This is a genomic window from Winogradskyella sp. ECml5-4, from assembly GCF_036903175.1.
Taxonomy (GTDB): Bacteria; Bacteroidota; Bacteroidia; order Flavobacteriales; family Flavobacteriaceae; genus Winogradskyella; species Winogradskyella damuponensis.
In genome coordinates this window covers 1-57,671 of sequence record NZ_JAYJLF010000004.1, presented here as the reverse complement: position 1 = coordinate 57,671, position 57,671 = coordinate 1, and the positions used below count along the sequence as shown (strand labels likewise).

59 protein-coding genes and 1 riboswitch (1 of these 60 running past the window's edge) are annotated in these 57,671 nt (G+C 32.0%); of the genes, 30 read left to right on the top strand and 29 right to left on the bottom strand.

All coding sequences use genetic code 11. From position 1 onward, the window contains the following. The 6 genes from VDP25_RS04665 to VDP25_RS04640 form a co-directional block, all read left to right on the top strand. Positions 1-137 carry the end of a TetR/AcrR family transcriptional regulator gene (locus VDP25_RS04665; protein ID WP_334467372.1) on the top strand. Its footprint begins 466 nt before the window's first position, so 137 of the gene's 603 nt are visible here — the last part of the coding sequence; its start codon lies beyond the left edge, outside the window; the stop codon is at positions 135-137. Positions 138-195: 58 nt separating this feature from the next. Beyond that, positions 196-999: a haloacid dehalogenase type II gene (locus tag VDP25_RS04660; protein WP_334467370.1), complete on the top strand. Its 804-nt coding sequence runs from the start codon at positions 196-198 to the stop codon at positions 997-999. 7 nt (positions 1,000-1,006) lie between these two features. Further along, positions 1,007-1,741: an SDR family oxidoreductase gene (locus VDP25_RS04655; protein WP_334467368.1), complete on the top strand. Its 735-nt coding sequence runs from the start codon at positions 1,007-1,009 to the stop codon at positions 1,739-1,741. Positions 1,742-1,816: 75 nt separating this feature from the next. Further along, the gene (locus tag VDP25_RS04650; RefSeq protein WP_334467366.1) at positions 1,817-2,656 is read left to right on the top strand and encodes a hypothetical protein; all 840 of its coding nucleotides are present in this window, start codon (positions 1,817-1,819) and stop codon (positions 2,654-2,656) included. 329 nt (positions 2,657-2,985) lie between these two features. Further along, positions 2,986-3,171 (top strand): hypothetical protein, encoded by a 186-nt coding sequence (locus tag VDP25_RS04645; RefSeq protein ID WP_334467364.1) that lies wholly within the window; start codon positions 2,986-2,988, stop codon positions 3,169-3,171. Between the two features lie 53 nt (positions 3,172-3,224). Further along, on the top strand, positions 3,225-4,094 hold the full coding sequence (locus tag VDP25_RS04640) for an RluA family pseudouridine synthase (protein ID WP_334467419.1): 870 nt from the start codon (positions 3,225-3,227) through the stop codon (positions 4,092-4,094). 24 nt (positions 4,095-4,118) lie between these two features. On the opposite strand, the gene VDP25_RS04635 is transcribed toward VDP25_RS04640, so the two are convergent. Together VDP25_RS04635 and VDP25_RS04630 are read right to left on the bottom strand one after the other, a co-directional pair. After that, positions 4,119-5,351 (bottom strand): glycosyltransferase, encoded by a 1,233-nt coding sequence (locus VDP25_RS04635; protein WP_334467363.1) that lies wholly within the window; start codon positions 5,349-5,351, stop codon positions 4,119-4,121. Between the two features lie 73 nt (positions 5,352-5,424). Then, complete coding sequence (locus VDP25_RS04630; RefSeq protein ID WP_334467361.1) at positions 5,425-5,898, bottom strand: heme-binding domain-containing protein; 474 nt, start codon at positions 5,896-5,898, stop codon at positions 5,425-5,427. A gap of 39 nt (positions 5,899-5,937) precedes the next feature. Between VDP25_RS04630 and VDP25_RS04625 the strand changes: the two genes are divergently transcribed. Continuing rightward, positions 5,938-6,501, top strand: a complete 564-nt coding sequence (locus tag VDP25_RS04625; RefSeq protein WP_334467359.1) for an adenylosuccinate lyase — start codon at positions 5,938-5,940, stop codon at positions 6,499-6,501. 58 nt (positions 6,502-6,559) lie between these two features. On the opposite strand, the gene VDP25_RS04620 is transcribed toward VDP25_RS04625, so the two are convergent. The 4 genes from VDP25_RS04620 to VDP25_RS04605 form a co-directional block, all read right to left on the bottom strand. Further along, complete coding sequence (locus VDP25_RS04620; protein ID WP_334467357.1) at positions 6,560-7,354, bottom strand: ABC transporter ATP-binding protein; 795 nt, start codon at positions 7,352-7,354, stop codon at positions 6,560-6,562. Further along, complete coding sequence (locus VDP25_RS04615) at positions 7,354-7,980, bottom strand: hypothetical protein (protein ID WP_334467356.1); 627 nt, start codon at positions 7,978-7,980, stop codon at positions 7,354-7,356. Before VDP25_RS04615 ends, VDP25_RS04620 begins: the two co-directional genes overlap by 1 nt. Before the next feature lie 12 nt (positions 7,981-7,992). Next, positions 7,993-9,015 (bottom strand): FecCD family ABC transporter permease, encoded by a 1,023-nt coding sequence (locus VDP25_RS04610; RefSeq protein ID WP_334467354.1) that lies wholly within the window; start codon positions 9,013-9,015, stop codon positions 7,993-7,995. An 88-nt stretch (positions 9,016-9,103) separates the two neighbouring features. Then, positions 9,104-10,249: an ABC transporter substrate-binding protein gene (locus VDP25_RS04605; RefSeq protein WP_334467352.1), complete on the bottom strand. Its 1,146-nt coding sequence runs from the start codon at positions 10,247-10,249 to the stop codon at positions 9,104-9,106. A gap of 190 nt (positions 10,250-10,439) precedes the next feature. Beyond that, a riboswitch (cobalamin riboswitch) is annotated at positions 10,440-10,678 on the top strand. Between the two features lie 30 nt (positions 10,679-10,708). Between VDP25_RS04605 and VDP25_RS04600 the strand changes: the two genes are divergently transcribed. Further along, complete coding sequence (locus tag VDP25_RS04600) at positions 10,709-12,559, top strand: TonB-dependent receptor plug domain-containing protein (protein ID WP_334467351.1); 1,851 nt, start codon at positions 10,709-10,711, stop codon at positions 12,557-12,559. A 10-nt stretch (positions 12,560-12,569) separates the two neighbouring features. Further along, entirely contained in the window at positions 12,570-13,616 is a 1,047-nt protein-coding gene (locus tag VDP25_RS04595) for a YncE family protein (RefSeq protein WP_334467350.1), read from the top strand. Between the two features lie 62 nt (positions 13,617-13,678). On the opposite strand, the gene VDP25_RS04590 is transcribed toward VDP25_RS04595, so the two are convergent. Continuing rightward, the gene (locus VDP25_RS04590; RefSeq protein ID WP_334467349.1) at positions 13,679-15,184 is read right to left on the bottom strand and encodes a S41 family peptidase; all 1,506 of its coding nucleotides are present in this window, start codon (positions 15,182-15,184) and stop codon (positions 13,679-13,681) included. Between the two features lie 223 nt (positions 15,185-15,407). On the opposite strand from VDP25_RS04590, the gene VDP25_RS04585 reads away from it, so the two are divergent. The 4 genes from VDP25_RS04585 (at position 15,408) to VDP25_RS04570 (ending at position 17,685) form a co-directional block, all read left to right on the top strand. Next, positions 15,408-15,917 carry an RNA polymerase sigma factor gene (locus tag VDP25_RS04585; RefSeq protein ID WP_215925297.1) on the top strand — a complete coding sequence of 170 codons (510 nt, stop codon included), beginning with the start codon at positions 15,408-15,410 and terminating at the stop codon, positions 15,915-15,917. Next, on the top strand, positions 15,904-16,395 hold the full coding sequence (locus VDP25_RS04580; RefSeq protein WP_215925298.1) for a hypothetical protein: 492 nt from the start codon (positions 15,904-15,906) through the stop codon (positions 16,393-16,395). The genes VDP25_RS04585 and VDP25_RS04580 overlap by 14 nt, the downstream gene beginning before the upstream one ends. A 25-nt stretch (positions 16,396-16,420) precedes the next feature. Next, positions 16,421-17,044 carry a DUF4252 domain-containing protein gene (locus VDP25_RS04575; RefSeq protein WP_334467348.1) on the top strand — a complete coding sequence of 208 codons (624 nt, stop codon included), beginning with the start codon at positions 16,421-16,423 and terminating at the stop codon, positions 17,042-17,044. A gap of 95 nt (positions 17,045-17,139) precedes the next feature. After that, on the top strand, positions 17,140-17,685 hold the full coding sequence (locus VDP25_RS04570; RefSeq protein WP_334467347.1) for a DUF4252 domain-containing protein: 546 nt from the start codon (positions 17,140-17,142) through the stop codon (positions 17,683-17,685). 59 nt (positions 17,686-17,744) lie between these two features. Here VDP25_RS04570 and VDP25_RS04565 read toward each other — a convergent pair whose 3' ends face one another. Beyond that, positions 17,745-17,972 (bottom strand): hypothetical protein, encoded by a 228-nt coding sequence (locus tag VDP25_RS04565; RefSeq protein ID WP_334467345.1) that lies wholly within the window; start codon positions 17,970-17,972, stop codon positions 17,745-17,747. A gap of 13 nt (positions 17,973-17,985) precedes the next feature. Continuing rightward, the gene (gene purB, locus VDP25_RS04560; protein ID WP_334467344.1) at positions 17,986-19,329 is read right to left on the bottom strand and encodes an adenylosuccinate lyase; all 1,344 of its coding nucleotides are present in this window, start codon (positions 19,327-19,329) and stop codon (positions 17,986-17,988) included. A 291-nt stretch (positions 19,330-19,620) separates the two neighbouring features. Between purB and rmuC the strand changes: the two genes are divergently transcribed. From rmuC to VDP25_RS04540, 4 genes are all read left to right on the top strand, one after another. Next, on the top strand, positions 19,621-21,006 hold the full coding sequence (gene rmuC, locus VDP25_RS04555) for a DNA recombination protein RmuC (protein WP_334467342.1): 1,386 nt from the start codon (positions 19,621-19,623) through the stop codon (positions 21,004-21,006). 106 nt (positions 21,007-21,112) lie between these two features. Then, complete coding sequence (locus VDP25_RS04550) at positions 21,113-21,724, top strand: transcriptional regulator (protein WP_334467340.1); 612 nt, start codon at positions 21,113-21,115, stop codon at positions 21,722-21,724. Further along, on the top strand, positions 21,721-22,437 hold the full coding sequence (locus VDP25_RS04545; RefSeq protein ID WP_334467338.1) for a DUF3307 domain-containing protein: 717 nt from the start codon (positions 21,721-21,723) through the stop codon (positions 22,435-22,437). Before VDP25_RS04550 ends, VDP25_RS04545 begins: the two co-directional genes overlap by 4 nt. Next, positions 22,430-22,966 (top strand): acyl-CoA thioesterase, encoded by a 537-nt coding sequence (locus VDP25_RS04540; RefSeq protein WP_215925305.1) that lies wholly within the window; start codon positions 22,430-22,432, stop codon positions 22,964-22,966. Before VDP25_RS04545 ends, VDP25_RS04540 begins: the two co-directional genes overlap by 8 nt. Before the next feature lie 69 nt (positions 22,967-23,035). Here VDP25_RS04540 and VDP25_RS04535 read toward each other — a convergent pair whose 3' ends face one another. The 3 genes from VDP25_RS04535 to rpmH all read right to left on the bottom strand — a co-directional run bounded on the left by VDP25_RS04535 (position 23,036) and on the right by rpmH (position 26,635). Further along, the gene (locus tag VDP25_RS04535) at positions 23,036-23,419 is read right to left on the bottom strand and encodes a T9SS type A sorting domain-containing protein (protein WP_334467336.1); all 384 of its coding nucleotides are present in this window, start codon (positions 23,417-23,419) and stop codon (positions 23,036-23,038) included. 77 nt (positions 23,420-23,496) lie between these two features. Then, entirely contained in the window at positions 23,497-26,352 is a 2,856-nt protein-coding gene (gene carB / locus VDP25_RS04530; RefSeq protein ID WP_334467334.1) for a carbamoyl-phosphate synthase large subunit, read from the bottom strand. 121 nt (positions 26,353-26,473) lie between these two features. Further along, on the bottom strand, positions 26,474-26,635 hold the full coding sequence (rpmH, locus tag VDP25_RS04525; RefSeq protein WP_115818167.1) for a 50S ribosomal protein L34: 162 nt from the start codon (positions 26,633-26,635) through the stop codon (positions 26,474-26,476). 178 nt (positions 26,636-26,813) lie between these two features. On the opposite strand from rpmH, the gene VDP25_RS04520 reads away from it, so the two are divergent. Continuing rightward, the gene (locus VDP25_RS04520; RefSeq protein ID WP_215925308.1) at positions 26,814-27,392 is read left to right on the top strand and encodes a DUF2892 domain-containing protein; all 579 of its coding nucleotides are present in this window, start codon (positions 26,814-26,816) and stop codon (positions 27,390-27,392) included. 2 nt (positions 27,393-27,394) lie between these two features. On the opposite strand, the gene cls is transcribed toward VDP25_RS04520, so the two are convergent. The 3 genes from cls to VDP25_RS04505 form a co-directional block, all read right to left on the bottom strand. Then, positions 27,395-28,843: a cardiolipin synthase gene (cls, locus tag VDP25_RS04515; protein WP_334467328.1), complete on the bottom strand. Its 1,449-nt coding sequence runs from the start codon at positions 28,841-28,843 to the stop codon at positions 27,395-27,397. A 3-nt stretch (positions 28,844-28,846) separates the two neighbouring features. Continuing rightward, positions 28,847-29,806, bottom strand: a complete 960-nt coding sequence (locus VDP25_RS04510; RefSeq protein WP_334467326.1) for a lytic transglycosylase domain-containing protein — start codon at positions 29,804-29,806, stop codon at positions 28,847-28,849. 131 nt (positions 29,807-29,937) lie between these two features. Further along, positions 29,938-30,600, bottom strand: coding sequence for an alpha/beta hydrolase (locus tag VDP25_RS04505; RefSeq protein WP_215925311.1), 663 nt, complete (start codon positions 30,598-30,600; stop codon positions 29,938-29,940). Positions 30,601-30,752: 152 nt separating this feature from the next. Here VDP25_RS04505 and VDP25_RS04500 point away from each other — a divergent pair, with 152 nt between their 5' ends. Then, on the top strand, positions 30,753-31,049 hold the full coding sequence (locus VDP25_RS04500) for an N-acetyltransferase (RefSeq protein WP_215925312.1): 297 nt from the start codon (positions 30,753-30,755) through the stop codon (positions 31,047-31,049). A 72-nt stretch (positions 31,050-31,121) separates the two neighbouring features. Here the strand turns inward: VDP25_RS04500 and mtaB are convergent, their stop codons facing one another. Continuing rightward, positions 31,122-32,444, bottom strand: a complete 1,323-nt coding sequence (gene mtaB / locus VDP25_RS04495; protein ID WP_334467323.1) for a tRNA (N(6)-L-threonylcarbamoyladenosine(37)-C(2))-methylthiotransferase MtaB — start codon at positions 32,442-32,444, stop codon at positions 31,122-31,124. A gap of 45 nt (positions 32,445-32,489) precedes the next feature. Between mtaB and VDP25_RS04490 the strand changes: the two genes are divergently transcribed. Beyond that, on the top strand, positions 32,490-34,130 hold the full coding sequence (locus tag VDP25_RS04490; RefSeq protein ID WP_334467321.1) for an ABC transporter substrate-binding protein: 1,641 nt from the start codon (positions 32,490-32,492) through the stop codon (positions 34,128-34,130). Here VDP25_RS04490 and VDP25_RS04485 read toward each other — a convergent pair. The 3 genes from VDP25_RS04485 to VDP25_RS04475 all read right to left on the bottom strand — a co-directional run bounded on the left by VDP25_RS04485 (position 34,117) and on the right by VDP25_RS04475 (position 36,582). Then, positions 34,117-35,019, bottom strand: coding sequence for a TolB family protein (locus VDP25_RS04485; protein ID WP_334467319.1), 903 nt, complete (start codon positions 35,017-35,019; stop codon positions 34,117-34,119). The genes VDP25_RS04490 and VDP25_RS04485 overlap by 14 nt on opposite strands. A 1-nt stretch (position 35,020) precedes the next feature. Next, complete coding sequence (locus VDP25_RS04480) at positions 35,021-36,196, bottom strand: GlmU family protein (RefSeq protein WP_334467317.1); 1,176 nt, start codon at positions 36,194-36,196, stop codon at positions 35,021-35,023. Between the two features lie 134 nt (positions 36,197-36,330). Further along, entirely contained in the window at positions 36,331-36,582 is a 252-nt protein-coding gene (locus tag VDP25_RS04475) for a type B 50S ribosomal protein L31 (RefSeq protein WP_215925317.1), read from the bottom strand. A gap of 157 nt (positions 36,583-36,739) precedes the next feature. On the opposite strand from VDP25_RS04475, the gene VDP25_RS04470 reads away from it, so the two are divergent. The 7 genes from VDP25_RS04470 to VDP25_RS04440 all read left to right on the top strand — a co-directional run bounded on the left by VDP25_RS04470 (position 36,740) and on the right by VDP25_RS04440 (position 43,795). Beyond that, positions 36,740-37,273: a DUF4199 domain-containing protein gene (locus VDP25_RS04470; protein WP_215925318.1), complete on the top strand. Its 534-nt coding sequence runs from the start codon at positions 36,740-36,742 to the stop codon at positions 37,271-37,273. A 44-nt stretch (positions 37,274-37,317) separates the two neighbouring features. Next, positions 37,318-38,268, top strand: a complete 951-nt coding sequence (locus VDP25_RS04465) for a glycosyltransferase family 2 protein (protein ID WP_334467312.1) — start codon at positions 37,318-37,320, stop codon at positions 38,266-38,268. An 84-nt stretch (positions 38,269-38,352) separates the two neighbouring features. Further along, positions 38,353-40,080 (top strand): phospho-sugar mutase, encoded by a 1,728-nt coding sequence (locus VDP25_RS04460; protein WP_334467310.1) that lies wholly within the window; start codon positions 38,353-38,355, stop codon positions 40,078-40,080. 3 nt (positions 40,081-40,083) lie between these two features. After that, complete coding sequence (locus VDP25_RS04455) at positions 40,084-41,910, top strand: ABC transporter ATP-binding protein (protein WP_334467308.1); 1,827 nt, start codon at positions 40,084-40,086, stop codon at positions 41,908-41,910. 296 nt (positions 41,911-42,206) lie between these two features. Next, complete coding sequence (locus VDP25_RS04450) at positions 42,207-42,749, top strand: RNA polymerase sigma factor (protein WP_215925322.1); 543 nt, start codon at positions 42,207-42,209, stop codon at positions 42,747-42,749. Positions 42,750-42,839: 90 nt separating this feature from the next. Next, positions 42,840-43,343 (top strand): hypothetical protein, encoded by a 504-nt coding sequence (locus VDP25_RS04445; protein WP_334467305.1) that lies wholly within the window; start codon positions 42,840-42,842, stop codon positions 43,341-43,343. 8 nt (positions 43,344-43,351) lie between these two features. Then, positions 43,352-43,795, top strand: a complete 444-nt coding sequence (locus VDP25_RS04440) for a hypothetical protein (protein ID WP_334467303.1) — start codon at positions 43,352-43,354, stop codon at positions 43,793-43,795. Between the two features lie 39 nt (positions 43,796-43,834). Here the strand turns inward: VDP25_RS04440 and VDP25_RS04435 are convergent, their stop codons facing one another. The 10 genes from VDP25_RS04435 to VDP25_RS04390 form a co-directional block, all read right to left on the bottom strand. Further along, positions 43,835-44,920, bottom strand: coding sequence for a WD40/YVTN/BNR-like repeat-containing protein (locus VDP25_RS04435; protein ID WP_334467302.1), 1,086 nt, complete (start codon positions 44,918-44,920; stop codon positions 43,835-43,837). Between the two features lie 93 nt (positions 44,921-45,013). Then, complete coding sequence (locus VDP25_RS04430) at positions 45,014-45,667, bottom strand: SCO family protein (RefSeq protein ID WP_334467300.1); 654 nt, start codon at positions 45,665-45,667, stop codon at positions 45,014-45,016. After that, positions 45,654-46,181, bottom strand: coding sequence for a toxin-antitoxin system YwqK family antitoxin (locus VDP25_RS04425; RefSeq protein ID WP_334467298.1), 528 nt, complete (start codon positions 46,179-46,181; stop codon positions 45,654-45,656). The genes VDP25_RS04430 and VDP25_RS04425 overlap by 14 nt, the downstream gene beginning before the upstream one ends. A gap of 73 nt (positions 46,182-46,254) precedes the next feature. After that, a complete protein-coding gene (locus VDP25_RS04420; protein ID WP_334467296.1) occupies positions 46,255-47,088 on the bottom strand; it encodes a YHYH protein in 834 nt (277 codons plus the stop codon). Positions 47,089-47,199: 111 nt separating this feature from the next. After that, positions 47,200-48,306 (bottom strand): YHYH protein, encoded by a 1,107-nt coding sequence (locus tag VDP25_RS04415; protein WP_334467295.1) that lies wholly within the window; start codon positions 48,304-48,306, stop codon positions 47,200-47,202. Between the two features lie 172 nt (positions 48,307-48,478). Beyond that, positions 48,479-48,766, bottom strand: a complete 288-nt coding sequence (locus VDP25_RS04410; protein WP_215925330.1) for an EF-hand domain-containing protein — start codon at positions 48,764-48,766, stop codon at positions 48,479-48,481. Between the two features lie 226 nt (positions 48,767-48,992). Next, a complete protein-coding gene (locus tag VDP25_RS04405; RefSeq protein ID WP_334467290.1) occupies positions 48,993-51,308 on the bottom strand; it encodes a CotH kinase family protein in 2,316 nt (771 codons plus the stop codon). A gap of 267 nt (positions 51,309-51,575) precedes the next feature. Next, entirely contained in the window at positions 51,576-52,079 is a 504-nt protein-coding gene (locus tag VDP25_RS04400; protein WP_334467289.1) for a hypothetical protein, read from the bottom strand. Positions 52,080-52,081: 2 nt separating this feature from the next. Next, a complete protein-coding gene (locus VDP25_RS04395; protein WP_334467288.1) occupies positions 52,082-52,396 on the bottom strand; it encodes a hypothetical protein in 315 nt (104 codons plus the stop codon). A gap of 38 nt (positions 52,397-52,434) precedes the next feature. Further along, positions 52,435-53,013, bottom strand: coding sequence for an RNA polymerase sigma factor (locus VDP25_RS04390; RefSeq protein WP_334467287.1), 579 nt, complete (start codon positions 53,011-53,013; stop codon positions 52,435-52,437). Positions 53,014-53,202: 189 nt separating this feature from the next. Here VDP25_RS04390 and VDP25_RS04385 point away from each other — a divergent pair, with 189 nt between their 5' ends. The 3 genes from VDP25_RS04385 to VDP25_RS04375 all read left to right on the top strand — a co-directional run bounded on the left by VDP25_RS04385 (position 53,203) and on the right by VDP25_RS04375 (position 57,560). Continuing rightward, positions 53,203-54,414, top strand: a complete 1,212-nt coding sequence (locus VDP25_RS04385) for an RsmB/NOP family class I SAM-dependent RNA methyltransferase (RefSeq protein ID WP_334467285.1) — start codon at positions 53,203-53,205, stop codon at positions 54,412-54,414. A 27-nt stretch (positions 54,415-54,441) separates the two neighbouring features. After that, positions 54,442-56,268, top strand: a complete 1,827-nt coding sequence (locus tag VDP25_RS04380; protein ID WP_334467284.1) for an endonuclease — start codon at positions 54,442-54,444, stop codon at positions 56,266-56,268. Between the two features lie 203 nt (positions 56,269-56,471). Further along, on the top strand, positions 56,472-57,560 hold the full coding sequence (locus tag VDP25_RS04375; protein WP_334467282.1) for an endonuclease: 1,089 nt from the start codon (positions 56,472-56,474) through the stop codon (positions 57,558-57,560). Positions 57,561-57,671: the final 111 nt, after the last annotated feature.

Here is a 57,671-nt window from a genome sequence, read left to right as displayed (position 1 = left end):
CAAACAATGCCATTGCTATTTATTTAATCAGCGCTTTTGAAGGCATCAGAGGTATTAGAAAACTATATAATGATGATGATATTTTAGACGATTATATTTTGGGACTACAACTATATATCGACCAATTAAAAGCTTAATTACCAAACATACTACATAGTATGTTTATAAAAGAAGAAGAAAAAAAAAAAAAAAAACATGGCCACAAACAACAGAAGAAATTTTATTAAAAAATCTGCAATTTTAGGTTTAGCAGGAGCCACCATTCCACAATTTGGGTTTTCGGCCAATACTGAAGATCAAAATATAACACCCAAAAATTTAACTCGCCCTAAAGTCTTATTCTTTGACGTCAATGAAACATTACTAGATCTTACGGCAATGAAAGAAAGTGTAGGTAAGGTTTTAGGTAATAGAAGTGATTTATTACCATTATGGTTTACTACTATGCTACAATATTCATTAGTTGAAACAGTAGGAAGACAATATAATGACTTTGGAATTGTGGGAGCAGCAGCTTTACAAATGGTTGCAGCAAACCATGGAATTACAATTTCTGAAGGCGATGCAAGAGAAGCTATATTAGGACCAATACGCTCACTGCCTGCACACCCTGAAGTCAAACAAGCTTTAGGTGAATTAAAGCGCGCCGGTTATAAATTAGTATCGTTTACAAACTCTTCTAATAAAGGTGTAGAAACACAATTTAAAAATTCTGGATTATTAGATTATTTTGAAGAACGCTTAAGCATTGAAGACATGGGCAAATTTAAACCGCATTCTGATGCTTACGATTGGGCAGCTCGAAAAATGAAAATTAAACCAAGCGAATGTTTATTAGTTGCAGCTCATGGTTGGGATATTGCAGGTGCCATTTGGGCAGGATGGAGAGGTGCTTTTGTTAGCAGACCAGGAGCACAATTATATCCTTTAGCACCAACACCAGAAATTAACGAACCTAATTTAAAATTAATAGCGGAACAATTAATCGCTCTAAAATAAAATAACAATGACCCTAGAAAATAAAGTTATCATCGTAACAGGTGCTTCAAGAGGCATCGGTAAAGAGATTGCTATTCAATTAGCTAAAAATGGTGCTAAAGTTGTTGTGAATTATTCCAATAGCTCTAAAGAAGCTAAAGAAACGGTAGATACAATTACCAAAAATAACGGATCAGCAATCGCAATTAAAGCCGATGTTAGCCGTAAAATAGACGTCACAGAATTATTTGATAAAACCATTTCAACTTATGGCAAAGTAGATGTATTAGTAAATAATGCTGGTGTTATGATTTCAAAACAATTAAAAGATAACACAGAAGACGATTTTTCAAAACAATTTGATATTAATGTAAAAGGCATCTTTAATACTTTACAAGAAGCATATCACAAATTATCAGACAACGGAAATATCATTAATATTTCTTCAAGTACGGTAAAACTAATGTTTCCTACTTACGCATTGTATTCAGCTTCAAAAGCTGCTGTTGAACAAATGACACGTGTCTTTTCTAAAGAAATTGGCAGAGGAATATCTGTAAATGCTCTTGCTCCTGGCGCTACTGAAACAGAACTTTTTATGAAAGGTAAATCACAAGAATTTATTGACAAACTTAGTAGTATGAATGCCTTTAACAGACTTGCACAGCCTTTAGACATAGCAAAAGTTGTCTTATTTTTAGCTAGTGACGATTCTAAATGGATCTCTGGTCAAGTTATTGGTGCCAATGGTGCATTGGTGTAATATTTAAAAGCTTTAACAAATTTACAATCCCTTAAAATATTTTATTAAAACAACCACTAGAACAAAACATACCTAATGAAAATCTACACACTAACAATTATGACCTGCTTAGTTTTAAGCGCTTGTAATACTAACAGTTCAAAAACAGAAACTGAAGCTAAAAAACCCGAAACTAAAACAGAAAAAGCAAACAAAACATTTGAGAATAAAGGACATGAATTAGTTTATAACCTCACTCAAAAAACAGGGAATTACCAAACACTTCTCAATAAAAAAGATGTGGTTTACACCTACACCTACCAAACTCCAGATGGAAAAAAAGATGTGAGTACTGAAAAATACATCTTTAACGGTGAGTTATCTTACGGTGCTTATACACAACACGAAAGAACTCTTCCTAATCTCGAAGGATTAATTGAACAAGGTTATGATGGTAAAGAGTTTTGGCTAAAACATAATAAAACCATACTAAACGACACCACCTATTTGAAGCGTGTAGCTTTTAACAGACCAACAAATTTTTATTGGTTTGCTATGATGCCCAAACTTTTAGACCCTGGATTACAATATGACTATCTAGGTGATATCAAAATAGATGAAAAAGATTACGATATTGTAAAAGTATCTTTTACTTCAGAAAACGATAAACCTACAGATATTTACCAAATCTATATCAATAAAAAAACGCAATTAGTAGATCAATTTCTTTTTACTGTTGCAGATTTTGGAGCTATGGAAACTCCTAATTTAATGCGATTGGAATACGAAAAAATTGATGGTATTTTAATTCCAACCAAACGAAAGTACAAAAAGTCTAATTGGAATGCTGAAGTAACAGAACTACCATGGATACACGTTAATTGGACTAATATTACGTTTAATAATAATTTGAAAATAGAAGATTTTCAAAAATAAATACTATAAACAATAAATTGAAAAAGGAAAATTGATTACGCTTATTTGAACATCTACTATTAAAATAGAGCAACCCTCTATAATTAAGGCGTTTTTAGAAAATAGTTAAAAAAAACTATCTCATAAAGTACTATTTGATTAATAGTTCTGTTCATTTTTACAAAAAAGTCATTATTAAATAATGGCTTTTTTTTTATGTCTTAGTTTTAATCTATTGAACTTGCAACAGCTAACATTTTCAGTTAACTTCGAACAATTGTACTAAACACTTTTGTACCAGTGTAACAAATTTTAATTTTGAATTACTAATATTTCAAAACCACACATAAATGAAAACAATAACGAAGAAAAAAACATTGATACTTTTATCTATTGGAATATTTATGATTGCTGTTTCTCAAACACTGTCTCATTACATACATTTAACGGATTTAGGTAAAGGGTCTACTATAGGTATTGGAATAGGATTGCTTTTAACAGCTTTATTCTTTGGCAATTTTAAAACTCGTAAATAAACATATCATAACTTATCTACATAAGTAACATACTTTAAACACAACAATATAAGATTATCAAAACCACTGAATCACATATTGTACCCAAACGCTGTGCTTCTATTCGTCTTCAAGAATATGGTGTTGGAATTTTTAATGCATTTCCCACAAAATCAGCTTTAAAAAAAGCTCTAAAAAAAAACTATATTTCTGTTAATGGTGTTACTGCCACTTCTGCAACATATATAAATGGTGGTGAAACAATTACACTATCCGTTCCTAAAAATGAGCCTCCAAAGAAGAGATTAATATTTAAACTGAATGTTTTATTTGAGGATGATTATTTAGCTGTTATCCATAAACCAGGTGGAATTTTAGTTAGTGGCAATCACTTTAAAACTATTGCCAATGCACTAATTCAAAATCTAAAACCAAGTCCTTTAGAAGATGCTACACAACCACAACCTGTTCATCGCTTAGATTTTGCAACCACAGGTATTTTATTAATAGGAAAAACAAGCAGCAGCATTCGCGCTTTAAATAAACTATTTGAAGATAGAACGATTAAGAAAACCTACTATGCCGTTACGATTGGTAAAATGAAAACCGAAGGTAGTATTACAACTGAAGTTGATGAAAAACCCTGTAAATCTAACTACAAAATACATCAAACCGTTTCTTCTCAAAGATTTGAACAACTCAATCTCGTTGAATTAAAACCTTTTACTGGACGACGACATCAATTACGGAAGCATTTATCTGGTATAGGAAACCCTATTTTAGGAGATAAAGATTACGGAAAGAAACCACTTATTTTAAATGGAAAAGGTTTATACCTCCACGCCTATTCTTTAAAATTTACACACCCATTTACAAACGAAGCCTTTTATCTTAAAGATGAATTTCCTCTAAACTTTAAAAAACTATTTGACGTTCTACAATAGAAAAAAGGCAAAAACAAATAAAAATTAACCATTCTTAGCTTCAATCCATTTGCTCATATATTTAGTGCTTTGCATAGATTGATGCATAAATAATTGTCCTATAAAGTTATTTTCTCGGTGCTCACTTATATTAATAGAAAGCGTTTCTATCTTAGATTTCAATCCTTCTTCTAAATTTTCCTTATTAAACCGTTGATTTAAAATTGTAAATCCATTTTGCTGTTTCGTATGCCATATCTCAGAATTAGAATATAAGTCTATTGCTCTTTCTGCAAAAGCATCAGGACGATCTACTATAAATCCATTCTCATCTAAATCGCCAAACATACCTTCAGCAGCAATGCTTGTCATTACACAAGGAGTCCCATTTTTCATAGCATCTATTAGTTTTCCTTTTAATCCTGCACCAAAACGTAATGAAGCCAAACAAACTCTAGCTTTTTGCATCACTTCATTGACATCTTCAGCAAAGCCTTTAATAAAAAAACCTTCTTTTGGTTTATTAAGCTGTGTTACTTTTTGAGATGCATAAGCGCCATAAATATGAAGCTCTGCCTTTGGTAATTGCTTCCTTATTAACGGCCAAATAGTTTGTTTTAAATACAAAACAGCATCATAGTTTGGAGCGTGAATAAAATTACCAATGGTTATAAAATGTTGGCGTTCTTCAAATGTTGGCAACTGATTAATTTCAACTTTAGAAATAGGATCTAATAAAAACGGTAAATAATAAAGTAAACTTTTGTCAATTTTAAACTGTTGCGTTAGAATATCAATCTCTACTTCAGAAATCATTAAACTTAAATCGCAACGGTAAATACTCGCAATTTCACGCTTAGTAGTATCGTTTTGTAAATGCTCTAAGCCAACAGCTTTATTTTGCTTTAATGCTACTTCCCTAGCTTTTCTTAAACCATGAAAATCTTCGGTATCTAAAATCCTAAGAGCATTTGGGCATTGTTCTAAAACACGCCATCCATATTGCTCTTCAGTCATAAAACGATCAAACAATACAATATTGGGATTTAGGGCTCTTACAAAGGCATCAAAAGACGAATCATTTAATAGAATTGGTTTTATTTCAACATTAATACGACTTAAATCGAATGTATTAGCAGACGTTTTAGCTGCCGAGCAAAACGTTACCTCATAGCCTTGTTTTTGAAATTGAGCAATCAATTGCAACATACGACTACCTGCCGCAGAGCTTTTAGGCTCTGGCCAAACAAAACCGATAATGAGTATTTTTTTTCTCATGAGAAAATTCTAAAAAACTGTATCACTACAAAGGTAAGAGTAAAAAGCAGTGACGTTTTATGATATAATTAGTTTATTGAGGTTCTTTTAAAAACACATAGTTTAAACGTGCCATTTTTGCCCAAGCAACCATGGCATCTATTTGCTCTTGCGATAATTTAGCTTCGCTATGTGCCCAAGTATAACTATCTAAAGGCATTTCTCTAGCCTCTACCATTTCAATCAATTCTTCGAGTTTATGATCTTTTCTCTTATCATCATAATCGTTCCATTTAGATAAATTCAAATGTTTTGAACCATGTTTTACATGATCTGCCATCCAATAATTAATAGGTGTTATTTGGCTATACCATGGGTAACGTGTACTATCGCTATGACAATCTATACACGCATTTTTTAGAAGCATTTTTACATCATCTGGTGGATTAGTCTCCTCAAAAAAAGCTGCAACCGAAGTTAGATCTCCTTCATTTTTTTCTGGCCCAAAAAACTGAGCAACTATAAATACAACTAAAAGTAAACCGCCTATTTTTTTGAGAATCTTCATTTTTAATTAATTTTAGACTTCTAAATTAATCATTTTCTATTGACCAAAGCAGAACTCTATAAAGAATTAAATTATGTAAATCATTCACGCGAAAAGCGATTAAAATATGCCTATCTCGTTATTGATAACCCAGAAATAATCACACCTCTTTTAGAAATTTTATTTGATGTAGATGATAAAATATCATGCAGAGCGGCTTGGGTTTTTGAGTTTATGTGTGGTGAAAAATTAGAGGCTATTATTCCACATCTTAACACATTTACCAAAAACATATCAAAAGTTCACTTAGATCCAGCCGTTAGACCTGTTGCCAAAATTTGTGAATACCTCATTAAAGCCAACTATTCTAAAACGGACCATTTAATTAAAACCCATCTAACAGAAACACATAAAGAAAAAATCACAGAAGCTTGTTTTGATTGGATGATTAGTGACCAAAAAATTGCACCAAAAGCTTATGCTATGAATGCGCTATACTTACTAGGACTTGAATATGATTGGATACACCCTGAATTGACAATTATCTTAGAGCGTGATTTTCAGATACAAAGTTCAGGTTTTAAAGCTCGTGCCAAACAGATTTTAAAAAAAATTAAACGTTAGTACTACAGCAACAAAAATTTATTGCAAAGCCACAAAAAAGCCAAGTTAAAAACTGGAACTATTTAGAGACTCTAAAACTTCCTGATGTATTGTCAAAAACAATTAAATCCTTTGGAAAAAGCGAATTAAAAACCCCTAAAGTAATTAAACGACAAGGTTGATCGCACACGACTTTATCCTTTTGCATTACAATCATGGTATCACATAATTGTATGGCCAAATCAATCTCATGAGATGAAAACAGAATGGTTTTACCTGTTTCCTTAGTTAATTTTTGAAGCAATTTTAATATATATGCTTTATGATACATATCGAGATGTGTTGTTGGTTCATCTAAAACAATCACATCTGTATCTTGAGCTAAAGCACGAGCAATCATTACTTTTTGCAGCTGACCATCGCTAAGCTCGTAACATTTTTTATCTTTTAACTCAGAAATATTAACTAACTCTAACGCATTATTAACGATAGTTAAATCGTCTTCAGAAAGATTACCTATCCAATTGGTATAAGGATGTCTTCCCAATACAACCAATTCAAAAACCGAAAGATTTTTAGATAATAAAGGCTCTGTTAATACAATACTCAATTGCTTTGCAAGCGCTATGGTTGATGTTGATTTTAAATCTTTACTATTAAGCAATATTTTACCTGACAAAGCAGGCTGTACCTTAATTAAGGTACGCAATAAAGTGGATTTACCAATACCATTGGCTCCAACTAAACCAATAAGTTGTCCTTTTTCTAATTCAAAATTTATGTTTGAGGCAACAACAGTTTCAACCTTTTTGGTGTTGTAACCAATGGCTAAATCCTCTACTTTAAGAATGATATTGTCTTTAGATTGTAACACTAATAGATTAATTGATTAGCAATATTATTTTCATAACAAATTGAAATATAATGAATAGCCATTACAATTTGGACATTTGTGTTTTTTAAATCAAAATCTAAGGTATTATCAGAGGTGTATTTTAGCATTGATGAATGATTAAAATCGCCTGCTTTTATTGTGGTATCATAATATTGCTTGACCATAGAATTATGTTCGGTAACACGATTTAAAAAGTCATAATATTTACTATTTCGTTTAGGCACAAAATACTCATAAGAGCCTTCGTTGTTTCTACTTCGCTTTTGTTTTTTTATTTCCCATATTTCATCAAAAGTAGATTTTGAAATAGAATTAAATAATTGTTTTATTTTTTTAGGACTTATTGTGGCAAACCCCGAAGCTTCCAATCTTTCAATTTTACTTCTAAATGTTAAATGAAAATCTTCTTCCTTTAAATCCATAATATCCTTAATAAAAAAGGTTCTTATAGTTTCAAGATCTTTTAACTCTTGAAGATTAAAAACGGCTTGAAGTTCTTTAGTAGGCTGATACGTTTTACAGCCTAACAATACTGAAAATGATAATGCAATAAAACTAATCTTAATTGTATTTCTCTTCCAGAAATTTACAGTTTCTATTATCATGTTTTAAATAAACTAAAACATCATTCTCCGCTGTCTTACTAATAACCAAATTACCACAGGTGCACCAACTAAAGCCGTAATTGCATTAATGGGTAACATATAATCACTTGTTGGAACTTGCGCTATACTATCGCAAATAAGCATTACAATAGCTCCAAATAAAAACACAGCAGGCAATAATATTTTATGATTTGAGGTCTTAAATATTTGCCGAGTTAAATGTGGAATTGCCAAACCGATAAATGCGATTGGACCAGCAAATGCGGTAATGGTTCCGGCAATTAAACTCGTGGCAAAGATAATAATGAATCTACTTGATTTCAAAGACAAACCTAAGCTTTTTGCGTAGTTATCGCCTAATAATAAAGCATTCAGCCCCTTAATAGAAAAAACGCTTAGAATAATTCCTAGACTATAAATGCCAAAGAAAATTAAGATCTCTTCCCAAGATAAATTACTTAGACTACCAAATCCCCAAAAGATATATTGTTGTAATTGTTCTGCCGAACTAAAATAAGAAAGCACACTCACAACAGCTGCTGTAATACTTCCAAACATTAAGCCTATAATAAGAATTGCCATTGTATCTCTTACTTTGCTTGAAACTGCCAAAACTGCTAAAAGCACTAAAAAGCTCCCCAAACTTGCCGCAATAACGATACTCCATTTAGAAATTAAAGCCGTTGCAAACAATCCGCCAAACAGTCCAGAACCTAAAATCACTAAAGCAACACCCAAACTAGCACCAGAACTAATTCCTAAAACAAAAGGACCTGCTAAAGGGTTTCTAAATAACGTTTGCATTAACAATCCTGAAATTCCCAAACCAGAACCCACCATAATTGCCGTAATGGCTTTTGGCAACCGCACTTTTGTAATAATTACCTGCGAAGTCATATTATCAATATTTCCAAAAAGACTTCCAAAAACTTCAGAAAATGGAATACTTACAGAACCTAAACTAATGTTTAGCACAAAGCAACATAGTAAAATTACGATTAGAATTATAAATGAATATGTATGGCTAAATTTCATTTGTTTGTTTTGGCATTCTAAAGAATAAAGCATCTCTACATTTATAATTAAACTCTTATTACAAAAACGTGTCGCCCTATCTTTAATGCTATTTTAATTTTTCAAAAAAGTAAGGAGTATAATCAACGAGTAATTCTGGATGCGCAATTTTAATTAAATCTTTTAACACTAAATCTGGTCTTGCGGTTCCTAATTCGTAATATAAAACTCCGCCTGTTCCGCCTTTTTTATTGACAAATGTATATATACTTTTATTTTGAAAAGCTTTAAAATTAGCATAAAGCGGGTTTGCTTTTTCTAACTGCTCTAAACTACCATAATACGAAGGGCTTAACCACAAATCAGCATCTTTAGCTTTGACTAAAACCGCTTCAAAACTTAAAGATAAACTGCCATTTCCTGTTGTTTCACTCCAAAGGTAATTTACATTAGCATCCTTTAAAAATTGAGCTTCAGGACTAGAACCTTTAGGCAAATACCACACATCTTTGTACATAGCTCCACTTAAAACAGTAGGATTTGTTTTTGCTTTTTCTGCAATTTCTTTAGCTGCTAAATATTCTTTTTCAATGGTATTAAATATAGAATCGGCCTCTTTTTCTTTATTAAAAAGTACTCCAAAGAATTTTATCCATTCTGCTTTTGCTAAAGCAGAAGATTCTGCCCAATCTCCATTATAAATCACTGGAATACCAGCTTTTTTAATCACTTCAAAAGTTTTGTTTACACCTTCTACTCCAAAACCAACCACCACATTGGGGTTGAGTTCTAACAATACTTCTGTATTAATACCTTCATTTTTTCCTAACTCTCTAACCTTTCCTTCATCAATTAATTTTCGAGTTTTTTCTGAAGAAATATAATCTGTACTAGGAAAACCAATTAAGGTTTCTTCAACGCCTAATAATTCCAATGCCGGAATATGAGTCGTAGATGTCACCACCGTTTTAGTAATTGGTGTAATAATAACCCCATCATAATCAGCTTTATTATAAGTGGTTTTTGCAGCTTGTTCTTTTGTAAGTAATAAATAGGTATATGTTTTTTCTGCCTCTGGCCATGCCTTAGTAATCTCTATTGTTTTACTATGATCTGATTGCGAAATTTTAAAACCTTCAGCATATTTTAAAGCGATGTCTTTTGTTTTCGTTTGTGGTAAACTGTTGTCGTTTTTAGTTTCATTTTTACATGCACTAACGATAAGCAGAAGAATTAAGAACTTAATGATTTTCATATGTAACCTTTGTAACTAATATTTAAGTATTGAATTTTTAACTTTGTTAAAACTACAGTCATGAGAGACGATTCAAATTTAACACTATATATCGTTGCAGGAATAATCATTGCACATTTTTTAATCGGCTTCATTTATTTAATCTATAAAATGAATAAGAAAAAGGACGATTAATCTCATAACTTATTCTATTTTTGCGCCGAAATTAGGTTCTAGTCGTTAACCGATTAGATTAAAAGGGAATCAAGTGAAAAGAGGCACGATTAAAAATCGGAACTCTTCATTCTTGTACTGTTCCCGCAACTGTAAGCTTAGTCACATTAGTGTGATGCTTGTTATTACCTTCAATGTCACTGTCCTAAAACTTAGGGATGGGAAGACCAATAGCAAGACGCAAGTCAGGAGACCTGCCTAATTCAACAAAAAAAATCAAACTTTCGGGATAAAAGTGATTGCAGAATGATACGTGTAGTACTCTTATTTTTATTGCTATTATTTGGTAGCGTTGCTAAGGCACAAACATCCACTGATTCTATTCAGAAACTGGATGAAGTTGTATTAAGTGATGTGAAATTAAAGCGCTTTGCTCATGGCTACAAAGTGACTGTGCTTAATGATTCTTTACTTCAACAAAATAGAAGCTCATTTACCGATATTTTACGTTTTAATTCTAATCTTTATTTTAAAGAGAATGGTTATGGTATGGTATCTTCTCCGTCATTTAGAGGCACTAATGCTTCACAAACGGCTGTGATATGGAATGGTATTTCTATTAATTCACAACTGACGGGTCAAACCGATTTTAATACCATTAGTACGAGTAATTTTAAAAATGTGGTGATACGTTCTGGCGGAGGATCCGTTCAATATGGTAGTGGTGCCATTGGTGGTAGTATCCATTTAAATAACACCTTAAGTTTTAGTCCTCATTTTGACAATACTGTAACCTTATCTTATGGAAGTTATAACACTAAAAATCTCAGTTATTTGTCGTCTTATGGCAAAAACAAATGGTCTTTTAATATCGGGCTGAATTATATTGATTCTGACAATGATTATAAATACCTAAATACAGACAAACGCAATACAAACGGAGCGTATTACAATGGAAGTATTAATGCTAACGCCGGTTATGTCTTATCCAATAAAGATGTCTTAAAACTTTATCATCAAACGTTTTTAGGAGAACGCGAATTTTCTGGAACCATAAGTTCACCTTCTTTAGCGAAATACGAGGATCAAAATTTTAGAACCATGTTAGAATGGTCGCGTCAAGGTGATAAAGCATTTTCAAAATTAAAAGTAGCACATTTACAAGAGCACTTTAAATATTTTGGAAATAAAAACACGGAGAATTATACCTTCGGAAAGGTAAACACTTACCTCATTAACTATACGGCAGATATTGATTTATTAACTAATTTAAAATTGAAACCGATAGTATCTTATAATTATTACGAAGGCAGTGGAAGTAGTTTTGGTGATCCTAACCGGAAAGAATTTTCAACGACGGCGTTACTTCAATATACTCCTAATAAGAAATGGCAATATGGATTAAATTTAAGACAGGATGTAACTTCAGGCTTTGAAAGTCCGTTGTTGTTTTCTTTTGATGTAGCCTATGAGATTTCCAACAATTATAAATTAAAATTAAATGGGTCTAAAAACTACCGTGTACCTACATTTAACGATTTGTATTGGCAGCCTGGAGGTAATTTAGATTTAGTACCCGAAAATTCTTATCAAATTGATTTAGGACAAGACATAACATATAAAAATGCTAAACTTAATCTAAACGTTTTTTATATAAAGACCACCGATCTTATCCAATGGAAACCTAATACTTCAGGATTTTGGAGTCCAGAAAACGTTGCTAAAACACAAAACTATGGTGCAGAAGCAAGCTTAGATGTTTCTAAAAAAATTAAGGAACATCATCTATCACTACAATTCAATTATGCGTATAACATTTCAGAAGATTTAGAAAGCAACAAACAATTAATTTATGTGCCTTACCATAAAGCCAATATAAACTTAGCTTATGCCTACAAACGGATGTCATTATTTCTTCAGCATTTATATAACGGAGAAGTGTATACAACTCCAGAAAATTTGTCTGGCCGCTTTTATAGTGTAGAGGCTTATCAGGTAAGTAATTTTGGTGTTAATTATCAGTTATTCAAAACAAAATCACAACAAATAGATGTAAGCCTAAAGGTGAATAATCTATTTAATACCGTATACGAGAACGTGGCATTTAGACCCATGCCAGATCGTAATTTTAATTTTCAAATTCAATATAAATTTTAAAACAAGTACAATGAAAAAAATCATTTTATCAATTTTTGCAATGTCATTATTTATCGTTTCATGTTCTAGCGACGATGATGCAACATCTTCTGAACCTTTGGGTGCTTATGAAAATGGAATTATAGTTAGTGGCGAAGGAGGACCGTCTTCTATTTCTTTTATTTCTGAAGATTTAATGACATCAGAAAACCAAATTTATTTTAATGTTAATAATGAAGCAACAGGTGTGTATTTACAATCTTTAGGCTTTAATGATGACAAGGCTTATATTGTAGTAGATGCTGGTACAATTACTGTAGTTAACCGTTATACTTTTGAAAAATTAGCGACGATTTCTACAGGATTAACAACACCAAGATATATTGCTTTTGCAAATGGTAAAGGCTATGTATCTAATTGGGGAGATCCTGTTGATGAAACTGATGATTTTGTAGCTGTGATAGACTTAACTTCTAATGAGATAATCAGCACTATAGCTGTTGGTAATGGTCCAGAGCAAATTTTAGCTGTAGACGATTCGGTATATGTGTCTCATAAAGGAGCTTATGGTACAAATAATATTGTTTCAGTGATAAATACATCTTCAGATGCTCTAACAACTACAATTACGGTACATGATAACCCAGATGAAATGATTGTGAATGACAATGGCGATTTAGTAGTTTTAAGTAGTGGAAAGCCAGCTTGGACAGGAGACGAAACTAAGGCTGCAATTACTAAAATAGATATGACAACAAATACGGTATCTACAGCATTAGAGTTTTCAGATGGACAACACCCTGAATTGATGATGTATTTAAATGGAAATCTTTATTACAACCTTGGAAATTCAGTTTTAAGTATAACAGATGATGCTACTGCTGTAACAACAACACCTCTTTTTTCAACAGGAGCTATTACGTTGTATGGAATGGCTGCAAAAGATGACCGTTTGTATTTTGCAGATGCAGTAGACTACAGCAGTGCAGGTCAGTTGTTTATTTTTGACGAAGCGAGCCATACGTTAATAAATAGTTTTAACGCACCTGTGGTTGCTTCAAAAATATATTTTAATTAATTATAGTTTCTAATAAGCAAAAAAAAGCCGCTTTTACATTTTGTAGAAGCGGCTTTTTCATTTTATGGCTGTAAAAAATTTTTGTTTAGAGGACGATCATCTACCATATCATAGAGAAAGGGATTTTCAATATTTTTTTGGTCTAAATGTTTTAATGGTCGTTGCGCAGAAATTACTGAACGCCCAAAACCTGTAATATCTGCAATAGCCTCTGCTAATAAGCGTTCATTAACATCACCAAGTTGTCCAAGGTCTTCATAGAGTTCTGTGATACCAAAGCCTTCTGTTGGATCAATACCATCGTAATAACTTGAAAATCCAGCTGAATTTTCTGCTTCATAAATTAAAGGTTGCATGGCATACGTATGGTTTGGATTAGCATTTTCTCTACCTAAATTTTCAGAATCATATATAGTCACTGATGCTTGAGGTTTACCTCTTGTGGTTGAACCAATTTGAACCACTTCGATATGAGAAGACAATCCGTTAATAACCAATTCACTTGCAGACGCACTACTTCCTGTGGTAATAATATAAACCTTATTAAGATTTAAACTATTAATAGGTTGCTGATAGGTTATTTCATTATTTGTGTTTCGTTTAACCATTTCATCTACAAATCGGTTGATAAGAGATTCTGGATCATCTTGTTCTCTAGCCGCTTGAATTTCACTATTCCATTTTTCTTTAAAAAAGATGTCTCCCGTATTTTGACCAGTAATCATTGATGACAACCAAATAGCGGTACTCACACTTCCTCCACCATTATAACGTAAGTCTAAAACTAAATCAGAAACACCTGATGATTGAAATTCGGCAAAAACAGCATTAAGCTCATTAAGATTAGCATCTCCTATTCTAAAGCCGTTATACATTAAATAACCTATAGAATTCCCATCAATATTAAATACATTGTGAGTTAAAATAGGATTTTCAGTATACTCTGTTTTTGTAATTGACACAGACTCACCATTACTTGTAATAATATCATCTGTTCGTGTTTCGGGTGTTCCATTATTATCATAGTTAGCCCAACCTACAGTATAAGATGTAGAACTCAACAAATCCCCATAGTTAACTGAGGTTAAAGCGGTTCCATCAATTGTATTAAAAATCATCCCTCTTGTAATTCCTTTTGAAGCAGCATCAGAATTAGGTAAAACATAACGTACATAGCCTATGATATCATTAGCTGCATTTGGCAATTGTACTAAACCATATTTCATCCCATTACTAAGACTTGTGCCTTGTAGTAATTGCTCTAAATCGTAATAATTAGGATAAATTCTACTAAACTCATCAACATCGTCTGGCAAATAAAGTAAGTCTTCAAATAAATCTTCAGGCGAAGAAAAATTATTTAGATACTCTGTATAAGTTTCACTTGAGTCAAAACGATCATTTGCTAAATCAGGAATATTGTCTTTATACACATAAACGGCATTCATACCTTTCCATACAAAGTCATTAATTTCTAATGTAGAAGCTCTAATGATATTATCATCAGCATCTTCAAAACAACTGGTTACTGAAACTAACACCAAACATGCCAGTAGTAAAACTTTCATTTTTTTTCTCACGACACAGGCATGTATGATGTGTTCGCAACAACTTTTTAAATTTTTCATATTTAATTTTTTCTTTTAATAGCAGTAGTTTACATATAAATGTAAAACTCTAAATTTACTGACATTATTATAAATAAAAAAACTTTGTAACAAAATCTAAAGTGTATCGTCGTAACAGTAGAAGGCAATTAATAATTGTTTTCGCCAATCAATCAAACTAATAATGAAACAAACTGATTTTGTAGAAATCGTGTTGCCATTTAAGGATAAAGTCTTTCGTTTAGCGAAACGATTACTAGTATCTCGTGAAGAAGCAGAAGATGCTACACAAGAAATATTGTTGAAATTATGGAAGAATAAAACAAAGATTGGTGACTATAAAAATGTAGAAGCGTTTTCAATGACCATGACCAAGAATTTTTGCTTAGATCGTTTAAAATCAAAACAAGCACAGAATTTAAAAATTGTTCATAGTAATTACACGGATAATAATACGTCTTTACAAAAACAAGTTGAAGCTAAAGACAGTGTGGATTGGGTTTCTAAAATAATGGAAGACCTTCCAGAACAACAAAAAATAATAGTGCAGTTAAGAGATATTGAAGAATACGATTTTGCAGAAATAGCAAAAATGCTAGACATGAATGAGACCGCAATACGCGTTAATTTATCAAGAGCACGAAAAACAATAAGAGAAAAATTAACTAATACACATCAACATGGTATTAAATAATATAGAAACATTACTAGAAAAGTATAACAATGCAGAAACAACGCTAAAGGAAGAAGCAGAATTAAAAGCGTATTTCTTAAGCGACAATGTGGCACCACATTTAGAGCATTACAAGCCTATGTTTCAATACTTTTCTGAATCAAAAAAAGAACAGTACACCAAAGACGTTCCATTAAACACTAAGAAAACAAAATTGTATCAATGGATTTCTGTCGCAGCTGTGGCTATTCTAATGCTTGGTTTCTTTATTCCAAATTGGAATAGCGGGCCAAAAACTCTAGCAGATTATTCGCCAGAGGAACAACAAATGTATTTGGAAGCAAAAGAAGCTTTAGCAATGCTTTCAAATAATTTTAACGACGGAGCCTCTAGCTTAAAAACCTTAAGCTTAGCTTCAGAAAATTTTAATGTTGGTCTTGAAAAAGCCAATCATATCACAGAATTTAGTGAAACAACAAACAAATTATTAAAGAATTAGAAATCAAAATTTAAAAACAAGAACAATGAAAAATTTAAAGAATTTTCACGAATACCTAAAAAATAAAACAGCCGTGAGTAAAAAAATAGTAGTAATCGTAGCAGCAATGCTTATATCAGTAACTGGATTTAGTCAAAGTGTATTTGATAAATATGAAGACCAAAAAGGAGTAGCTTCTGTTATTCTTAATGGGAAAATGTTTAAAATGTTAGCTACAATGGGTATAGATATAGATGACCCAGAAATGAAAGAATATGCTGAAATGGCAAACAATATTACAGGTTTTAAAGTATTCACTACCGGAGATACAAAAATAGCGGCAGACATGAATGCAACGGTTGCAAAATATTTAAAATCATCTGCATTAGAAGAACTTATGCGTATTAAAGATGGTGACCAAACCGTAAAATTTTACGTAAAAGAAGGAAAAGACGATAACCATGTAAAGGAATTATTAATGTTTATTACAGGTTTAAAAGAATTGACTAAAGACCAAAATATCGAAATTAATGGTAAAAAACGTGAGTTTGAAACTGTAGTAATGACCTTAACTGGCGATATAGACTTAAGACAAGTATCAAAAATCACTAACCAAATGGATATTCCAGGTGGAGAGCAACTAAAGAAAGCAGGCGAAAAGAAAAACTAAAATTATGAGATAAGCATGCTAAAAGCTTTAATCATTTAATCAAATGACACATCGCAAACCGCATGAGTCCATAATAAAAACAAAAATATAAACTCATGAAACAATCAATCAAAAAATCAATAGTAATGTTGCTTTTGGTTACAGCTTTTACCAGCTGTAATCAAGAGACTTCATTACAAACCTATTACGTAGATAACGAGTTAAAGCCTGGCTTTGCTTCATTTGATGTCCCAACAAGTTTAGTTAATGTTGAAGACGTAGACATGACTGAAGAACAGAAAGAAGCATACGATTCTGTAGATAAATTAAATGTGCTTACCTATATGAAAGAAGACACAGATGCTTCAGAATATAAGCTAGAATTAGAAAAGGTAAACACCATTTTAAAAAATCCTAAATACGAAGAATTAATACGTGGAGGCAATACAACTGACGGAAAATTTGTAGTAAAATTTCTAGGTGAAATAGATCAAATAGATGAACTCATCATATTTGGGAACATTGAAGATAAAGGCTTTATGATTGCAAGAATTCTAGGCGATAATATGAATGCTGGTAAACTTATGACTTTAAGTTCTGTTTTAGAGCACGCAAATTTTGAAGACACAAACCTAAAAGGTTTAACTGACTTTTTTAAATAAAGAAATTTGAATACACTGACACAAACCAAATAGAATTTTATTTGGTATGTATTTAAATGTTAATAAGAATCATCCTGAGGCTTGTCTTCTGGATGATTTTTTTTGGTTTCATTTTTTAAAGCATAACCAAGAGCAAAAATAAAAAGTAATACAAAACCTATAAGCAATACCGTTTTAACAATAAGATAGTCTAACACATTTAATAAACCTGAAACAAACAAGCTTAAGGTTAAAATGGTTACAGCTGTTAAAGCAATACTATCTTTAGTTGTTGGTATAAATTTCACAGGTCTAAAACAATTAGATTCCAGTATAATTACTTGGTGTTATAGCTTTTAATTCAGATTTAATAGCTTCAGAAACCTCTAAGGTATCAATAAAATTTGAAATAGACGTTTGGGTAATCGCTTCATTAGTTCTTGTTAACCCTTTTAAAGCTTCATAAGGATTAGGATAACTTTCACGTCTTAAAATGGTCTGAATCGCTTCAGCAACCACAGCCCAATTATTTTCTAAATCTTGAGCAAATTTAGACTCATTCAACAATAATTTATTTAAGCCTTTAACTGTAGATTTAAATGCTATAAGTGTATGTCCAAAAGGCACACCAACATTTCTTAAAACCGTACTATCCGTTAAATCACGTTGCAATCTAGAAATTGGTAATTTTGCAGATAGGTGTTCAAAAATAGCATTTGCAATACCTAAATTACCTTCACTATTTTCAAAATCTATTGGATTTACTTTATGTGGCATTGCTGAACTTCCAACTTCACCAGCTTTAATTTTTTGTTTAAAATAATCCATCGATACATACGTCCAAATGTCCCTATCTAAATCGATAATAATGGTATTTATACGTTTTAAACCATCAAACAATGCTGCTGCATGATCGTAATGCTCTATTTGTGTGGTTGGAAATGAATGCTGTAAACCTAATTTTTCTTGTACAAATTTAGTTCCAAAGGCTTTCCAATCAATATTAGGGTAAGCTACTTTATGAGCGTTAAAATTACCTGTTGCTCCACCAAATTTAGCAGCACTAGGCACGTCGTTTAATAAGTTAAACTGCTCTTTTAATCTTACTGCAAAAACTTCTATCTCTTTACCTAAACGTGTAGGCGAAGCTGGCTGACCATGTGTTCTAGCTAACATTGGTATATCTGCCCAATCTTTTGCCAAGTCTTCTATCTTTTGTAACAATGAACGGTATTCAGGTACGTATACATCATTCATAGCATCCTTTATACTTAAAGGAATTGCTGTATTATTAATATCTTGAGACGTTAATCCAAAATGAATAAACTCTTTATATGCCGATAAACCTAATGCTTCAAATTTTTCCTTAATAAAATACTCAACAGCTTTTACGTCGTGATTAGTTACTTTTTCAATGTCCTTAATTGCAGAAGCATCAACAGCTGTAAAATTCTTATAAATAGCTCTCAAATCTTCAAAAACAGAGTTTGAAACCGATTCTAATTGTGGCAATGGTAATTCACAAAGCGCAATAAAATATTCGATTTCTACCAAAACACGATATTTTATTAGTGCTTCTTCTGAAAAATAATCTTTTAATTTTTCTACTTTAGATCGGTATCTACCATCAATTGGTGAAATTGCATTAAGAGGTGAAAGTGCCATTTATGTTGATTTTTTTGAAGCATCAAATATAAGAAAGTTAGTTAAGAGTTAGCCGTTCTGACTTAAGAGTTTTTAAAGTTTCTAGAAGCATTACCTTCTTTAGTTTTTAGCACTTAACTTTCTAAAATTCAACCTCTAAAACCAGATGCTTTATAGAATAATTCAATCTTAGCTCATGTTTTATAAGTTTAACGTCAAAACTTAGAGAAAGAATTTATGCTTTTGAGCTTCCAACTAAATCCTTCATTCTTCAAGCTAAAAATGTATCTTTGATAAATTTCAATTTTAAACATGAACGATACCATTATTCTTATTATTACCATTTTCATTTCCGCTGGAATTGGAGCTTTTATAGGCCTTAAATTTTCGCAATTAAAAAGTAAAAGTGACAAAAGTACTTTAGAAGAACGCAATACTAATCTTCAGCAGCAATTCAATGAATTTAAAACCTATTCTGAAGCCGAAAACCAAAAACAAGACCAATACTTTACACAGCAATTAACGGAATTAAAAGAAACCATTTCTAAAATTGAAAGTGAGCGTGAAGCCATTAGACGAGAAAAAGATTTTTTAAATACGGAACTTTCTAGACGTAATTCGGAATACGAAAATCTTGAAAAAGCAAACTTAAAACGCGACGAAGAATTAGCAAAACAACAAGAACAATTGCGAAAGGATTTTGAATTAATGGCTTCTAAAATCTTAGATGAAAAATCCGAAAAATTTACGCTTCAGAATAAAGAAAATATTAAGAATATTTTAAATCCGCTAGAGGAAAAAATCAAAACATTTGAAAAGAAAGTTGAAGATACTCAAAAAGAAAGCATCAGTATGCATTCGGCTTTAAAAGAGCAATTATTAGGCTTAAAAGACCTAAATCTACAAATGGCAAAAGAAGCGACTAACCTTACAAGAGCCTTAAAAGGAGATAGTAAAACGCAAGGAAATTGGGGCGAATTAGTGCTAGAACGTGTCTTAGAAAAATCGGGTTTAGAAAAAGACCGTGAGTATTTTGTACAACAAAATTTTCAGCGCGAAGATGGTTCTCGAGTAATGCCAGATGTAGTATTACATCTTCCAGATTCTAAAAAAATGATTATCGATTCTAAAGTGTCACTAACTGCTTACGAACAGTTTGTAAACGCCGAAGAAGACCAACGTCCTATCTTTTTAAAAGCGCATGTTAATTCTATAAAAAAGCACGTCGATCAGCTTTCTGCTAAAAATTATCAGGATTTATATGATATTGAATCTCCAGATTTTGTATTGATGTTTATTCCTATTGAACCTGCTTTTGCAGTCGCTATAAATGACGACAATTCATTATATAATAAAGCTTTTGAACAAAACATAGTCATTGTTACACCTTCTACACTTTTAGCGACGTTACGTACAATTGACACGATGTGGAATAACGAAAAACAACAACAAAATGCTTTAGAAATTGCCAAACAAGCCGGAGCACTCTATGATAAATTTGAAGGTTTAGTAACCGATTTAACGGGTGTTGGTAAAAAGATTGATGCTGCTAAAAGTGACTATTCTGCTGCTATGAATAAATTAGTAGATGGCAAAGGTAATCTTATTTCTCGTGTAGAAAAAATCAAAAAAATGGGTGCTAAAGCCAAGAAAGCGCTTCCTGAAAGTATTATTAAACGTGCTACAGAAGATGATTAATAATTTATTCCACTTAAAAAGCATAATTAAAAATATTCCGTTTTAAAGGCATAAATTATATTATTCCGTTATAAAGGCATATATTTACAGTGTAAATGTAATTAATATGATTAGCATTATCACAGGAGATATTATAAAATCAAGACAAGCAAACAATGACGACTTGTGGCTTAATCCATTAAAATCTGCATTATCAAAAGTATCAGATAATGCGTCATTATATGCTATTTATAGAGGCGACAGCTTTCAATTAGAGCTACATACTATTGAAGATAGTTTTATAACTGCTGTATATATAAAAGCCTGTTTAAAATCTGTAAAAGGTTTAGATGTACGCATGTCAATTGGCATAGGCACAAAAAATTATCAAGGACATTCTGTAAGCGAATCTAATGGTGAAGCGTTTATATTTTCTGGAGAAACCTTTGAAACCCTTAAAAAGGAAAAACAAAATCTAAAACTAAAAACAAGCAATAACACCATAAATAAAGAAATTAACCTGTATTTTAGATTAGCATTAATAGCTATGGATAATTGGACAGTTAACTCTGCTGAAATTGTAAAACTAAGTTTAGAGCATCCTAATATGATTCAAGCCGAATTAGCTAAAATTATTGGTATTAGTCAAGATGCAGTAAGCAAGCGCCAAAAACGTGCCTATTTAGATGAAATTTTAAATTTAGACGCCGTATACAGACAAAAAATAGCACAACTATGATTGTATTACTCTTAAAACTTAGTCTTGCTCACCTTATTGGCGATTTCTTTTTGCAGCCCTTAAAATGGGTAAAAGACAAAGAAGAAAAAAAGCTAAAATCTATTTGGCTGTACGTTCATATAGCCATACATATTGCTTTAATGTTTCTTATGCTTTGGGATACATCATATACGCTACTAATTTTAAGTATTGGTGTTTCACATTTTATCATTGATGCTTTAAAACTCATTCTTCAAAAGAAAAAAACCAAACGGTTTTACTTTTTTACAGACCAGTTGTTACATTTTACTTCTATCGTAGGAATAGCGGCAGTATTTAGCGAAAATAATTTTGATTTTACATTTACAATAAGTAATCCATTAATTTTATTAATTTTTTGTTTGGCTTTTTTAACCCAACCCACGTCCATTATAATGAAAACCATATTTTCTAAATGGAATATTGCTAAACTTACCAAAAACAATGAGTCTTTAAAAGATGCTGGTCAATATATTGGTGTTTTAGAACGGCTTCTTGTTTTTATTTTTATTATTGTCGGGCAATGGGAGGCTGTAGGATTTTTAATTACTGCAAAATCCGTTTTTAGATTTGGTGACCTAACAGCATCTAAAGAACGAAAACTTACCGAATACATTTTAATAGGTACATTAATCAGTTTTGGCATTGCTATAATTACTAGTTTGCTATACTTAAATCTTATCAATTATGTTTAAAACTACGGAAGATTCTAGAATTCAGATTTCAGAATTAATGAAACCATCCTATGCTAATTTTGGAGGAAAAATTCACGGAGGTTATATCTTAAGTTTAATGGATAATGTTGCTTTTGCTTGCGCTTCAAAACATTCTCGTAGTTATTGCGTCACGGCCTCTGTTAATAAGGTTAACTTTTTAAACCCAATTGAAGTTGGCGAATTAGTAACCATGAAAGCTTCTGTTAACTATGTGGGCAAATCATCTATGGTTGTAGGTATAAGAGTAGAATCTGAAAATATTAGAACAGGCGAAAAGAAACACTGTAATTCTTCCTATTTTATTATGGTTGCTGTAGATGAAGATGGAAATACAGTTACAGTTCCAGGTTTAATTTTAACTAATAAATTAGCCGCCAAGCGTTTTATTAAATCTATAATTAGACGGGATAGTGATACCAAACGAAGTGCCGACTTAGAGAACCTTTATAAAAATGTAGACCAACACTTAGAACAATTAAAGGATTATCGTGTAAAACTTGATTTTTAATAAAAAAAGCTGCTTCCTTTTGATAGTTATCAAGATTGAAGCAGCTCTTTATTTGTTTTTTGTATTCCTTTATTGCTTGATAAAGCGTTTGGTTTGTGATTCTTTTTCGTTTGAAATTTTCACAAGATATACGCCAGTTTTCCAATTAGAAACATCTACTGAAGCTTCCAATTTAGTAATTGTACTTTTATGAATACGCTTACCTAAAACATCAAATACTTCGAGTGTCATATTTTCAGATGACGCAGGCAATTTAATATTTAACTTATTTTTTGAAGGATTCGGTGAAATTTTAAAACCTTCATCTTGATATAAAGCAATATTTTCACTTAAATCAGATATATAATTAGCGTTTTCTATAAACTTAACATCACCATTTACATTCCATGTCGCATTTGCAGACATAGTACTAAAAGTGAATATCGATATAAAAATGAGTAGTAATTTTTTCATATAATTTGGGCCTTATTATAGCTAAGTTAGTAATTATTAATGAATAACACTATACACTTCATCGAAAACTATGCCAATTACTTACTTAAATACATTTTTCTTCTTGCATATAAATCATAAAACTGATCGTCCTTTAAACTATCAATAAATAGGATACTTTCTCCCGTACTTTTCATTTCTGGTCCCAATTGTTTATTTACGTTTGGAAACTTATTAAATGAAAATACGGGTTGTTTTATAGCGTAACCTTCTAATTGTGGTTTAAAGTCAAAGTCTGTTACTTTTTTCTCACCTAACATTACTTTAGTAGCGTAGTTTACATAAGGTTCTTTGTAAGCTTTTGCAATAAAAGGCACTGTACGAGAAGCTCTTGGGTTAGCCTCAATGATATAAACAACATCATCTTTTATCGCAAATTGAATATTAATTAAACCAATAGTATCTAATGCTCTAGCAATAGTGTGTGTATGATCTATAATTTGTTGCATTACCAAATCACCTAAATTAAAAGCTGGTAATAAAGCATTACTATCACCTGAATGAATTCCACAAGGCTCAATATGCTCCATTATTCCAATGATATACACATTACCATCGGCATCACAAATAGCATCAGCTTCGGCTTCAATAGCGCCATCTAAATAATGATCTAATAACAATTTATTTCCTGGAATAGATTTTAATAAATCTATAACATGAGATTCTAATTCCTGCTTATTAATCACAATTTTCATCCCTTGTCCTCCTAATACATACGAAGGTCTAACCAATATTGGAAAGTCTAAAACATCTGCAATAGCTAAAGCTTCATCAGCAGATTCTGCAACGTCAAATTCTGGATAAGGAATATTGTTCTCTTTTAATATGTTTGAAAAACTACCTCTATCTTCAGCTAAATCTAAAGATTGGTAACTAGTTCCCATAATTTTGATACCATAACGCTCTAATTTTTCAGCAAGTTTTAAAGCGGTTTGTCCACCTAATTGCACAATAACACCTTCTGGTTTCTCATGCTGAATGATATCATAGATATGCTCCCAGAAAACAGGCTCAAAATATAATTTATCTGCGATATCAAAATCGGTAGACACCGTTTCAGGATTACAGTTAATCATTATGGTTTCATAGCCACATTCAGCTGCTGCCAAAACACCATGCACACAGCAATAATCAAACTCAATACCTTGCCCAATTCGGTTTGGCCCAGAACCTAAAACAATAATTTTCTTTTTATCTGAAACAATACTTTCGTTTTGTACATACACTTTTCCGTCTGCTGTTTCAACCTCACTTTCAAAAGTTGAATAATAATATGGTGTTTGTGCTTTAAATTCTGCCGCACAAGTATCTACCAATTTAAACACTCGGTTAATATTAAGTTCTTTTCGCTTATTATAAACCTGACTTTCTAAACAACCCAACATATGTGCTATTTGTCTATCACCATAGCCTTTCTGTTTCGCTTCTAGTAATAATTCGCGTTCAATAGTTTCTATTTTGAATTGAGAAATTTCTCTTTCAAGTTGAAATAATTCTTCATACTGCTTTAAAAACCACATATCAATTTTTGTGATTTCATGAATACGGCTTAACGGAATTCCCATAGCAACAGCATCATAAATCACAAATACGCGATCCCAACTTGCATGCGTTAATTTTTCAATAATAGTATCGTAATCTTTATATCCCTTTCCGTCTGCTCCTAAACCATTTCTTTTAATCTCAAGTGATTGTGTTGCTTTATGCAATGCTTCTTGAAATGATCGGCCAATAGACATCACCTCACCAACGGCTTTCATCTGTAAACCTAAAGTACGATCTGAACCTTCAAATTTATCAAAATTCCAACGTGGAATCTTAACGACTACGTAATCTAAGGTAGGCTCAAATAAGGCTGATGTAGATTTTGTAATCTGATTATCTAATTCATCTAAATTATAACCTATAGCTAATTTTGCTGCAATTTTAGCAATAGGATACCCTGTTGCTTTACTTGCTAATGCAGAGGAACGCGATACTCTCGGATTAATTTCAATAGCGATGATTTCCTCTTCATCATCAGGACTTACAGCAAACTGCACATTACAACCACCTGCAAAATCACCTATACTACGCATCATGTGAATAGCCATGTCTCGCATTTTCTGAAACGTTTTATCAGATAAGGTCATTGCTGGGGCAAGAGTAATAGAATCTCCTGTATGAATTCCCATTGGATCCATATTTTCAATTGTACAGATAATAACAACATTGTCGTTTTTATCACGTAATAATTCTAATTCGTATTCTTTCCAGCCAATAAGAGCTTTATCAATCATAACTTCATGAATTGGCGAAACCTCCAAACCACGTGTTAACATCTGGTCAAAATCTTCTTCTTTATAAACAAAAGAAGCTCCTTCTCCTCCTAAAGTATAAGATGCTCTAATAACAAGCGGAAAACCAAACTCTTGTGCAATCTCTTTTCCTTTAAGATAAGAAGTTGCTGTTGCTTGAGGTGCCATACCAACACCTATTTTTAACATTAACTCTCTAAACTGCTCTCTGTCTTCAGTGATATTAATGGCATCAATATCTACACCTATAATATCCACTCCAAAATCTTCCCAAATGCCTTTTTCATCGGCTTCAATACACAAGTTTAAAGCTGTTTGTCCTCCCATAGTTGGCAAAACAGCATCAATTTGAGGATGTTCTTTTAATATTTTTACTAAAGATTTTGTTGTTAATGGCAACAAATAAACATGATCTGCCATAGTAGGATCTGTCATTATTGTTGCAGGGTTAGAATTGATTAAAATCGTTTCAATTCCATCCTCTCGTAATGAGCGTAGTGCTTGAGAACCTGAGTAATCAAATTCGCAGGCTTGACCAATTACAATAGGACCTGAGCCGATTAGTAATACTGATTTTATGTTGTTGTTTTTAGGCATGAGACTTTATATTTGATGATCTAGTATATTTTTTTTGCAGTGCAAAAGTAGTTAAGAAATGGATACAAAAAAAGGCGTTACACCTAAGTAACGCCTCTAATATATTAACAATTGTTAATCATTATTTTTTATGTCTTGATTCAGTTGAAACAGACAATTTCTTTCTTCCTTTAGCTCTTCTACGTGCTAAAACTTTTCTTCCGTTAACAGAAGCCATTCTTTCTCTGAAACCGTGTTTGTTTCTTCTCTTTCTTTTTGACGGTTGAAACGTTCTTTTTGGCATGTCTTATATTTTTAAAAACTAATATTCCTTTTATATGATCTAAGTTGAGAGCTATCTCAAAACTGCGTGCAAATATACAACAAGTTTTTACTTTAGCAAATAGCAAAAGATTTTTTTTGAATAGATTTTAAACTCTTTGTTTTTATTACCTTTGCGCTCTGCAAAAACACACATAAATATGTTTAATAAAAATATAAAATTAGTCATTTTCGCATTAATAATAGGTTATGCGATATATCAATTCACTGAAGGTTACATTGGAAATGGTATAATGTACATATTACTTTCTACCATATTCATTTTTCTTTACTTTAAAAATGAAATGATTTTACTCGCTTTTTTAAAATTAAGAAAGCAAGATTTTGCGGGAGCAAAGAAATGGTTAGACAAAATTAAAAATCCTGAAGGTGCTTTAGTAAAGAAACAACAAGGCTATTTAAATTACCTCAATGGTATTATGGTTTCTCAAACCAATATGAATGAAGCCGAAGCTTATTTTAAGAAAGCGATTAGTTTAGGTTTATCTATGGATCATGATTTGGCTATGGCAAAATTAAATTTAGCTGGTATTGCTTTTTCTAAACGAAGAAAACCTGAAGCACAAAAATTATTAGCTGAAGCTGAAAAGTTAGATAAAAGAGATATGCTTGCTGAACAAATAAAAATGATGAAGCAGCAAATGAAAAAAGCGGTTATACCTAAACAACAATACGGCCAACCGACTTCAGCTAGACAGAATCGTAGAAGTAGACGTTAATTTTACAGTAAAGGCGCCATAAGTCGTGCCAAAGCTTCAATAAGCTTTGTGCGCTTAGATCGTTTTTGCCATGCTTCTAATTCTAACTTTTCACAGTCTTTTAAATCCTCATTAAACAGGTCTGTTAATTGATGGCTAAACTCCTTATTATAAATTAAGGCATTAACTTCAAAGTTAATATTAAAGCTTCTATAGTCCATATTAGTGGTACCAACAGTACTAAATACACCATCTACAACCATGGTTTTAGCATGAACAAAGCCTTTAGTGTATTGGTACACCTCCACTCCGGCTTCTAGCAGTAATTCTAAATAAGAGTTAGTAGCATATTCTGCTATCCATGAATCGGACCTTTTAGGTATAATAAGCTTTACTTTAATATTGCTTCTTGCAGTAACTTGTAGTGCTGTAATAATCTCACTGTTAGGAATAAAATAAGGAGTGGTTATATATACATGATCCTCGGCATTCGTAATAGCAACAAAAATCGCTTCCATTATATTAGACCAATCCGTATCTGGTCCGCTAGCGGCAATTTGAAGCGGTATATTTTCTTTACAATTATGATCTGGAAAATAGCTTTTAGAAATTTCTAATTTGTCATCACCAACAAAATCCCAAGTTGTAAAAAATAAGATTTGGAGTGGTTTTACAGCTTCACCTGTTATACGTACATGTGTATCTCTCCAATACCTATTATTATGGGCATTAACATAGTTATCTGAAATATTTATACCACCTACATACCCTATTTTCCCATCTATAATAGCAATTTTTCTATGGTCGCGATAATTCATTTGACCAGTAAATCTTGAAAATAAGACAGGCATAAATGCATACATTTCAATGCCGTTATCTTTCAGTTTACGTTTCATTTTAGAAGTTATAGAACTTCCTACATCATCTATTACGATTCTAATTTCTAGGCCTTCATTTGCTTTTTTACATAATAAATTGAGAATTTCTGTACCTATCTTATCATCTTTAATTATAAAATATTCAAGATGAATATGGTGTTTAGCCTCTTTTATATCTTTGATAAGTATTTTAAACTTCTCGTCACCATTTTTAATAAGCCTAACATCATTATTAATTGTAAGCTTAGATTTCTCACTATTGTATAATAAAGGAATGAGTTTGGATTTTTCTTCAAGCAATTCATCTACTTCATTAATAGCTTTAGTGTCAAGCTGCAATTGGTCCTGAATCTTTTTTACAATAGATTGATTTAAAACATGCTTTCTACTAAATATTTTAGTCTTTCTATATTCTTGTCCAAAAAAATAATAAACAATTAAACCCAAAAATGGCACAGCCAACAAACCTATTATATAGCTAAGGGCTTTAGTTGGGTTCAATTTTTTAAGTAAAATTGTTACAACAGCAGATAATGCAAGCGTATAATTGAGTGCAATTAAGATTTGCCAGATATGATTTCTAACAAATTCCAAGAATTAAGGTTGAGTATTAGTATTGTAATACCCTTTTTCAGGAATATCTATTTGATATGATTTTCTTGATTTATTATTTAAATGCGGCTCTCTTAACCAAGGATTATGAAGTTTTAAAATCTTATAGTTAATTCCAAATTTCTTTGCGAATTGCGCAAAATCGGTCACTGCAGTATCGACTTCGACCTTATAAGTTGGGACATGCTTATACAAATGACTCTTATTAAAATTGAAGCCATATTTCTCAGGATTAGAAAGAATTTCTTTTAGAGCTACAATTCTAAATACGTAACGACCGGTTTCTTCTCCTAGTAACAAATCATAATACCCATCAACATCTTGTTCTTTTAAACGTCTTGACACACCATAATTACCAGCATTATAAGCAGCGGCAGCTTTTGTCCATGAACCTAAGCTCTCTTTTGCTTTCTTTAAGTAATTACATGCGACTTCTGTTGCTTTTTCTAAATTATAACGCTCATCAACATTTGTATTTACTTCTAAACCATTTTCTTTTCCTGTAGCTTTCATAATTTGCCAAACACCACTAGCACCTGCTGGTGATTTTGCTGTTTGTACCAACCCACTTTCTATAACTGCTAAATATTTAAAATCATCTGGCACACCATTTTTCTTCAAAATTGGTTCTATAATAGGAAAATACTTTTGTGCACGTTTAAACATTAGCAAACCATTAGATTGCCAATAGGTATTGACTAATAGCTCTCTATCCATACGCTCATAGATATCGGGATCTTCAACAGGAACTGGTTCACCAGCAAAATTTAAATTTTCTGGCATTTCTAATGCGTATACATTATAACTATTTACAATTGGATCTTCCTTACCTAATAAATAATCTGAAGGTGCTTTTTTATCTGGTGCCTTTTGCATGGCAAAAATAAATAAGCCTGATATACAAACAACTCCGATTAGTGCTAAACTATTTTTTATGATTTTCATAAGTTTTAATTTATTTTAAACGCTTCATGTTATTCACTACCAATATGTGCTAAATGACAAGGCTATAAACATGCGCATTGTATAATTTTTCTTTTTTATAAATGTAATCAATCTAAGAACAAGATTCAAATTCAACCTTCAATAAGTTTTGGTAAATTTTCGTTAAACCATTTGTACTTATTAATGATCATAATATGTGTTCCGCCCTTAATTACGATACAATTTCCAACGCAAGAGTGCGGAAAAACAGCATCATTGTCTCCATGAATATATATCGCATCTGGATGAGCTTCCTCTTGACTCCAACAAACCATTTGTTTAATAGCCCAATCTAAATAGGTTTTATCATTTACAGATAAATATTTTTTATACAAATCCACACGTTTTTTTATGGTCTCTCCAAATGCATATTTGGCTAATAAATCAATATTACTCATCAATTGTGTAGGTAAAAATTTATAAGCCTTAGTAACTTTAAGTAATTTAAGCCGTTTTGGCAACTCGTGATGCGACTTTACACTAGAGACTACTATTAACTTTTTTAAGTTTAAATACTTACTCATTTCTTGTACTAAAACACCTCCAAAAGACACGCCTAACAAAACAACATTATCGTGTTTAATAAATGTACACATGCGCAAAGCATAATCTTTGAGTGTCTCATTTTTATTGGGAATCTGCCACTCTAGCCAATGGATTTCATAATTGTTTTTTGGAAGATCTATATGCTCAAATATAGATGGATTTGCAGCCATACCAGGCATTAAATAAATCTGTGTTAATTGGGGATTCATGGGGTGTGTTTGAGACGTCCTAATTAATTACAATTTAAGGTTTTAACAACAATAACCTAATACTTTAGTTGATTTTTTGTACCTTTGCACAGCAAAACTATATAAAATATAGTATCTACGCTACCAACCGCTGAATTTAATACAATAAAATTATGACAGAAACTGCTGAATTGATTGACAATGATTTTCTACGTCAATTTGAATTAAAGGTTGAAAACGAAATGGCTATTATTGAATATTCTTTACAAGAACGAAAGATATTCTTAACCAAAATGATTATTCCTGACACGATTAGAACAGATGAGTTTGAACTGGACTTTATTGATATGGTATTCTCTAATATTAAGGAACGTAACATTAGTGTAGTACCTACAAGTCCTGAAATCGCAAAATTTGTAAGGCGAAACAGGAAATATAAACGCATGCTACCAGTTGGAATTCGAATATAATTCTAGAAAAAAACATTAAAAAAATCCGAAACTTTAAAAGTTTCGGATTTTTTTTATCAGTGTATTACGTTTTTATTTTTCGAGAAATTTAAAACGCACCAAACCGTCTTCATCAATTTTAGTAAGTTCTACTTTATGCAATGTATTTACTAATTCTGGATTCCATGGTGTTTTAACCTTTACATAGTTTTCTGTAAAACCATGAATGTAACCTTCTTTATTTTCACTTTCAAATAAAACAGTTCGTTCTGTATTTATTTGTTTTTCGTAAAACGCGCGACGTTTTTTGGCAGATAAGCCTCGTAACATTTTACTGCGTTTAACTCTTTTAGCTTTAGACACCACATTTGGCATTTTAGCAGCTTCTGTATTATCACGTTCAGAATATTGAAATACGTGTAAATACGATATATCTAATGCGTTTAAAAAATTATAAGTCTCTAGAAACAGTTCATCTGTTTCACCAGGAAAACCAACAATCACATCCACACCAATACAAGCATGTGGCATAACTTCATTTATTTTTGAAACTCTGTCTACATATAATTCTTTCATGTAGCGACGTTTCATCTTTTTTAAGATGTCATTACTTCCACTTTGCAATGGAATATGAAAATGTGGTACAAAAGCTCTAGATTTAGAAACTAAATCTATGGATTCGTTTTTTAATAAATTAGGTTCAATAGATGAGATTCTCAATCGCTCAATACCTTCAACTTTATCAAGTTCTGTAACCAAATCTAAAAAAGTGTGTTCGTGTTTTTTATTCCCAAACTCTCCTTTTCCGTAGTCTCCAATATTTACACCTGTTAATACAATCTCCTTAATGCCTTGTTCTGAAATTTCTTTGGCATTCTTCAAAACATTTGCCATTGTATCACTTCTTGAAATCCCTCTCGCTAGAGGAATTGTACAATAAGTACATTTATAATCACAACCGTCTTGTACTTTTAAAAAAGCTCTAGTTCTGTCACCTATAGAATAACTACCAACATAGAAATCAGCATCTTCAATTTCACAAGAATGCACTTCACCTAAGTCATTTTTTGTAAGATCATTTAAGTAATCTGTAATTTTGAATTTCTCTGTCGCTCCCAATACCAAGTCTACACCATTAACGTCTGCTAATTCTTCAGGTTTTAATTGTGCATAGCAACCTATCGCCGCTACAAATGCTTCAGGATTATTCTTTTGAGCTTGTTTTACAATAGACTTAAAACGTTTATCTGCATTTTCAGTTACAGAACAGGTATTAATTACATAAATATCAGCCGATTCCTTAAAATCTACTCGATCAAATCCTTCGTCTGTAAAACCTCTAGCTATGGTAGACGTTTCAGAAAAATTCAGTTTACAACCTAGTGTATAAAATGCGACTTTTTTTGTTGGATTCATTCTTGTACTTTTACCAAGTTGGCAAATTTACAACATATAAGTTATATGCTAAAACTCAGACTATCCTTATTCAATAGATTACGTTATGGATCATTGTTTTTCATAATTTTATCGTGCAGCTCTAAAGAAAGCTCTCAATTAGACCATTTGGTATTTAGATACAACGAACACAAAAATATTGGCTCTTTAGACCCTGCTTTTTCTAAAGATTTAGCAGACATTTGGGCAACACATCAATTGTTTAATGGTTTAGTACAAATGGATGACCAGCTTAACGTTAAACCTTCCATTGCTAAAAATTGGACCATTACAGATAGTGCCAAAACCTACACTTTTACACTTAGAAACGATGTAAAGTTTCATAAACATGAATTATTTGCGACTTCTTCAAACAGTCAGGATTCTACTAGAATTGTAAATGCTTCTGACTTTGAATATAGTTTCAATAGATTAAAAGATAAAACCATTGCTTCTCCAGGTAGTTGGGTTTTAAATAAAGTAGAAGACTTTTCTGCTATTAACGATTCAACATTTCAAATTAAATTAAAACAACCTTTTCCTGCATTTTTAGGTTTGTTAACCATGAAATACTGTTCTGTTGTTCCTAAAGAGATCGTAGAACATTATGGTAATGATTTTAGAGCACATCCCATAGGAACTGGTCCTTTTAAATTTAAACGCTGGGAAGAAAACTTAAAGTTAGTATTTAGACGAAATGAGCATTATTTTGAAACCGATGCTCATGAGCAACAGCTGCCGTATCTTGAAGCTATTGCTATTACTTTTTTGCCAGATAAGCAAAGTGAGTTTCTACAGTTTGCACAAGGTAATATTGACTTTGTTTCTGGTTTAGATGGTTCTTATAAAGATGAAATTTTAACCGCCGAAGGAAAATTAAGGGCAACCTATGCTGATGACGTAAAAATGATAAGAGGACCATATCTTAACACCGAATATTTAGCCTTTTTTATGGCATCTGAAGTCAATGAAATTCAGGCATTAAAACTGAGAAAAGCAATTAATGTAGGTTTTGACAGAAACAAAATGATGACGTATTTAAGAAATGGCATTGGAATTCCTGCAAATGGCGGTTTTATACCAAAAGGTTTACCTGGTTTTGATGCTTCTATTGGTTTTAAATATCAACCTGAATTAGCCAAACAACTCGTTTCAGAATTCAAGACTGAAACTGGAATTAAAAACCCAGAAATCACCCTCACCACCACAAGCAATTATTTAAGTTTTTGTGAATTTATTCAACGCGAATTACAGAAAACGGGCTTATTAGTTAATGTGGATGTTATACCACCTTCTAGCTTAAAAGATGCTAAAGCTAATGGGCAAGTCGATTTTTTTAGAGCGAGTTGGATAGCCGATTATCCTGATGCTGAAAATTATTTATCGTTATATTACAGTAAGAATTTTGCACCAAACGGCCCCAATTATACTCATTTTAAAAATTCAAAATTCGACCAAATGTATGAAGCTGCTTATTTAGAAACTAATCCTGATTTACGAGCAAAACTTTATACTAAAATGGATTCGCTTATTATGAACTCTGCTCCTATTGTACCACTCTTTTATGACGAAGTAGTTAGGTTTACAAGACAAAACGTAAATGGTTTAGGAATTAACGCTACAAATTTATTGGAATTAAAATCGGTAAGAAAAACTAAAATCCAGTAAAATAATAAAGGTCATCACCACCTTCACCTCTAGAGCGTCTAGATGATATAAATCCTGAGGTTAAATCATCATTTAAGAAAAATGAAAAATCATCACCACGACTATTAATAGGTTCATCTAAAGATACCGGTTCTTTAATGATGTTAGTAGCATTTAAATCGTATTCATAAATATCTATACCACCTTTTCCTCCACGTCTATCCGAAGAGAAGTACAACTTATTATCTGCACTAACAAAAGGAAAGGTCTCAGTACGTGGCGAATTAATATGTTCTCCTAATTTTGTCACTTCTCCATAAGTTTTATGATCAGAAACGGAAACTTTGTATAAATCTGATTTGCCTTTTGTCCCTTTAATATCTGCAATAAAATATAATGTAGACCCATCTGGACTTAAAGCAGGATGCGCAAAATTATAATCTGGATCACAAAATGGTAAGGTGGTTATGTTTGTCCAACCTTTGCCTTCCACATACTCTGCTCTTTGTATTAAAAGGTTAAACGTATTCATATCCTTTAACTTATTTTCTCCTTTTTCGGTGTGATTTGCTGTATAATACATATACTTACCATCTTTAGAATAAGTTGAAACAGACATATTAGACATACCTACATCCTTCTTCTTTACAAGCTTAGCATCCTTTATCTCTCCGTCTTCTCGCAATGGAGCCTCATAAATGGCATATAAATTTTGCGCATATTTATCTAATATTGCTCTACCACTTCTAGTCACTAAATTAGAACTAAAAAACACTTTATCTTTTACAACTCTTGCTGCAAAATGATCGAGTTTGTTGTTTATTTTTAGTCTTTTGACTTCGACCTCTTGAGAAAATCCAAGGCTTAAAATAAATAAAAAAAGTAGGGTAAATTGGGGTTTTAGTATCATGCTATTCTCTTCTATATTGTTTTGTTTCTTCAAAAATATGCTCTAAAATCGCTTTATCTTGGTCTGTAAACTCTTCTTTTCGTCTTGCCATAACTACTTCTGCAACTTCAAATGCTTTATTAGTTTTATAGGTTACAAAGCCTTTACTTCCGCCCCAAGAAAAGCTTGGCACAAAATTTCTAGGAAATCCACTTCCAAAGATATTAGCACTTACACCAACAACTGTACCAGTATTAAACATGGTGTTAATACCACATTTACTGTGATCTCCCATCATTAATCCGCAGAATTGCAATCCTGTTTTAGCAAAACCTTCGGTTTGGTAATCCCAAAGCCTTACTTCTGCATAGTTATTTTTTAAGTTACTGTTATTGGTATCTGCACCAAGGTTACACCATTCTCCTAATACTGAATTACCTAAAAAGCCATCGTGCCCTTTATTAGAAAAACCAAAAATAACAGAATTACTAACCTCTCCACCTACTTTGCTATGTGGCCCAATAGTGGTTGGTCCATAAATTTTACTAGCCATTTTTAATGTCGCATTATTACAAAGAGCCAAAGGCCCTCTAACAATAGAACCCTCCATAATTTCGGCATTTCTACCAATGTAAATTGGACCAGAACTGGCATTTAAAGTTGCAAAATTTAAAGTTGCTCCTTTTTCAATAAAAATATTTTCAGGATTTATGGTATTGATTGTCGCAGGAATTGGTTCTGATTGTCGGTCCTTTGTTATTAAGTTAAAATCCTCAACTAAGGCTTCACCATTCTTAGAAAAAATATCCCAAGTATGCTCAATTTTCAGAATATCACCTTCAAATTCTATCGCTTCAAAATTTGAAAAATCATTCACTTCCTCTCCTTCTTTAGCAAAAAAGGCAATGACATCTTCTGCTTTAAATAAAGCCTGATTATGATTTAAGTTTTTTACAACTTCAACCACTTCCATATTAGGTAAAAAAGACGCATTAATCATAATGTTGTCTTCCATTTCTACCATTGGAAACTTATCTGCCAAATAGTCTTCAGTTACAGTAGTGGTAGTATATTCTAAATACGACTCCCATTTTTGACGAATCGTTAAAATACCGACTCTAATATCTGCAACAGGTCTTGTAAATGTAAATGGCAACAAGTTGTTGCGGTATGGGCCATCAAAAAGTATATAGTTCATTCTGAGTTTAAAATTTAAAGTTTTTAGCTTCAACTAAAAACCTCGATTAACCCTTCAAAAATAACTTAATTGTATAAAACAAAAAAGCCTTTCTGTTAAAGAAGGGCTTTTTAAAAATATCTAATAGCTTGAGTTTATTTTTTAAACTTAGCGTATTTGTTTTTGAATTTATCAATACGACCAGCTGTATCTACTAATTTAGATTTACCGGTATAGTATGGATGAGATGTTCTAGAAATCTCCAACTTAACTAATGGATATTCAACACCGTCAACTTCAATAGTTTCACTTGTATCTGCTGTAGATTTAGTTAAAAATACATCTTCGTTAGACATATCTTTAAACGCTACTACTCTATAATTTTCTGGATGTATTCCTGCTTTCATCACTAAATGCTTTAAATGTATTCGATTTTTCGAGGTGCAAATTTAAGTATTTTTTATAAATGTACAATCTTTTTAGTACTTTTTATTTCACAAATTTATGTAACATTTCCGTAACTTTGAGTACTAACTAGATAATTAACTAAAAAATCAACTAAAAATGGAAAAATCTTTAAAATCTTCAGCAACGTCATACGGGCTTTATTTAGCTTTAGTTCTATCCTCACTAACTATAATAGGATACGCTGTATATCTAGACTTATTTACCCAATGGTGGTTTGGAATTGGCCAAATGTTACTTGTTATTATTTTTGGTATTGTATCCTCTGTTAAAGCGAGAACACTTTCTGGAGGATTTATAAGTTTTAAAGAAGCTTTTACTGCCTTTTTTATAACTATTGCCATTGGTATAGTTATACCTGCTCTTATTGGTTTAGTTATCTTTAATTTTATTGATCCTGATGCCGCTACCTTATTACAAGACAAAATCGTAGAATCTCAATTATCTATGATGCAAAATTTTGGTGCACCTCAAGAAGCTATTGACGAAGCAATTAAACAAATGGAAGCACAAGGAAGCTTTTTCTCTATAAGCAATTCGTTAAAATCTATAGCATACCAACTTGTTGGCTTTAGTATTATAGGTTTAATTGTAGCTGCTGTAGTTAAAAAAAATGATCCTAATGCAGCTTAAAAATTTTCTCTATTTTTGAAGTCTAGAAATTAGACAACATCAATATGAATATATCAGTAGTTATACCACTACTTAACGAAGAAGAATCTTTAAAAGAATTACACGATTGGATAGTATCAGTGATGCTATCCAATCAGTTTTCTTATGAAATTCTATTTATAGACGATGGCAGTACTGATAGGTCTTGGCATATTATTTCAGAACTTGCAGAAATAAATCCTAGCGTTAAAGGGATAAGGTTTCTAAAAAACTTTGGAAAGTCTCAAGCTTTACATGCTGGTTTTGCAAAAGCTGAAGGAGATGTTGTTATTACGATGGATGCGGATTTGCAAGACAATCCAGAAGAAATCCCCGAACTTTACAAAATGATTACAGAAGACCATTTTGATTTGGTCTCTGGCTGGAAAAAGAAACGATACGATTCTTACTTATCTAAAAACTTACCCTCAAAACTTTTTAATTGGGCAGCGAGACGAACATCTGGTGTGATCTTAAATGATTTTAATTGCGGTTTAAAGGCTTATTCAAATCAAGTTGTTAAGCACATTGATGTTTATGGCGAAATGCACCGCTACATCCCTGTTTTAGCCAAAAATGCTGGTTTTACTGCGATAGGAGAAAAAGTAGTACAGCACCAAGCCCGTAAATATGGGCATACAAAATTTGGGATGAATCGTTTTATCAATGGTTTCCTTGATTTAATAACCATTTGGTTTATCTCTAGATTTGGAAAACGACCAATGCACCTCTTTGGAGCATTAGGAGTCATAATGTCTATTATTGGTTTTGGCTTTTCTCTTTATTTGGGATTAGACAAACTATTCTTTAATCCTACAGGTAGATTAATTACAGACAGGCCCCAATTTTATATTGCTTTATCTACCATGTTAATTGGAGTACAATTCTTCATTGCTGGCTTTTTAGGCGAACTTACTTTACGATCTAATCGCCAACAGCAACGTTATTTTATTAAAGAAAATTTGAATCTATCCTAGCGATTATAATTTATAGTCTTGTAAGTCCATTTCAAATTACGAATTGTTTATTTTTGTTATTGAATCCATTTTACTTATTTATAAATGATACATATTAAGCCAGAAATTTTAGAACGTGTAAACAGTTGGTTAACTCCAGCTTTTGATGAAGAATCGCAAAAACAAATCAAACACATGATTGCTTCTAACCCAAAAGATTTAGAAGAGAGTTTTTATAAAGATTTAGAATTTGGAACTGGTGGTATGCGAGGTATTATGGGACTTGGCACCAACAGAATAAACAAATATACTTTAGGAAAAAATACACAAGGGCTAAGTAATTACTTAAAAGAGTCCTTTCCTAATGAAGAACTAAGAGTCGCTATTGCTTACGATTGTAGACATAATAGCAACACTTTTGGCAAGTTGGTCGCAGATGTCTTTTCTGCAAATGGAATTAAAGTCTTTTTATTTGAAGACTTAAGACCAACACCAGAGTTATCATTCGCCTTAAAGCATTTAAACTGTCATTGTGGAATTGTATTAACAGCATCACACAATCCACCAGAATATAATGGTTACAAAGTGTATTGGCAAGATGGAGGTCAATTAGTGCCACCTCAAGATGCTGCAGTAATTAAAGAAATAAACCGATTAGATTATTCTGAAATTAAGTTTGAATCCAACTCTGAATTAATTCAATTTATAGGAAAAGACATTGATAACGTTTTTTTTGATGCCTCAGTGAGTAATGGTAGTTTTAATACACCTTCTGAAGCTAAAGAAGATTTAAATATTGTATTTACATCTTTACACGGAACGTCTATCACAGCAATACCTGAGACGCTCAAACGTGCTGGATATACTAATGTAAACATTGTTGAAGAACAACGTATACCAAATGGAGATTTCCCTACAGTTGTTTCTCCTAACCCTGAAGAACCAGAAGCCTTAAAAATGGCTATGGAATTAGCTAAAAAAGTAGATGGAGATATCGTTATTGGTACAGATCCGGATTGTGACCGTTTAGGTGTTGTCGTTAGAAACTTAGAAAATGAATTGGTGATTCTTAATGGAAACCAAACGATGGTTTTAATGACTAATTTTCTATTAAAACAATGGAAAAAAGAAGGAAAAATTAATGAAAATCAATTTATTGCCTCTACAATTGTATCTACACCTATGATGTCTGTTTTAGCAAATGCATATAATGTAGAATGTAAAATTGGACTTACAGGCTTTAAATGGATTGCTAAAATGATTAAAGATTTTCCTGAACTCGATTTTATTGGAGGTGGAGAAGAAAGTTTTGGGTTTATGGTTGGCGATTTCGTTAGAGATAAAGATGCTGTAACCTCTACTCTTTTGGCTTGCGAAATAGCTGCACAAGCTAAAGCCAATGGAAAAACAATGTATCAAGAATTAATTGATTTATATAAAGAACACGGTTTCTTTAAAGAACGGTTAGTTGCCTTAACTAAAAAAGGTATTGAAGGCGCACAAGAAATTAAACAAATGATGATTGATGCTAGAGAAAATCCTTTAAAAGAAATCAATGGAGAAAAAGTGGTCTTAATTGAAGACTATCAATTATCCATTTCTAAAAACCTTCAAACACAAGAAGAAACGACTATAGACATTCCAAAATCTAATGTTTTAATTTACTATACCGAAAATGGTAGTAAAATAGCACTAAGACCAAGTGGAACAGAACCAAAAATAAAATTCTATATCAGCGTAAATGCCGATCTTGACAATACGGCAGACTTTGCTTCAACGGAGCGGTTATTGGAAGATAGAATTGATGCTATCCTCAAGGATATGAATTTGTAATTAATGGACTATATAAAAAAATTATCACGGTTTATAATTCCGTATAAAAAATTTGGTTACCTCAACATTTTCTTCAATGTGCTCTATGCGCTTTTTAGCACATTAGCCATGGTGGCTTTAATGCCAATGATTAATGTTTTATTTGGTGAAACCGAAAGGTTAAACGTAAAGCCTGTCTATAATGGCATTAGAGAGATTAAACCTTATGCCGAAGATTATTTAAATTATTTTGTAACTACAACTAACGATAGTGAAGGTCCGCAACGCACCTTACTGTATATGATTATGCTAATCATTAGTTTGTTTTTACTTAAAAATATTTTTAATTATCTCGCTTTATTTTTTATTACTTTTCTTAGAAATGGAGTTTTAAAAGACTTGAGAGATTCCATTTACAATAAAGTACTAACCTTACCTATTTCTTATTATTCTGAAAAGAAAAAAGGAGATATTATAGCCCGAATTTCTGGTGATGTTAATGAAGTAAAAAATTCACTACTTGCCGTATTAGAACTTATAGTAAAAGAACCTCTTACCATTGTTTTTGCAATTGTGACCATGTTTACAATTTCAGTAAAACTAACCATTTTTGTATTTATTTTTATTCCCATAGCTGGATTAATTATTTCAAGAATAGGAAAAAGTTTGAAGAAAAAGTCTAGTCGCGTACAAACCGAACAAGGCGTATTTCTATCAACCTTAGAAGAAACCTTAAGTGGTCTAAAAGTGATAAAAGGCTTTAACTCAGAAGCACACTTTAATAAAAAGTTTCAGGACTCTACAACTCGTTTTTATAATTTTTCGAACAAATTACTGAATCGTCAAAATTTAGCATCGCCTGCAAGTGAGTTTTTAGGTATTGCCACAATAGCTGCACTACTATGGTATGGTGGCAGCATGGTATTAATAGAGAATAGCCTTTCTGGTGGTGCCTTTATAACTTATATGGCCTTAGCATACCAAATTTTAACTCCTGCCAAAGCTATTAGTAAGGCCAGTTATAAAGTAAAAGCAGGTAATGCAGCTGCCGACCGTGTTTTAGAAATTATTGAAACGCCTTCTGTACTTGAAGATAAGCCCAATGCTAAAGTTAAAACCAATTTTAATTCAGCACTACATTTAAATAATATCTCTTTTAAATACGAAGACGATTTAGTCCTCAAAAACTTTACGCTACAAGTCCCTAAAGGAAAAAGCGTTGCCTTAGTTGGGCAATCTGGAAGCGGGAAAAGTACTATTGCCAATTTAGTGACACGCTTTTACGATGTAAATGAAGGCAGCATTCAAATAGACGATGACAATATAAAAGATATTACAAAACACTCGTTAAGAAATTTAATGGGATTAGTAACTCAAGATTCCATCTTATTTAATGACAGTATTAAAAACAATATTCTTTTAGGCAAAGAAAATGCTACAGATGAAGAAATAATAGACGCTTTAAAAATTGCTAATGCTTGGGAGTTTGTTAAAGACTTACCTAAAGGCATAGAAACTAATATTGGAGATTCAGGAAACAAATTGTCTGGTGGACAAAAACAACGTTTAAGTATTGCAAGAGCTGTACTAAAAAATCCACCAATTATGATTTTAGATGAAGCCACCTCAGCTTTAGATACAGAAAGCGAACGCTTAGTTCAAGATGCTTTAGAAAACATGATGAAAAACAGAACCTCTATTGTTATTGCACACCGCTTATCTACAATCCAAAATGCAGATCAAATTGTGGTAATGCAAAAAGGTGAGATCGCAGAACAAGGCACTCATGCAGAACTGATTGCGAAAAATGGTGTTTACAGAAAACTTGTTGATATGCAAAGCTTTGAGTAAAACAAAACTTTCGTTTTAATACATAAAAAAGGATGCATAATTAAATGCATCCTTTTTCTTTTGTTACCAGATTTGGGGAACTGATAACGGTAAATAGGTTAAGCTAAGACAAACATATACTAAATAAATATACTACACAAGAAAAAAGTGTATTTTATCGTGTTTTTATGCTTTTTATCGAAAATATTAAACATAACAAACTGATAATCAACAAAAGCAAACTCCTTAAATTTTCACTATTAATTTACAATTAAACTTTTAGTAATTTAACGCGTCTAATATTTAAAGTAAATCATTTGATTAACGAATTAGAATTCATAAAACGTTTACAAAACCCAGAGTCTAAAGAGGCTGCTTTTAGGGAGTTATTGCAGCTTTATAAAGAACGTTTATATTGGCATATTAGAAAAATTGTGATTAATCATAATGATGCTGATGATGCACTGCAGAATACTTTTATAAAAATCTATCGTAGTATTGATAAATTTAAGGGAGACAGCATGTTGTTTTCTTGGATGTACAGAATTGCAACTAATGAATCTATTACACTCATTAATAAAAATGCTAAGCGACTACAGATTACAAACGAAGAGCATCAACAAAAGGCCATTAACAATTTGACAGCAGATGTTTATTTTGAAGGAGATGACATTCAACTAAAATTACAAAAAGCTATAGCTACGCTGCCTGAAAAGCAACAGTTGGTATTTAACATGAGGTATTTTGACGATTTAAAATATAAAGATATGGCTGAAATATTAGATACTAGTGAAGGAGCATTAAAAGCATCGTATCATATAGCAGCTAAAAAGATTGAAGCATTTTTAACTTCAGATTAAACCATTTTAGAAATTTGAAGTCTTATTACATAGAATACAGAATATAACGTCAGTTTCAAGAAAACAGATACTGAAGTAAGTTCAGCAAACATGAAAGAAGAACGCATCCATAACATTAAAGATTCGGGATTTAAAACGCCAGATCACTATTTTGAATCTTTAGACAATCAAATTTTTGAACGTCTAAATGAAAAAGAAATAATTAGTGGTTCTAAAACTCCTGGCTTTACTGTTCCAAATGATTATTTTAATTCGGTTGAAACTAAAATTTTAGAAGAGCTTAAAACAACAACTAAAAAACCAGTAATTACATTAAAATCTAGAAATACATTTTATTACATTGCAGGTATTGCTGCTAGTTTTGTATTACTTTTTAGCTTAGTATTTAATAAGGATCGTATTTCTTTTGAAAACATAGACACTGCACTCATTGAAAATTATTTGTATTATGAAGAATATACCAATGATGATTTTGCCTCTTTGTTTAAAACTAGCGATATTTCAGAAACCGATTTTATAGATATAAACATTTCAGAAGAAACACTAAATCAATATTTCGAAAACATAGAACCAGAAGACCTAATTTTTGAATAAAAAAGTTTATGAAAACAATACACACAATCATTCTTACATTATTTGTTTCTGCCAGCTTATTTGCGCAAAAACTAGATAGAGAAAAAATTAAAGCCCTAAAAATTGCTCATATTACAGAGCAATTAGACTTAACTAAAACTGAGGCACAGAAATTTTGGCCAATATATAATGCTAATGAAGATGCAGAAGACAAACTTAGAGAGCAATCTATGGAAAGGCGAAAAGAAAAAAGGCTTGAAGACCTTTCTGAAACTGAAGCCAAATCCCTATTATTAGATATGGAAAAAATGGAAAAACAAAAGGTAGCCATACACTCTAAAATGTTAAATGAATTGCTAGAAATTCTTCCTGCTAAAAAAATAATAAAATTGTATCAGGCAGAGCGATCCTTTAAACATAAAATGTTTGAAGAATATAAAAAACGCCATAGCAATGAAAAAGGTAATCGCTAATAAAAAAGACAAAAAGGAAACTTAAACAGTTTCCTTTTTTTATTCTCTAAAATTAAGTTTGCTTATTCTTCCCTTTCCTGCTGCATAAGCCACAGAATCATTTAAAAACCGAATGGTATAAAAGCCTTCATCACTTAAATGTGTCCAAGATTCTCCAGCATCATTACTATAATCAATACCTTTAAAACCAATAGCGACGAGTTCCTTTCCATCTGAGTTTGGAATGTATTGCACACAACTCCTATAACCAGGACCTCTTCCATTAGCCACAACTTGCCATGTTTTTCCTCCATCACTAGTTCTTATCTTATTGTTTAAAGTATCGTTTGGCTTGGTGTAATCTCCACCTATAGCGAATCCATTTTGTTCATCGTAAAAGTCTAAAGAATATATTCCTGTAGTTGCTGTACCTTGAATAATAGGAGTTTCAAATACCTCCCAAGTTCTCCCTTTGTTTGGTGAGTATAATATTCTGCTTGCTTTGCCACCTGTAGCAACCCAAGTGTGATCTCCTACAATAGAAATATTGGTATCACTTGCAGCAAAAGCTGCTTCTCCTTCTTTAGTCTTCGGTAAATCCTCACAAGATAGCTTTGTCCATGTATTTCCGCCATCTCTTGTGATGATGATGCTCATACAATCGTCTGTTGGATCACCAATGGCAATACCTTCATCATCGTTCCAGAAGTCCATGGCATCGTAGAAGGCTTTTTCATCTTCTTCCTCATATATCAATTTAGGATTTTTCGCTTTTCTAGATAGTTTATACAATCGTCCAGGATTAGCTATCGAGACAGCAAAAAGGTTTCCATTCACTTCTTCAATTGCTCTAAAATGAAGTGGCTTTTCATTATAATTAAGTATATACTTAAAGTGATTTTTTCCGGTATTTACATTTAGCTCATTAAGGTTAATCTTAAACTCAGAACTTAATGCATGTTTTCCTAAATGATCGGAACTTCCATATAACAAGTATTCATTATTAAAATCAATAGCTCTAACACTTAATGTAGAATCTTCTACTATTGGTTCTAAAATGACCTTAGAAAAAACTTCCGGTCTTATATATTCATCTTTACAAGAATTACAAAAAACGAAGCAAAGTAATAGCAATATAAATCTCATATTCAATAATTTTCCCTAAAAATAGAAAAGCTCTACGATATAATCGTAAAGCCTTTCAACAAATCAATCTTAATCAATCAAATCAAGGTCTTTTTATTTTTCGTTTTTTAAGGTTTTTACATCTGTTATTAATTGTTGAACAGCTGTTTTATTTAAACCATTATAAATTCCACGTATGTGTTTATCTTTATCTATTAGCACAAAATTTTCAGTATGCAAAAAGTCATCCTCTGTTTTTTCTTCACCTAAATTTTCTTCAACAAAATAAGATTTACGACCTAAGTCATAAATAGTTTTCCGTTCGCCTGTAACTAAATGCCATTTGGCACTTACAACATCTTTAGCCTCTGCATAATCTTTTAAAACTTGGATAGAATCTGTTTCTGGTGTTACAGAATGCGACAATAGTAAAACCTCATCATCATTAATAAATTCGTCTTGTAAAACCGACATATTTGCTGTCATTTTTGGACAAATACCAGGACAAGTTGTAAAGAAAAAATCTGTGATATAAATTTTGTCTTCAAAAGTTTTCTCAGTGACTTTTTTCCCGTCTTGGTTTACTAAACTAAAGCTTGGTATTTTATGAAAGTTTTTTAATTCTTCATCTCCTTTATACAGCCAATGTGGTGTAAAACTGGCTTCACTATAATAAGGAAGTGTAGCGACTCTACTTGTTTTTACTTTAGTTTCCTCCTTACAACTCAGCAGTATACATACTAAAAATAAAATACTATATTTTTTCATCTTGAACAATTTCTTCTTCTAGTTGGAAACACAAATTGGCACGTTTTAATCCGAAAATGCGTCCATTTTTGGCCTCGTAATTATTATAGATTTTTCCGTTACGTCTCCATGCTTTTTGCATGCCTTCTTCCTTACCATTAACAATGGTCATTTGTTTAAACTTTTCACCCGTAACATACCACTGTTTTTGAATACCGTTTGCTACTCCATCTATATAATGTGACTCTGATCTAAGGTTACCATTAAACCACCATGATTTTGAGACACCATCTAACTTTCCGTTTACATAATAGGCTTCAAAACTCAATAAACCATCTTCAAACCATTTTTTATAAACTCCTTCTCTTATTCCGTTAGTGTAATTAATGATTTCAGCTTTATTACCATTAAGATAATTTACAACTGAAGTCCCTGTAAAAGGCTTGCCTTTATAATAAACAAGCCCAACATTTTGATTCAATATTAATTGCGACTTAGCAACACTTCGTTCCTTTATCTCATCAACTTGAGCCATAGCTAGTACTTCATTTTTATGGCCTTCATTTTGACAATTAAAAAAGAATATTAAACTGAAAATTATACAGCTTTTATTGAATATTACTTGGAGTTCCTTGATAGTCACCTGGGAATAAAATATAGTATTGGTTTAAGTATAATTCGTTTTGAATATGATAATGATACTCGGCAGTTGTTGTATGCTGTGTTGTGCTTGTATGTCCGCCTGAAGCATCTAAATCTGTAGGATATGTTCCTGTTGAGTTACATTTTCTTCCATATAAGAAAAACCCATCTGCTATAATTCCTATTAAATCATCATCGTTATTTGACCATGCTTTGGGTTCTAAATGATAATGGTAGCTTTGTGGCCCAGTGTGCGCTGCAGTATAATCTAAAGATCCTACGGCATTATCTAGAGGAATATTTGGTCCTTCTTCATCATTATAGATTACAGCTCCTGAAACTGAAATACCAATAGCGCCTAATCCTGTTGCAGTAGAGCTACTGGCCAAAGTAGGACTTGCTGAAACTGTTAATGTATACGCCCCATTAAAATCATCAATATTTCCTGGTGCCATTTGATCATAAGAGGTTATTGTAGGCTCTACCCAAAGCGGATGATTAGAACTTGATACCGTAGTCATAGTATTACCTTCAGGACCTGTTATTGTTCTAGATGTTGTATTAGACCAATACGGAGAGGTATGATCTGGCAAGCCATTAGTTTGAATAACTACGTTATTTCCACTTAATGCTATTGTTGTATTATCTGTATTAAAATCGGCAAAGGCTGCATGAAGTTCTGTTACCTCTCCATCATCTCCACCATCGTCTGTTGATGTTGAACTATCATCTGAAGAACAAGCAATTGTAACAGCAAAAAGCATTAATATTAAGGCTAATAATTTGAATATATTTTTCATAATTTTAATTTTATTAGTGGTTTTGTATGATTTTTTTTTAGGTCGTTTATTATTTAGATGTGCTTATCTAAAAAAACTTGCGCTTTGTTTTAAAAATTAATTCCTAACCGCTTAAGGACGTTGTCTTTTTTCTTGGTTTACATTTTTTAATTCTTCAAGAGAGATAAAACCATCGTTGTTAGTATCTACCGTAGAGAATTCATTAACTAATGGTCCTTTTATTTCGTTTTTAGATAGTTTTCCGTCTTTGTTACTATCCATCTCAGCTATAATAGCTTTTGCGCTTGGTCTTTGACCTTGGTTTCTACCATCTCTATTTGGTGGTCCTTGGCGTTCTGATTGAGAAACTTCTCCCATTAAACAACGACTTACATAAGGAAACTCATTAGTTACTAGATACATGTATTGTCCGTTTATAGTAATTCCGTTACACTCGTCCAAATCTCCAGAGCCTTCTACATATTCAAAATCTGAAGTAAAGGTACCGTCGTGATGACCTCCAACAGAAATATCCATAGATTGATGCGGATTTTCATACGTACATTCTTCTCCTTCTCTATTTCCATCAAGGGCTTTATAACTTGGTTTATATTTACCACTTTTAGAGTAATACATTGGAAAGCCATCGTGTGCAAATCCAATATGAACTAAATCTTCTCCTGTATCAAAATTTTGGATAACAGACGTTGGCGTGCCATGGTAATGGTAAGCTCCTGTTGGTTGTACATGTGCATGGTTAAAATCCAACCCTAAATCGATAACATCTTGAAGAGCTTCAACACGATAATTCTCACCTGTTTCACACTCTACAACTTCTGCTGTTCCTGGTTCAAACTTTACTCCATTTAATGCTACTCCTGGCTCTCTAACCCATTCTGCTTTTCCTGTATATTGTGGGGCTATAGGAAAGGTATAGGTTCTGTTTTGTGCAGAAATTGTATTAGGATTTCCTTTTATTGGAAATGCGCCTGTTTTATGATTTGGTAATGCATTGGTTACCATAATACGTTGATTTGCTGTAAGTGTTACTTTTGTTTTGGTACCATAATTTTCGTCCTCTAAACTGTAAGCTCCAAAATAATCGTTAGCTACGCTTTCAGTTGCATGTGAGTGCTCACCTAAACCATCATGACTATGTTCACTAGTTCCTTTACAACTATTACAAATTAACAACACAGATAAAGCCATAATACCTATGCTTTTATTTAAATATTTCATTTTCTATGATTTAAATTTTATTTTTAGATGCGTTATTCTAATAAAACTTGTGCTAATCGGGCCTATTTTTGAAAAAAGCTCCGAAATTTCTCTCGAAGCCTTTAACCACTATCTACCAATCAAAATCAAAAATCTTAGGACTAACTCAAATTCTTGTTTCTATTTTTTAGCTTTACTTGTTTCTCTCTTTTCTTTTAGGCTTTGGTGCTTTTTTAAATTCTTCTTCTGTAATAAATCCATCTTCATCTGTATCTACTTTAGAAAAATTTTCTTTTAATGGGCCTTTTAATTCTTCTTTTGAAAGTTTACCATCTTCGTTTTTATCCATCTCTTTTAATAATTCACTAAATGTTGGTGGTGCTTTTCTTTCTTGCCTTCCTTGTGATTGTCCATAAGACATATTGGAAATAATCATAATTCCAAAGACCAGTACTGCTGTTTTAAATGTGTTGCTTTTCATTTTTTTAAATTTTAAGTTATATAAGTTTAGATGTGCTTATCCTTTTTAACTTGTGTGCATTCTTGTTAAAAAAAACACAAAACTTATAACCGTCATTATTAAAGCATAAACTCATCTATTAATTGTAAGCTTTATTAAAGACAAAAGCTCAAGACCATTATATTTCTTGAGCTTTTCTGTTTTTAAAACAATTTAAATAGATATGAATTACAAATCCTATAAGCTGTTATTTTTTTGCGATTTTTAAAATTGATGTTTTATTAACCACCACCATATATAGTCCCTTGGAAAAGGATGTAAAATCTAAAGTGATTGAATTTCTGTTTGTGTATTCATTTTTATGCAATTGCTGACCTTGTAGGTTATATACCTCAACCGACTCAATTGAAAAATTTGAATTCTCTATAGTTATATAATCTTTTGTTGGATTTGGAAAATATCTTAAGTGATTATTAAATGTAACCTCGTCAACCGAAAGAGACTCATTATTCATTCCAAATGTTGGTGCTTGAATCACAAAATCACCTGTTCCGTTTGGATTTCTAGCATAAGCCATATCTGTAGTTTGTTCTCCAAAGGTTATATTTTGTAAAACAGTGCCATCTGCATACGACAATATAGCTGTTTCACCACCTGAAGAGAATTTAAAATCGGCATGAAACTCTCCTTGTTCGGTATCCTTATCGCACCAAACAATTAAATAACTGTCAGCTGCTAAAGTTGTTCCTGATGGAAATTGATAAACTAAAGGATCCTCTGCATCATCAGATAAATATAGGTTATCCAAACTTAATGTCGTGTTTGTGGTATTGTATAGCTCTATCCAATCTTCATATTCGCCCGCATCATCAGTTTCACCTGTATCGTTTGAAGCTACGATTTCGTTGATTACCAAATCACCTACATTTAAGGTCGGGTAAGTAGCATCTACTGTATAAAATTCATATTCTGCTCTTGCTGGAGAAAAGGCACCTATATTACTATTTTCTGCATAGATGTAATATTGCATGTAAGCTTCATCTATTGTAATATCTGTACCATAAACACCATCTCCTGAAGCACCATCATTATGTGCGCCATCGTCAAACATTTCAACTTTTGTAAATGGGAGTGTTTCATCTGTTCTATATCCTAAAAATACATCATTTGTATCTGTAACATCTGCTGTAATTGTAATTACATCTCCAATTGTAGGTGTAGTTACCGAAGATCCTAAGTTAACTATAGTGGGTTGTGTATTTGTAAAATCTGATTGTGCCAATAAGTATGTACTTCTAGCATTCATTAAATTTGTAAGTCCAGAAGCTGTATTCATATCTACACTATAATCTGTATTTATATTACCTGTAAACTGAGCATCGGTATAGAACTTATTTGTATCTGCCATTACTGCTGCAGAGATTATAGCTTGATAATCATTAGCTAAAGTTAAGTAGTTTGAATTACTAATGTTTTCGGTTAAAATAGTTTTAAAATGTGCTAAATACATTCTCTTATATTTAGGTACTGCCAACAGTTTAGAAACTAATGGGAAATTAGCATCTGTATCGTGCAATAAATGATCTAACTGTGCCTTTTGTGTAGTTGAGTTTAAATTTCCTCCTGGACCACCTGGACCAGGACCTCCTCCACTTTCGCCTGTCATACCAAAAGTTCCAAAAGACATGTTTAGATCCCAAACCACAGGCTTAAACTGTCCGTTATTGTCTTTATATAAATAATAATTTTGCTTAAACTGACCGATATAACTGTCTAAATTCACCATAACATTGTCAAATGCTAGCATCCAAATAGCCATATCAACGTCTAACACAGATTCTATATTAGTGATGTCGTTATTTAAAATTTGAGTTAATTCTATTAAATCATTCCAATGAGCATCAGCAACTGTTGGATCATTGTCGTCATCTGATTTGATTTCATAAGCATCATCATAACTTGAGCTATTAGTTCCTAAATATTGTAAGTTTGGTAAGTTATTACTCTGAGGTCCTGCACCATCTGGAGGACTACAACTAAAAAAAGCATTGTCATTAGAATTGAAATGTTTATTCACAAATTTCTTTGAAACAGATTCTGTATTGGTGTATAAACCTATTAAATCCCCATTAACATACACATTTGCATAGTTGGCTTGAGGTGCATCCATATATTGATTTACAATATTATAAGCTACCGTTTCCCTTACAAAAGAAGGATCAAACATTACATTTGCCAATTTTATATCTGTATAACCTTGGTGGTCTTGATCTACATAAGTATCTAGCTCAATATGAAATGGGTTCTTTGTTTGGTTTGCACTATAAGAGCTATTTCCCTTATATTTTACACCAACCTGATTATAAACGGTTCCATTAATTGTTACAGAAGTGGCTTCTGTATAATTATTATCACCTGCTTTTTCGGCATCTAAAAGCGCATCCCAATTGCTTTGAGCAAATTGAATCTCTATAGTTTGAATAGTGTTTATGTCATACAAATCCTGCGAAAACGCATTTATTGATACTAACAAGCATACTAATTGAGTAATTGTTTTTTTCATTTGTTTAGTTTAAAATTATTAACGCAATAATTGTTTAGATGCCGTATTAAAAAAAAACTTGTGCTTTATGCTCTCTTTTTTTGAAAAAAGAAAAGCACTACTCATCTTCGAACTCGTTTTGTTGTTTAAAAGCTAACATTAGGATTTCACCTCTTAAATGTTTGCCTGTTATTGACCTACGTACTGATTTAAACGAGCGACCGTTTTTCTGAAATAAAACAAAAAAAAGACCCTCAATACTTGAAGGTCTTTTTAGTAGTTTTTTAATTACGAATTCCGTGGCGGAGGTCTGTGTCCCTTACCTTCTCCATGACGTGGTGGTCTCTGTCTTTGTTCGCCCTTACGTAAAGCATCCATTATTATTGTTTTAAACTTTTCTTTTTGTTTATCATTAGACAACTCTTGTATCATTTTAAAATGATAAAAAACTTCTTTGTCTTTTATTTTTTCTTTTTCGCTAATTAAAGATGAAATAGAATCAATTGTTGCTTCATTAATAGAGTCATCTGACAATTTACTAAAGAGTTCATCTTTTAAATCTTTAATTTCGTCTGATAAGCGCATCATCGTTTTATGATGGTCTTTACTATTGGCCTTGAACTCTGCTAACTGCGCTTTATTAAACCCCAATTCTTTTACAATAAAATCTCTATTTCCTTTAGGTTCATTTAACGTGTTACCATCACTTTTACTCATGTAATTAAATAGAAAAAATCCATTAACTACAATTAGAAAAGCAACTAAAATATATAATATGTTATTCTTCTTCATGATTATTTTAATAAAGTAGATTCAATAGTTGTAGATAAGCCATAAGACTCTGCAAAACTGCTCACATTTTTATCGTAAGTAGTTTCTTTTAAATTATTAAATGCCATCATATTTAAAACAACTACACAAACCAAAGTCGCTAACTGTAATTTTGGTGTAAACCATGAGTAGGTTGTTTCTTGAATATCTTCGGATGCCATACGAATTTTATGCATCACATTTTCCTTAAAAAAAGGAGACACTTTAACTTCTTGTATCGCTTCAATAGAATCGAAAGTGTCATTTACTTTTTTAGTCATATCAACATTAATTTTCATATTTTATATTTAGATGCAAAAGTTTAAAAAAACTTGCGCTACTGTTCATTTTTATAATAATTTTCTAATAATCCTTTTAAATTCTTTTTGGCTCTAAACATAACAGATTCAACCGATGATAAACTTCGCTTTGTAATCTCTGCAACTTCTTGGTAACTTTTACCGTCTATTTTATGCAGTGTAAAAACCACGGATTGGCTTTCTGGCAAACGACTAATTGCTTTAAACAATGTAGCAGTTAGCTCTTTGTTTTCTAATAAAATTCCAGGATGATTCATTTCAGTAAAATAATCTGTTTTATCCATTGGAATGGCATTTCCTGTTATAGACTGTAAAAAAGCGAAACGTTTTTTGGTGTTTTTCTTTCTAATAAATTCTAAACACTTGTTTGTTGTAATTCTATAAATCCAAGTCGATAATTTTGAATCTCCCTTAAACTTATCAATAGCATTATAGACCTCTACAAAAACGTCTTGAGCAATATCTTCTGCATCCTCTTTATTAGGCACAAAAGAGATACAGGTCGCGAAGACTTTTTGTTGAAAATCGTCCACAAGCCTACTGTAAGCTATTGTGCTTTTCTGTTTTAATTGCTCTATAAATTCAGTTTCTGTCAAAAAATTTTATTGCTTAATTATCTTTAGATACCATTTCTAACAAAAACTTGCGCTCTTTCTAATTATTTTTTTAAAAATAACACTTTTAAACAAAGCCTCATACTTTTAAACTTTTAACGTACCTTTGCTTGTTCTTTTTTGCAGACAAACCAAACTGCATATTGAGAGAAGAAAATTGAATCTTTTTTTATGAGACTACACAGAAATTTATGCTTTGCCGTAATTGACGGATTACACCTTATTTTTAATGAAGGTGAATATGCAGATAAAGTGATACAACAATTACTAAAACGCGATAAACGTTGGGGAAGCAGAGATAGAGGTTTTGTTGCAGAAACCGTTTATACCATTGTACGTTACCAAAGACTTTATGCCGAAATAGCAAATGTAAAAGCACCATACCACAGAGATGATTTGTGGAGAATGTTTGCTGTTTGGGCAACATTAAAAGGCATTAAATTACCAGATTGGAAATACTTTACAGATACTCCAACTCGAAAAATAAAAGGCCGTTTTGATGAGCTTTCTAAAATTAGAAAATATAAAGAATCTATTCCTGATTGGATAGATGAATTAGGAGTAAAGGAATTAGGTGAAGCTGAGTGGACCAAGGAAATTGCGAAACAAAATGAACAAGCAGATGTTATTCTTAGAGTAAATACATTAAAAACAACTAAAAAAGATTTACAACTTAAATTACAATCAGAAGATATTGAAACCGAGTTTTTACCTCAGCATCCTTCGGCTTTAAAATTAGTTGAACGTGCTAATGTATTTAAAACTGAAGCTTTTAAAAATGGCTGGTTTGAAGTTCAGGATGCTTCTTCACAATTAGTAGCCGATTATTTAGACGTAAAGCCTGGTATGAAGGTAGTAGATGTCTGTGCTGGTGCTGGCGGAAAAACTTTGCATTTAGCGTCTTTAATGGAAAATAAAGGTCAACTTATTGCTATGGATATTTACGAAAGTAAATTGAAAAAACTTAAAATTAGAGCACGTAGAAATGGAGTTCATAATATTGAAATGAAAGTTATCGATTCTACAAAGCCTATTAAAAAATTACATGGTAAGGCAGATCGCTTATTAATAGATGCTCCTTGTTCTGGTTTAGGTGTGTTAAGACGAAATCCAGATGCCAAATGGAAATTAGAACCTGAGTTTATAGAAAACATCAAACAAACACAACAAGACGTTTTAGAACAATACTCTAAAATGGTAAAACCTGGCGGAAAGATGGTCTATGCAACCTGTTCTGTTTTACCTTCAGAAAATCAAAAACAAGTTGAGACATTTTTAACAACAGATGCAGGCAAAGAATTTACGTTTATTAAAGACAAAAAAGTTTTAGCATACAAATCTGGTTTTGATGGGTTTTATATGGCACTTTTAGAAAAGAAATAACCCCAATTTTAAAAAGTAATATTAAGCATGAAACATATTTATATTATAATTATAGCATTATTTACTTTAAGCTTTAGTTTTGCTCAAATACCATCTAATTACTACGATAGTGCTAATGGCTTATCGGGTTTCGAATTAAAAACACAGCTCAAAAGTATTATATCTAACGGTCACACAGCTAGAACATACGACCAGCTTTATGACGGTTCTGGTGTTTCTGGTTCTAATGGCTATGTAGACACACACTCTGATGTCCCTGTATCTTCTGGAAACATTTATGAAAATGACGGAACGGTTCTAGATTTCTATTCTGAAAATCCAACAGGTGCAGATCCATACAATTTTACACATAATGTTGATGAAGGTGGTAATCAAAATTCAGAAGGAGATTGTTATAACAGAGAGCACTTAGTACCACAATCCTCTTTTAATAGTAATTACCCTATGCAAAGTGATATCCATCACGTAATTCCAACAGATTGTAGAGTTAATAACTATAGAGGCTCTTATCCTTTTGGAAATGTAGGATCTGCAAACCTTACATCTCAAAATGGTTCTAAAAGAGGTACAAGTGCAATGCCTGGCTATTCAGGTATAGTTTTTGAACCTATCGATGAGTTTAAAGGAGATATCGCTAGAGCCTTACTTTATTTTGCTACACGTTACGAAAGTACTGTTGATGGTTATACAAGTTTTGACATGTTTAACGGAACCGAAGACCAAGTATTTTTTCCTTGGGCAATTGAGGTTTTACTCGATTGGCACAACAATGTAGACCCTGTAGACCAAAGAGAACGTGATAGAAACAATGCAGCTTATGATTTTCAAGGCAATGCAAACCCTTTTGTAGATCATCCAGAATATGCCGACATGATATGGAACCCAACTCCAGATACTGAAGCACCAACAAACCCTACTAATTTAACAGCCTCTAATCCTACAGACAATAGTATTACTTTATCTTGGACAGCTTCTAGCGATAATATTGGAGTTATATCGTATGATATCTATATTGACGGAACGTTTGCCTTTAGCTCTGGTAATACCACAGCAGTAGCAACGGGTTTAATTGCTGCTACTAATTATTGTTTTACAGTTAAAGCTAAAGATGCTGCTAATAACGAATCTGGATTTAGTAATCAAGATTGTGAAACTACAACAGACGATGGTACTATTGGCGGATCAGATTGTTTAACTGAAACTTTCGAGAATTTAGATACCTCTATTGGATCTTATTCTACAGTTAGCTGGATAGGTGATGAAGGTGGAACCTGGACCGCTACAGATGCTAGAACAGATCAAGAAATTAATATGACTCCTGCTATTACTATTAAAGATGGTGTATTAACATTACCGACAACCTCTGGTGGAATTGGTGCGCTTACTGTAACAACAAAACGTGCCTTTAGTGGTTCTGATGGCACATTTAATCTCAATGTAAACGGAACATTCGTAGGTACAATTGCATACAGTGGTACTGAACAAACCATTACAATTCCTAATATTAATATAGAAAATAGTGTTTCTATTGTAATCGATGATAATAGTGCATCTGACAATAGAGTTATATTTGACGATTTAACTTACACCTGTTACACAGAATTAAGTACAGATGAATTTAATACAACAAAGGTTAAGATACATCCTAACCCAATTAAAAATAGTTTAACTGTAGATTTAAAATCTAATACAGATACAGACATCGAAATCTATGATATTCTTGGAAAACGCGTTTTTAAAAAGAATATATCTAAAACAAGCCATTTAAATCTTCAAGATTTAAAAACGGGGATTTATATTGTAAAAATCACGCAAGGGAACTCTACAGTAACAAAAAAACTTGTTAAGCAATAAAACACAAACTTTTAATATAAAAAGCAGCTTCTTTAGCTGCTTTTTTTGTTTAAAACAAACATTATCAAAACTTAAAGAAAGGCTTTCTATGGAGGTGTTAAAAAAACATATAATCTATAAAAATTTTTACCTTTGCAGAAGACTAAATACATAAATCTTCTTTCTACAGATTTCACTTGTCTCTATTAAAAAACCTATAATTAATGAAACATATACACACACTATTATTAGTATTTGTAACTTCAATTGCATTTGCACAATTAGTTCCTCCAACCGAATTAGAATCTTATTACAATAGCGTTGATTTTTCGGCTACAGGTATAGCCTTAAAAAATGATTTAATCGACGTTACCACAGATAATCACATCTATTATTTAAGCTATAGCGATATTTGGGATGCGTCTAGAATTACGGATGTAGATCCTAACAATCCTAACAATGTCATTTTACTTTACGGTTATAATGATACTGATGGTGACATAACAACTGACAGAACAAGAGGAAAGTATAATAACGGAGGTGGTGTTGGAGATTGGAATAGAGAACATGTGTATCCTAAATCTTTAGGAAACCCAAATTTAGGGACTTCTGGACCTGGCTCTGATGCTCAAATGTTAAGACCCACTGACGTTCAAAGAAACGGTCAACGCGGAAGCTTACGATTTACAGACAAAAACAATGGTGAATTCCTTAATGGAGAATCTGGTAACACCAACGGAGGTTGGTATCCTGGTGATGAATGGAAAGGTGACTGCGCTAGAATTATTATGTATATGTATATACGTTACGGTGATCGCTGTTTACCAACAGGTGTTGGCTTTGGAAGTAGCTCAGCGACACCTGATGATATGATTGATTTATTTTTAAGATGGAATGCCGAAGATCCTGTAGTTGAAGGCGGTATAGAAGATGTAAGAAATACCTATCACGGAAATCCAAATAACGAATTTTCACAAGGAAACAGAAACCCCTTTATAGACAACCCTTATTTAGCTACTGTAATTTGGGGAGGCCCTGAAGCTCAAAACAGATGGGAAAATCTTTCGGTTACAGAAGTCGAACAAGATCGCATTAAAATGTTCCCTAATCCTGCAAATGGTAATGAGGTTACTATTTTATCAAACCAAGACATTATTGCCGAAGTTTATGACATTTTAGGCAAAAAAGTCACAGTTCAAAACATCTCGTCAAACCAATCTAAATTAAATATATCTAACTTAACTAAAGGTGTTTATATCGTAAAGTTAAATTCTGAAGTCGGTACGCAGACAAAAAGATTAATCAAACAATAAGTATAACTATCATATAAAAAAAGCGACACAAAGTAATTATTTATTAGGAATGTTACGCTCTAGTAAATTTACCGTTTTACCTTACAGAATTGGGTCTGGTTTAACACAATA

Excerpts from the sequence above, each read along its gene's own strand:
- VDP25_RS04660 (WP_334467370.1), top strand. The coding sequence starts at position 196 with ATGGCCACAAACAACAGAAGAAATTTTATTAAAAAATCTGCAATTTTA.
- VDP25_RS04655 (WP_334467368.1), top strand. The coding sequence starts at position 1,007 with ATGACCCTAGAAAATAAAGTTATCATCGTAACAGGTGCTTCAAGAGGC.
- VDP25_RS04650 (WP_334467366.1), top strand. The coding sequence starts at position 1,817 with ATGAAAATCTACACACTAACAATTATGACCTGCTTAGTTTTAAGCGCT.
- VDP25_RS04645 (WP_334467364.1), top strand. The coding sequence starts at position 2,986 with ATGAAAACAATAACGAAGAAAAAAACATTGATACTTTTATCTATTGGA.
- VDP25_RS04635 (WP_334467363.1), bottom strand. The coding sequence starts at position 5,351 with ATGAGAAAAAAAATACTCATTATCGGTTTTGTTTGGCCAGAGCCTAAA.
- VDP25_RS04630 (WP_334467361.1), bottom strand. The coding sequence starts at position 5,898 with ATGAAGATTCTCAAAAAAATAGGCGGTTTACTTTTAGTTGTATTTATA.
- VDP25_RS04615 (WP_334467356.1), bottom strand. The coding sequence starts at position 7,980 with ATGATAATAGAAACTGTAAATTTCTGGAAGAGAAATACAATTAAGATT.
- VDP25_RS04610 (WP_334467354.1), bottom strand. The coding sequence starts at position 9,015 with ATGAAATTTAGCCATACATATTCATTTATAATTCTAATCGTAATTTTA.
- VDP25_RS04605 (WP_334467352.1), bottom strand. The coding sequence starts at position 10,249 with ATGAAAATCATTAAGTTCTTAATTCTTCTGCTTATCGTTAGTGCATGT.
- VDP25_RS04600 (WP_334467351.1), top strand. The coding sequence starts at position 10,709 with ATGATACGTGTAGTACTCTTATTTTTATTGCTATTATTTGGTAGCGTT.
- VDP25_RS04595 (WP_334467350.1), top strand. The coding sequence starts at position 12,570 with ATGAAAAAAATCATTTTATCAATTTTTGCAATGTCATTATTTATCGTT.
- VDP25_RS04590 (WP_334467349.1), bottom strand. The coding sequence starts at position 15,184 with ATGAAAGTTTTACTACTGGCATGTTTGGTGTTAGTTTCAGTAACCAGT.
- VDP25_RS04585 (WP_215925297.1), top strand. The coding sequence starts at position 15,408 with ATGAAACAAACTGATTTTGTAGAAATCGTGTTGCCATTTAAGGATAAA.
- VDP25_RS04580 (WP_215925298.1), top strand. The coding sequence starts at position 15,904 with ATGGTATTAAATAATATAGAAACATTACTAGAAAAGTATAACAATGCA.
- VDP25_RS04575 (WP_334467348.1), top strand. The coding sequence starts at position 16,421 with ATGAAAAATTTAAAGAATTTTCACGAATACCTAAAAAATAAAACAGCC.
- VDP25_RS04570 (WP_334467347.1), top strand. The coding sequence starts at position 17,140 with ATGAAACAATCAATCAAAAAATCAATAGTAATGTTGCTTTTGGTTACA.
- purB (WP_334467344.1), bottom strand. The coding sequence starts at position 19,329 with ATGGCACTTTCACCTCTTAATGCAATTTCACCAATTGATGGTAGATAC.
- rmuC (WP_334467342.1), top strand. The coding sequence starts at position 19,621 with ATGAACGATACCATTATTCTTATTATTACCATTTTCATTTCCGCTGGA.
- VDP25_RS04550 (WP_334467340.1), top strand. The coding sequence starts at position 21,113 with ATGATTAGCATTATCACAGGAGATATTATAAAATCAAGACAAGCAAAC.
- VDP25_RS04545 (WP_334467338.1), top strand. The coding sequence starts at position 21,721 with ATGATTGTATTACTCTTAAAACTTAGTCTTGCTCACCTTATTGGCGAT.
- VDP25_RS04540 (WP_215925305.1), top strand. The coding sequence starts at position 22,430 with ATGTTTAAAACTACGGAAGATTCTAGAATTCAGATTTCAGAATTAATG.
- VDP25_RS04535 (WP_334467336.1), bottom strand. The coding sequence starts at position 23,419 with ATGAAAAAATTACTACTCATTTTTATATCGATATTCACTTTTAGTACT.
- carB (WP_334467334.1), bottom strand. The coding sequence starts at position 26,352 with ATGCCTAAAAACAACAACATAAAATCAGTATTACTAATCGGCTCAGGT.
- rpmH (WP_115818167.1), bottom strand. The coding sequence starts at position 26,635 with ATGCCAAAAAGAACGTTTCAACCGTCAAAAAGAAAGAGAAGAAACAAA.
- VDP25_RS04520 (WP_215925308.1), top strand. The coding sequence starts at position 26,814 with ATGTTTAATAAAAATATAAAATTAGTCATTTTCGCATTAATAATAGGT.
- VDP25_RS04510 (WP_334467326.1), bottom strand. The coding sequence starts at position 29,806 with ATGAAAATCATAAAAAATAGTTTAGCACTAATCGGAGTTGTTTGTATA.
- VDP25_RS04505 (WP_215925311.1), bottom strand. The coding sequence starts at position 30,600 with ATGAATCCCCAATTAACACAGATTTATTTAATGCCTGGTATGGCTGCA.
- VDP25_RS04500 (WP_215925312.1), top strand. The coding sequence starts at position 30,753 with ATGACAGAAACTGCTGAATTGATTGACAATGATTTTCTACGTCAATTT.
- mtaB (WP_334467323.1), bottom strand. The coding sequence starts at position 32,444 with ATGAATCCAACAAAAAAAGTCGCATTTTATACACTAGGTTGTAAACTG.
- VDP25_RS04490 (WP_334467321.1), top strand. The coding sequence starts at position 32,490 with ATGCTAAAACTCAGACTATCCTTATTCAATAGATTACGTTATGGATCA.
- VDP25_RS04485 (WP_334467319.1), bottom strand. The coding sequence starts at position 35,019 with ATGATACTAAAACCCCAATTTACCCTACTTTTTTTATTTATTTTAAGC.
- VDP25_RS04480 (WP_334467317.1), bottom strand. The coding sequence starts at position 36,196 with ATGAACTATATACTTTTTGATGGCCCATACCGCAACAACTTGTTGCCA.
- VDP25_RS04475 (WP_215925317.1), bottom strand. The coding sequence starts at position 36,582 with ATGAAAGCAGGAATACATCCAGAAAATTATAGAGTAGTAGCGTTTAAA.
- VDP25_RS04470 (WP_215925318.1), top strand. The coding sequence starts at position 36,740 with ATGGAAAAATCTTTAAAATCTTCAGCAACGTCATACGGGCTTTATTTA.
- VDP25_RS04465 (WP_334467312.1), top strand. The coding sequence starts at position 37,318 with ATGAATATATCAGTAGTTATACCACTACTTAACGAAGAAGAATCTTTA.
- VDP25_RS04460 (WP_334467310.1), top strand. The coding sequence starts at position 38,353 with ATGATACATATTAAGCCAGAAATTTTAGAACGTGTAAACAGTTGGTTA.
- VDP25_RS04455 (WP_334467308.1), top strand. The coding sequence starts at position 40,084 with ATGGACTATATAAAAAAATTATCACGGTTTATAATTCCGTATAAAAAA.
- VDP25_RS04445 (WP_334467305.1), top strand. The coding sequence starts at position 42,840 with ATGAAAGAAGAACGCATCCATAACATTAAAGATTCGGGATTTAAAACG.
- VDP25_RS04440 (WP_334467303.1), top strand. The coding sequence starts at position 43,352 with ATGAAAACAATACACACAATCATTCTTACATTATTTGTTTCTGCCAGC.
- VDP25_RS04435 (WP_334467302.1), bottom strand. The coding sequence starts at position 44,920 with ATGAGATTTATATTGCTATTACTTTGCTTCGTTTTTTGTAATTCTTGT.
- VDP25_RS04430 (WP_334467300.1), bottom strand. The coding sequence starts at position 45,667 with ATGAAAAAATATAGTATTTTATTTTTAGTATGTATACTGCTGAGTTGT.
- VDP25_RS04425 (WP_334467298.1), bottom strand. The coding sequence starts at position 46,181 with ATGGCTCAAGTTGATGAGATAAAGGAACGAAGTGTTGCTAAGTCGCAA.
- VDP25_RS04420 (WP_334467296.1), bottom strand. The coding sequence starts at position 47,088 with ATGAAAAATATATTCAAATTATTAGCCTTAATATTAATGCTTTTTGCT.
- VDP25_RS04415 (WP_334467295.1), bottom strand. The coding sequence starts at position 48,306 with ATGAAATATTTAAATAAAAGCATAGGTATTATGGCTTTATCTGTGTTG.
- VDP25_RS04410 (WP_215925330.1), bottom strand. The coding sequence starts at position 48,766 with ATGAAAAGCAACACATTTAAAACAGCAGTACTGGTCTTTGGAATTATG.
- VDP25_RS04405 (WP_334467290.1), bottom strand. The coding sequence starts at position 51,308 with ATGAAAAAAACAATTACTCAATTAGTATGCTTGTTAGTATCAATAAAT.
- VDP25_RS04400 (WP_334467289.1), bottom strand. The coding sequence starts at position 52,079 with ATGAAGAAGAATAACATATTATATATTTTAGTTGCTTTTCTAATTGTA.
- VDP25_RS04395 (WP_334467288.1), bottom strand. The coding sequence starts at position 52,396 with ATGAAAATTAATGTTGATATGACTAAAAAAGTAAATGACACTTTCGAT.
- VDP25_RS04385 (WP_334467285.1), top strand. The coding sequence starts at position 53,203 with ATGAGACTACACAGAAATTTATGCTTTGCCGTAATTGACGGATTACAC.
- VDP25_RS04380 (WP_334467284.1), top strand. The coding sequence starts at position 54,442 with ATGAAACATATTTATATTATAATTATAGCATTATTTACTTTAAGCTTT.
- VDP25_RS04375 (WP_334467282.1), top strand. The coding sequence starts at position 56,472 with ATGAAACATATACACACACTATTATTAGTATTTGTAACTTCAATTGCA.